At 65.8% G+C, this 50,191-nt stretch carries 46 protein-coding genes; 23 read left to right on the top strand and 23 right to left on the bottom strand.

The window, feature by feature from the left end; translation table 11 throughout:
• Positions 1-293: 293 nt before the first annotated feature.
• Complete coding sequence (locus tag ABZW74_RS12860) at positions 294-1,169, bottom strand: formate/nitrite transporter family protein (RefSeq protein WP_355276647.1); 876 nt, start codon at positions 1,167-1,169, stop codon at positions 294-296.
• Between the two features lie 31 nt (positions 1,170-1,200).
• Positions 1,201-2,091, bottom strand: a complete 891-nt coding sequence (locus tag ABZW74_RS12855; RefSeq protein ID WP_240861533.1) for a LysR substrate-binding domain-containing protein — start codon at positions 2,089-2,091, stop codon at positions 1,201-1,203.
• A 90-nt stretch (positions 2,092-2,181) separates the two neighbouring features.
• On the opposite strand from ABZW74_RS12855, the gene ABZW74_RS12850 reads away from it, so the two are divergent.
• The 5 genes from ABZW74_RS12850 (at position 2,182) to ABZW74_RS12830 (ending at position 6,084) form a co-directional block, all read left to right on the top strand.
• A complete protein-coding gene (locus ABZW74_RS12850; protein ID WP_355276645.1) occupies positions 2,182-3,405 on the top strand; it encodes an acetyl-CoA C-acetyltransferase in 1,224 nt (407 codons plus the stop codon).
• The gene (gene pcaD / locus ABZW74_RS12845; protein WP_355276643.1) at positions 3,402-4,202 is read left to right on the top strand and encodes a 3-oxoadipate enol-lactonase; all 801 of its coding nucleotides are present in this window, start codon (positions 3,402-3,404) and stop codon (positions 4,200-4,202) included. The genes ABZW74_RS12850 and pcaD overlap by 4 nt, the downstream gene beginning before the upstream one ends.
• Positions 4,199-4,963: a CoA transferase subunit A gene (locus ABZW74_RS12840; protein ID WP_240861529.1), complete on the top strand. Its 765-nt coding sequence runs from the start codon at positions 4,199-4,201 to the stop codon at positions 4,961-4,963. The genes pcaD and ABZW74_RS12840 overlap by 4 nt, the downstream gene beginning before the upstream one ends.
• Positions 4,964-4,973: 10 nt before the next feature.
• The gene (locus ABZW74_RS12835) at positions 4,974-5,618 is read left to right on the top strand and encodes a 3-oxoacid CoA-transferase subunit B (protein WP_355276641.1); all 645 of its coding nucleotides are present in this window, start codon (positions 4,974-4,976) and stop codon (positions 5,616-5,618) included.
• Positions 5,619-5,796: 178 nt separating this feature from the next.
• Complete coding sequence (locus ABZW74_RS12830) at positions 5,797-6,084, top strand: GIY-YIG nuclease family protein (protein ID WP_240861519.1); 288 nt, start codon at positions 5,797-5,799, stop codon at positions 6,082-6,084.
• A gap of 232 nt (positions 6,085-6,316) precedes the next feature.
• Here the strand turns inward: ABZW74_RS12830 and ABZW74_RS12825 are convergent, their stop codons facing one another.
• The 4 genes from ABZW74_RS12825 to benA all read right to left on the bottom strand — a co-directional run bounded on the left by ABZW74_RS12825 (position 6,317) and on the right by benA (position 13,892).
• A complete protein-coding gene (locus tag ABZW74_RS12825) occupies positions 6,317-8,980 on the bottom strand; it encodes a LuxR C-terminal-related transcriptional regulator (protein ID WP_355276639.1) in 2,664 nt (887 codons plus the stop codon).
• 182 nt (positions 8,981-9,162) lie between these two features.
• Positions 9,163-11,919, bottom strand: a complete 2,757-nt coding sequence (gene benC, locus ABZW74_RS12820; protein ID WP_355276637.1) for a benzoate 1,2-dioxygenase electron transfer component BenC — start codon at positions 11,917-11,919, stop codon at positions 9,163-9,165.
• An 8-nt stretch (positions 11,920-11,927) separates the two neighbouring features.
• Positions 11,928-12,461, bottom strand: a complete 534-nt coding sequence (benB, locus tag ABZW74_RS12815; protein WP_355276635.1) for a benzoate 1,2-dioxygenase small subunit — start codon at positions 12,459-12,461, stop codon at positions 11,928-11,930.
• 6 nt (positions 12,462-12,467) lie between these two features.
• Positions 12,468-13,892, bottom strand: coding sequence for a benzoate 1,2-dioxygenase large subunit (benA, locus tag ABZW74_RS12810; RefSeq protein ID WP_355276633.1), 1,425 nt, complete (start codon positions 13,890-13,892; stop codon positions 12,468-12,470).
• A gap of 231 nt (positions 13,893-14,123) precedes the next feature.
• On the opposite strand from benA, the gene ABZW74_RS12805 reads away from it, so the two are divergent.
• Genes ABZW74_RS12805 through catA form a run of 4 tightly spaced genes read left to right on the top strand, consistent with a single transcriptional unit; the run spans position 14,124 to position 17,351 of the window.
• Positions 14,124-15,023, top strand: a complete 900-nt coding sequence (locus ABZW74_RS12805; protein WP_240861506.1) for a LysR family transcriptional regulator — start codon at positions 14,124-14,126, stop codon at positions 15,021-15,023.
• Positions 15,020-16,132 carry an enolase C-terminal domain-like protein gene (locus ABZW74_RS12800; RefSeq protein ID WP_240861504.1) on the top strand — a complete coding sequence of 371 codons (1,113 nt, stop codon included), beginning with the start codon at positions 15,020-15,022 and terminating at the stop codon, positions 16,130-16,132. The genes ABZW74_RS12805 and ABZW74_RS12800 overlap by 4 nt, the downstream gene beginning before the upstream one ends.
• A gap of 4 nt (positions 16,133-16,136) precedes the next feature.
• Complete coding sequence (gene catC / locus ABZW74_RS12795; RefSeq protein WP_240861503.1) at positions 16,137-16,421, top strand: muconolactone Delta-isomerase; 285 nt, start codon at positions 16,137-16,139, stop codon at positions 16,419-16,421.
• Between the two features lie 57 nt (positions 16,422-16,478).
• Positions 16,479-17,351, top strand: coding sequence for a catechol 1,2-dioxygenase (gene catA, locus ABZW74_RS12790; protein ID WP_355276630.1), 873 nt, complete (start codon positions 16,479-16,481; stop codon positions 17,349-17,351).
• Between the two features lie 303 nt (positions 17,352-17,654).
• On the opposite strand, the gene ABZW74_RS12785 is transcribed toward catA, so the two are convergent.
• On the bottom strand, positions 17,655-19,241 hold the full coding sequence (locus ABZW74_RS12785) for an AAA family ATPase (RefSeq protein ID WP_240861500.1): 1,587 nt from the start codon (positions 19,239-19,241) through the stop codon (positions 17,655-17,657).
• Between the two features lie 50 nt (positions 19,242-19,291).
• Positions 19,292-20,437 carry a metallophosphoesterase gene (locus tag ABZW74_RS12780; protein ID WP_355276649.1) on the bottom strand — a complete coding sequence of 382 codons (1,146 nt, stop codon included), beginning with the start codon at positions 20,435-20,437 and terminating at the stop codon, positions 19,292-19,294.
• A gap of 34 nt (positions 20,438-20,471) precedes the next feature.
• Between ABZW74_RS12780 and ABZW74_RS12775 the strand changes: the two genes are divergently transcribed.
• Positions 20,472-21,305 carry a sulfurtransferase gene (locus tag ABZW74_RS12775; protein ID WP_355276628.1) on the top strand — a complete coding sequence of 278 codons (834 nt, stop codon included), beginning with the start codon at positions 20,472-20,474 and terminating at the stop codon, positions 21,303-21,305.
• 18 nt (positions 21,306-21,323) lie between these two features.
• Here the strand turns inward: ABZW74_RS12775 and ABZW74_RS12770 are convergent, their stop codons facing one another.
• Positions 21,324-22,037 carry a DsbA family oxidoreductase gene (locus tag ABZW74_RS12770; protein WP_240861497.1) on the bottom strand — a complete coding sequence of 238 codons (714 nt, stop codon included), beginning with the start codon at positions 22,035-22,037 and terminating at the stop codon, positions 21,324-21,326.
• Between the two features lie 107 nt (positions 22,038-22,144).
• On the opposite strand from ABZW74_RS12770, the gene ABZW74_RS12765 reads away from it, so the two are divergent.
• Positions 22,145-23,665 (top strand): long-chain fatty acid--CoA ligase, encoded by a 1,521-nt coding sequence (locus ABZW74_RS12765; protein ID WP_355276626.1) that lies wholly within the window; start codon positions 22,145-22,147, stop codon positions 23,663-23,665.
• On the opposite strand, the gene ABZW74_RS12760 is transcribed toward ABZW74_RS12765, so the two are convergent.
• Positions 23,662-24,111: a MarR family transcriptional regulator gene (locus ABZW74_RS12760; RefSeq protein ID WP_355276624.1), complete on the bottom strand. Its 450-nt coding sequence runs from the start codon at positions 24,109-24,111 to the stop codon at positions 23,662-23,664. The two genes, ABZW74_RS12765 and ABZW74_RS12760, sit on opposite strands and share 4 nt — an antisense overlap.
• A gap of 119 nt (positions 24,112-24,230) precedes the next feature.
• Here ABZW74_RS12760 and couN point away from each other — a divergent pair, with 119 nt between their 5' ends.
• The 4 genes from couN (at position 24,231) to ABZW74_RS12740 (ending at position 26,856) form a co-directional block, all read left to right on the top strand.
• Positions 24,231-25,145, top strand: a complete 915-nt coding sequence (couN, locus tag ABZW74_RS12755; RefSeq protein WP_355276622.1) for a 4-hydroxyphenyl-beta-hydroxyacyl-CoA dehydrogenase — start codon at positions 24,231-24,233, stop codon at positions 25,143-25,145.
• Positions 25,145-26,038, top strand: coding sequence for a 4-hydroxyphenyl-beta-ketoacyl-CoA hydrolase (gene couO / locus ABZW74_RS12750; RefSeq protein WP_240861487.1), 894 nt, complete (start codon positions 25,145-25,147; stop codon positions 26,036-26,038). The genes couN and couO overlap by 1 nt, the downstream gene beginning before the upstream one ends.
• Positions 26,039-26,049: 11 nt before the next feature.
• Positions 26,050-26,529, top strand: coding sequence for a MaoC family dehydratase (locus tag ABZW74_RS12745; RefSeq protein WP_240861484.1), 480 nt, complete (start codon positions 26,050-26,052; stop codon positions 26,527-26,529).
• A 75-nt stretch (positions 26,530-26,604) separates the two neighbouring features.
• On the top strand, positions 26,605-26,856 hold the full coding sequence (locus ABZW74_RS12740) for an FAD-binding protein (protein WP_355276620.1): 252 nt from the start codon (positions 26,605-26,607) through the stop codon (positions 26,854-26,856).
• 311 nt (positions 26,857-27,167) lie between these two features.
• Here ABZW74_RS12740 and ABZW74_RS12735 read toward each other — a convergent pair whose 3' ends face one another.
• From ABZW74_RS12735 to ABZW74_RS12720, 4 genes are all read right to left on the bottom strand, one after another.
• Positions 27,168-28,820: an ABC-F family ATP-binding cassette domain-containing protein gene (locus tag ABZW74_RS12735; protein WP_355276618.1), complete on the bottom strand. Its 1,653-nt coding sequence runs from the start codon at positions 28,818-28,820 to the stop codon at positions 27,168-27,170.
• A 64-nt stretch (positions 28,821-28,884) separates the two neighbouring features.
• A complete protein-coding gene (locus ABZW74_RS12730) occupies positions 28,885-30,243 on the bottom strand; it encodes an aromatic acid/H+ symport family MFS transporter (protein WP_355276616.1) in 1,359 nt (452 codons plus the stop codon).
• 137 nt (positions 30,244-30,380) lie between these two features.
• The gene (locus ABZW74_RS12725) at positions 30,381-31,004 is read right to left on the bottom strand and encodes a 3,4-dihydroxy-2-butanone-4-phosphate synthase (protein ID WP_240861473.1); all 624 of its coding nucleotides are present in this window, start codon (positions 31,002-31,004) and stop codon (positions 30,381-30,383) included.
• A gap of 9 nt (positions 31,005-31,013) precedes the next feature.
• Positions 31,014-31,409 (bottom strand): nuclear transport factor 2 family protein, encoded by a 396-nt coding sequence (locus tag ABZW74_RS12720; protein ID WP_240861471.1) that lies wholly within the window; start codon positions 31,407-31,409, stop codon positions 31,014-31,016.
• A 276-nt stretch (positions 31,410-31,685) separates the two neighbouring features.
• On the opposite strand from ABZW74_RS12720, the gene ABZW74_RS12715 reads away from it, so the two are divergent.
• Positions 31,686-34,298, top strand: coding sequence for a LuxR C-terminal-related transcriptional regulator (locus ABZW74_RS12715; RefSeq protein ID WP_355276614.1), 2,613 nt, complete (start codon positions 31,686-31,688; stop codon positions 34,296-34,298).
• A gap of 13 nt (positions 34,299-34,311) precedes the next feature.
• Here ABZW74_RS12715 and ABZW74_RS12710 read toward each other — a convergent pair whose 3' ends face one another.
• Positions 34,312-35,148 (bottom strand): mycofactocin-coupled SDR family oxidoreductase, encoded by an 837-nt coding sequence (locus ABZW74_RS12710; RefSeq protein ID WP_240861467.1) that lies wholly within the window; start codon positions 35,146-35,148, stop codon positions 34,312-34,314.
• Between the two features lie 22 nt (positions 35,149-35,170).
• A complete protein-coding gene (locus tag ABZW74_RS12705; protein ID WP_355276611.1) occupies positions 35,171-36,364 on the bottom strand; it encodes an acyl-CoA dehydrogenase family protein in 1,194 nt (397 codons plus the stop codon).
• 249 nt (positions 36,365-36,613) lie between these two features.
• On the opposite strand from ABZW74_RS12705, the gene ABZW74_RS12700 reads away from it, so the two are divergent.
• Positions 36,614-37,822, top strand: coding sequence for an LLM class flavin-dependent oxidoreductase (locus tag ABZW74_RS12700; RefSeq protein ID WP_355276609.1), 1,209 nt, complete (start codon positions 36,614-36,616; stop codon positions 37,820-37,822).
• Positions 37,819-38,325: a flavin reductase family protein gene (locus ABZW74_RS12695; RefSeq protein ID WP_355276607.1), complete on the top strand. Its 507-nt coding sequence runs from the start codon at positions 37,819-37,821 to the stop codon at positions 38,323-38,325. Before ABZW74_RS12700 ends, ABZW74_RS12695 begins: the two co-directional genes overlap by 4 nt.
• A gap of 17 nt (positions 38,326-38,342) precedes the next feature.
• Here the strand turns inward: ABZW74_RS12695 and ABZW74_RS12690 are convergent, their stop codons facing one another.
• Positions 38,343-39,122, bottom strand: coding sequence for a helix-turn-helix transcriptional regulator (locus ABZW74_RS12690; protein WP_355276605.1), 780 nt, complete (start codon positions 39,120-39,122; stop codon positions 38,343-38,345).
• A 34-nt stretch (positions 39,123-39,156) separates the two neighbouring features.
• On the opposite strand from ABZW74_RS12690, the gene ABZW74_RS12685 reads away from it, so the two are divergent.
• Positions 39,157-40,764: an AMP-binding protein gene (locus tag ABZW74_RS12685; RefSeq protein ID WP_355276603.1), complete on the top strand. Its 1,608-nt coding sequence runs from the start codon at positions 39,157-39,159 to the stop codon at positions 40,762-40,764.
• Positions 40,765-40,770: 6 nt separating this feature from the next.
• Here the strand turns inward: ABZW74_RS12685 and ABZW74_RS12680 are convergent, their stop codons facing one another.
• Both ABZW74_RS12680 and ABZW74_RS12675 read right to left on the bottom strand, forming a co-directional pair.
• Positions 40,771-41,469, bottom strand: coding sequence for a type II CAAX endopeptidase family protein (locus ABZW74_RS12680; protein WP_240861456.1), 699 nt, complete (start codon positions 41,467-41,469; stop codon positions 40,771-40,773).
• Complete coding sequence (locus tag ABZW74_RS12675; protein WP_355276601.1) at positions 41,466-42,542, bottom strand: NAD(P)H-binding protein; 1,077 nt, start codon at positions 42,540-42,542, stop codon at positions 41,466-41,468. Before ABZW74_RS12675 ends, ABZW74_RS12680 begins: the two co-directional genes overlap by 4 nt.
• Positions 42,543-42,708: 166 nt before the next feature.
• On the opposite strand from ABZW74_RS12675, the gene ABZW74_RS12670 reads away from it, so the two are divergent.
• Positions 42,709-43,821: a ferredoxin reductase gene (locus ABZW74_RS12670; RefSeq protein ID WP_240861452.1), complete on the top strand. Its 1,113-nt coding sequence runs from the start codon at positions 42,709-42,711 to the stop codon at positions 43,819-43,821.
• An 8-nt stretch (positions 43,822-43,829) separates the two neighbouring features.
• The gene (locus ABZW74_RS12665) at positions 43,830-45,071 is read left to right on the top strand and encodes a fatty acid desaturase (protein ID WP_240861450.1); all 1,242 of its coding nucleotides are present in this window, start codon (positions 43,830-43,832) and stop codon (positions 45,069-45,071) included.
• Positions 45,072-45,082: 11 nt separating this feature from the next.
• On the opposite strand, the gene ABZW74_RS12660 is transcribed toward ABZW74_RS12665, so the two are convergent.
• The 3 genes from ABZW74_RS12660 to ABZW74_RS12650 are packed head-to-tail and all read right to left on the bottom strand — an operon-like array spanning position 45,083 to position 47,944.
• Positions 45,083-45,928 (bottom strand): 3-hydroxybutyryl-CoA dehydrogenase, encoded by an 846-nt coding sequence (locus tag ABZW74_RS12660; protein ID WP_355276598.1) that lies wholly within the window; start codon positions 45,926-45,928, stop codon positions 45,083-45,085.
• A gap of 47 nt (positions 45,929-45,975) precedes the next feature.
• Positions 45,976-47,082 carry a saccharopine dehydrogenase NADP-binding domain-containing protein gene (locus ABZW74_RS12655; protein WP_355276596.1) on the bottom strand — a complete coding sequence of 369 codons (1,107 nt, stop codon included), beginning with the start codon at positions 47,080-47,082 and terminating at the stop codon, positions 45,976-45,978.
• A gap of 31 nt (positions 47,083-47,113) precedes the next feature.
• Complete coding sequence (locus ABZW74_RS12650) at positions 47,114-47,944, bottom strand: methyltransferase domain-containing protein (protein WP_355276594.1); 831 nt, start codon at positions 47,942-47,944, stop codon at positions 47,114-47,116.
• A 23-nt stretch (positions 47,945-47,967) separates the two neighbouring features.
• Here ABZW74_RS12650 and ABZW74_RS12645 point away from each other — a divergent pair, with 23 nt between their 5' ends.
• Positions 47,968-48,636 (top strand): YoaK family protein, encoded by a 669-nt coding sequence (locus ABZW74_RS12645; protein WP_240861434.1) that lies wholly within the window; start codon positions 47,968-47,970, stop codon positions 48,634-48,636.
• Positions 48,637-48,645: 9 nt separating this feature from the next.
• Here ABZW74_RS12645 and ABZW74_RS12640 read toward each other — a convergent pair whose 3' ends face one another.
• Positions 48,646-49,536: a helix-turn-helix transcriptional regulator gene (locus ABZW74_RS12640; protein ID WP_355276592.1), complete on the bottom strand. Its 891-nt coding sequence runs from the start codon at positions 49,534-49,536 to the stop codon at positions 48,646-48,648.
• Positions 49,537-49,637: 101 nt separating this feature from the next.
• On the opposite strand from ABZW74_RS12640, the gene ABZW74_RS12635 reads away from it, so the two are divergent.
• Positions 49,638-50,191: alcohol dehydrogenase catalytic domain-containing protein (locus tag ABZW74_RS12635; RefSeq protein WP_355276590.1), on the top strand; the 554-nt coding region annotated here is incomplete at its 3' end.

Below are 50,191 nucleotides of genomic sequence, written 5' to 3'. Positions count from 1 at the left end.
AATCCACCAACGTGGTTTCAGCCCTAGTCATAGTGGTCACCGGCGGGGCAGGCTCACAGTGGACCAGCATCCCATCGGGAACCGATCCACCCCCATTAGCCCTGGTGAGACAAAGTGATTGGGCGACCAGGTAGCAACTGTCACCAGGCCTTCGAGGCTCCTCGCTAGCGCTCGTCGCACCTCAGGCAGCGGGTGCGGGTGTCGCTCGTCGCACCTCAGCTCAGGCGGCGGGGGTGCCGCTCGTCGCACCTGGACAGCGAAAATCGGCTGGCGCGCGTCGTTCGTGTGATGTCTCAGTGGCGAGTATGCGAGCGTCGGAGATGTGGGAGATGCGTGTCGCGTTCGTCGTTGACCCATGCGTAGTAGAAGCCGATGAGTATCCCGCCACCTATCAGATTGCCGAGCAGCACTATGCCCAGGTTTCCGAAGGCTGCGCCGACCGGTATCCCGTCCTGGAGTCCGACGATCATGAACAGCACCGTGTTGGCCACCGAGTGCTCGAAGTCGAGGAAGGCGAACACGAACACCGCGACGATCATCGCCATGATCTTGGCCATGTCCTCGTGGAGGTAGCCGTTGTAGACGAGCAGCATCGCGAGATTGATCATGAAGTTGCACAAGACCGCGCGGATGAACAGGTCGAGCCACCCCGACCAGCCCTCGCCGAGGTAGCCCGTTTTCACGTCGACCGAGTGGTTCATCGCGTCGAGCACCGGACCCTCGATGAGGGTGGTGCCCTTGAGCATCACGGCGATCAGCAGCCCGCCGATGATGTTGCCGAGGTAGCACAGCAGAAGGATTCGCAGCACGAGGACCAGCGAGATGCGTCGGTAGTAGGTGCCGATCGCCACCATCATCATGTTCGACGTCAACAACTCTGACTTCGAGTAGTAGATGAACACCAGCGCCCAGCCGAAGGTGAGTGAGCCGAGGAGTTTCCCGACGACGTGGAGTTGTTCGTCGTCGCCGATGCTGTCGAAGGCACCGACCATCGTGTAGTCGATGACGTAGAAGATCGCGATGATGATGCCTGCCATCGCCGCTCGCTGGAGGTATCGGCGGCGCATGTGGCCCGTCATCTTCTTCTTGGACTCGAGGACGTCGAGGACCGTACTGATGAAGAACTTGCCGGGAAAGAGCTTGTTCGCGTCGAACTCTGGAGAGCTCATGGGTCAACGGTGACACACTTGCGCCGGACCTTCATGAGATCGTGCGCAGGACCTCGAGAACGCGGTCGATCAGCGGTGTTCGACGGGACTCCACGAGTGCCACCGCAAGCTCAACGGTGCCGGCCGGCTCGGCGAGCCGACGGTAGACGACATCGGCCACACCGAGGGCAGATGTCGGTTCCGGCACTATCGCGACGCCGAGCCCGGCGGCGACCAGCGTGATGAGTGTGGACGTCTCTTCCACCTCGTGCCGAATGTGCGGCACGAAACCGGCTCGGGCGCAGGTGGTTGCGAGGACCCCGCTCATCACCGATTTGCCGCCGCCGGCGTGTGCGATGAAGTCCTCGGCGGCCAACAGTGCCACATCGACTTCCGTGTCGAGGTCGTTCGTCGCGAGCGGGTGATTCTTCGGCAGGGCGACGATCAGTCTGTCGTCTCGGATGATCTCGACGTGGATGTCGTCGGTGTCAACGGGTGGGCGCAGCAGCGCGAGGTCGATGTCGTGGGAGCCGAGGGCCGCGATCTGATCGGGCGCCAGCATCTCGCCGCGCACGCTCACCTCCACATCGGGCAGTTCGTCGCCGAGCGCGCGAACCAGCTGCGGCAGCAGCGAGTAGGTGGCCGAGCCGACGCATCCGATGGACAGCTGGCCGAATCGTCCGTCGGCGATGCGCTGTGCCCGACGTCCGGCCGCGTCGACGGAATCCAGGATCGCGATCGTGCGACGCAGATAGTCCGCACCCGCCGGCGTGAGTTCGACGCGTCGGGTGGACCGGGTCAGCAATGCAACCCCCAACTCGTCCTCGAGTTGCTTGATCTGCTGAGACAACGGCGGCTGCGCGATGTGCAGACGTTGTGCAGCCCGGCCGAAGTGGAGTTCCTCGGCGACGGCACGAAAGTAGCGAAGATGTCGCAGCTCCATGTGTACACAATACCATTTGATATGTCGTGAGTATCAATGTTGAGAATATGAATACTTCCGCCTATCGTCGCAGGTCGATACGGTGAGAACATGGCTTCTTCGACCGACATCGTGATCTGCTCGCCCCTCCGCACACCGGTGGGCCGGATGGGTGGCGCGCTCGCACCGCTCACCGTCACGGACCTGGCGACCGGACTGCTGCGTGAGTTGTCGAGCCGCACCGGCCTCGGTGAGGGTGACGTCGACGACGTGATCCTGGGGCAGGGCTACTCGAACGGGGAGTCGCCCGCGATCGGACGCATCGCCGCGCTCGACGCCGGGCTGGGCATCGGCGTCCCCGGCATGCAGGTCGACCGCCGATGCGGATCGGGTCTGCAGGCGATCCTGAATGGCGCGTCCGCAGTTGCCACCGGGGGTGCGCGGCTGGTCGTGGCCGGCGGCGCCGAGTCGATGTCGAATGTCGAGCATTACGCACTCGGACTGCGGACCGGTGTTCGGCAGGGCGGTATCGACCTGATGGATCGCCTGGATCGTGGCCGTGCCACCGCCGGTGGAAACTCGCATCCCGTCGCCGGCGGCATGATCGAGACCGCCGAGAACGTTCGCGCCCGCTACCGAATCGGACGCGAGGAGCAGGACGAACTTGCGCTGCGCTCGCATCAGCGCGCGATCGCGGCCCACGAGGGCGGTCGGTTCGCCGACGAGCTGGTCTCGGTGACCGTGCCGGGCAAGCGCGGCAGGCCCGACGTCGTGGTCGACCGTGACGAACACCCGCGCGCCGACGTGAGCGCGGAGAGCCTGGCCAAGCTGCGCCCCGTGCGACTCAAGGTCGACCCCGATGCGACGGTGACCGCGGGCAACGCGTCTGGCCAGAACGACGGAGCCGCCATGTGCGTGGTGACCACGCGGGCCGAAGCAGATCGTCGTGGACTCGACCCGATGCTCGAGCTGCGTTCCTGGGCGGTGACGGGGTGCGAGCCGGAGACCATGGGCCTCGGTCCGGTGTCGGCGACCGCCGCGGCACTCGACCGTGCCGATCTGACCCTGGCCGATCTCGACCTCATCGAACTGAACGAGGCCTTCGCCGCGCAGGTCCTCGGCGTGCTCGCCGAGTGGAAGGTCGACGCCGACGACGAACGGCTCAATCCCAACGGGTCGGGAATCTCGTTGGGACATCCCATCGGCGCGACCGGCGGCCGCATCCTGGCAACCGCCGCCTATGAGGCCCGACGGCGCGACGCGCGCTACGTGCTGGAAACCATGTGCATCGGCGGCGGACAGGGCCTCGCCGCGATCTTCGAGGCGACCCGATGAGCGCCGCTGAGATGAATGCCGCTGAGAGGAATGTCGCTGAGGTTCACGCCGTCGTCACCGGCCGCGACGATGCGCCGGCCGTGGTGCTGTCCAACTCGCTCGGCTCGACGCATCGGATGTGGGATGCGCAGCTCCCTGCCCTCGAGGAGCGCTTCCGGGTGGTGCGTTACGACACCCGTGGCCACGGTGAATCACCGGTTCCGCAGGGGCCCTACACCATTGACGACCTCGCCGACGATGTGATCGCGCTGCTCGATCGGCTCGACATCGCCGCGGCGCATCTCGTCGGCCTGTCGTTGGGCGGTATGACGGCCATGCGCGTGGCCGCACGCAACCCCGACCGCGTCGCGCGGCTCGCGCTGTTGTGCACGGGCGCCCAGCTGACCCCGTCGTCGGCCTGGACCGACCGCGCTGCGACCGTGCGCGCCAACGGAAGCCAGGCCGTCGCCGAAGCCGTCGTCGCGCGGTGGTTCACCCGGGACTACCTTGCTGCCAACGAGGACTCACGCAAGTACTACGAGGCGATGGTTGCCGAGACGCCGGCCGAAGGTTACGCATCATGCTGTGAGGTGATCGCGGCCATGGATCAGCGAGCCGATCTGCCGACGATCGCCGCACCGACACTCGCGATTGCCGGTGCCGACGACCCGGCGACACCGCCGCCGAAACTAGCCGAGATCGCCGACAACGTGCAACACGGTCGGCTCCTCGTCGTCCCCGATTCGGCACATCTCGCCAATGCCCAACAGCCACAGATCATCACACCCGCCATCATCGAACATCTGGAGCAGTCATGACCCTCGACAAAGTCGTAGCCGGCCCGCAGGCAGCGGTCGCCGACATTCCCGACGGCGCCAGCATCGCTGTGGGTGGCTTCGGCCTGGCCGGTATCCCGTGGTTCCTCATCGAGGCGTTGCTCGACCAGGGCGCCGGGGATCTGACCATCGTCTCCAACAACTGCGGCGTGGACGGCGCAGGACTGGGACTCCTGTTGGAAGCCCGCAAGATTCGTAAGGTGATTGCTTCTTACATCGGTGAGAACAAAGAATTCGGCCGCCAGTTCCTGGCCGGTGAGGTGACCGTGGAGCTGACGCCGCAGGGCACTCTCGCCGAACGCATGCGGGCCGGCGGAAGCGGTGTGGGTGCGTTCTTCACGCCCACCGGAGTCGGCACCCTGGTTGCCGAGGGGGGCCTGCCGTGGCGCTACAACTCCGACGGTACTGTCGCGGAGTCCTCGCCGCCCAAGGAGGTTCGCGAGTTCGGTGGACAGCCGATGGTTCTCGAGGAGTCGATCGTCACCGATTTCGCGCTGATCCGCGCGGCCGTCGTCGACCGCGCGGGAAACTGCCGATTCCATGCTGCAGCGAGGAATTTCAATCCGCCGGCAGCGATGGCGGGCCGGTACACGATCGTCGAGGCCGAGAAGGTGGTCGAGGTGGGCGAGATCGCTCCCGACGATGTCCACCTGCCGGGCATCTTCGTCAAGAGCATCGTCGAGCTGACGCCGGAACAGGCCGCTCGCAAGGAAATCGAACAACGTACCGTGCGGACACGGTGAGGAGATCATCATGAGCTGGACACGCAACGAGATGGCCGCACGGGCGGCACGTGAACTCAACACCGGCGAGTACGTCAACCTCGGAATCGGGCTGCCCACACTGATTCCCGACTACCTGCCCGACGACTCGGGAATCACCCTGCACGCCGAGAACGGGATTCTGGGCGTCGGGCCGTACCCCTACGAGGAGCAGGTCGACCCCGACCTCATCAACGCCGGCAAGCAGACCGTGACGGTACTGCCGGGCGCGTCGTACTTCGACTCCGCCACCAGCTTCTCGATGATCCGCGGCGGACACGTCGACGTCGCGGTCCTCGGCGGCATGCAGGTCGCCGGCAACGGAGACCTCGCCAACTGGATGGTCCCCGGCGCCATGGTCAAGGGCATCGGTGGCGCCATGGACCTGGTGAATGGCGCAGGCAAGGTCATCGTTTTGATGGAACACGTCACCAAGAAGGGCGGAGCCAAGCTGGTGGCCCAGTGTTCACTGCCGCTCACCGGTCGGTCCGTGGTGTCGCGGGTGATCACCGATCTCGGTGTATTCGATGTCAACGGTGCGGGTTTCGACGTCGTCGAGCTGGCCCCCGGCGTCGAGTTGTCCGATGTCGAGGCCAAGACCGACGCGCCGATCTCGGCGCCTGCCACCGCTGGCTGACTGACAAACGAGCGAGCGCACCCCCCACCTGCTGACCCACTGCTGGTTGAGTAGCGACGTGCGAGCTTGCGAGCCCGACGCGTATCGAAACCCGGTGAGACACGGATGTCCGCAACCACTACCCGCACCCTGTGGATGAAATCGCCTGAGATGTACGCATGTGCGAGATAGTCGACGCATGGCAGCCTACCTGTACATCCTCGAATGCGGCGACGGTAGCTTCTATGTCGGAAGCACTCGCAATCTGGAACTGCGCGTCGCGCAACACTGCAGCGGCCATGGGGCCGCGTACACCAGGCGTCGACAGCCAGTTCGGCTCGTGTACTCCTGCGAGTTCGGATCGATCGACGAGGCCTACGCGATGGAGAAGCGAGTGCAGGGATGGTCGCGAGCCAAGCGTCAGGCGCTGATCGACGGTGATTTCGACTTGATTCGGCGTCTGGCGCGAAAACCGGGATTCGATTAGGCGCGTTCTGATTAGGTTGTTGCTGGGGACATTCTCGTCTCACCGGGTTTCGATACGCGGCGGGCTCGCAGGCTCGCTCGTCGCTACTCAACCAGCAGTGGGTGCTCGCGAGAGTCGCCGCTCGTTGTCCACAGGGTGCCGATATTGTCGTCTCGCCGGGTTTCGACGACGGCCCTCCGCTGGCGCTCCGGGTCTGCTCAACCAGCAGTGGGGGGCACGGGGTGGCGGTCAGTCAGTGATGACTCGCGACAAGCTCTGCGCGGGAACGCAATCCGAGTTTGGCGTAGATTCGGGTGAGGTGGTACTGGACGGTCTTGGTGGAGATGAATAACTCGGCAGCCACTTCCTTGTTGGAAAGGCCCTGCGCGACAAGGGCTGTGACAGACTCTTCCTGAGGTGTAAGGCTCACGTCGTGACGGGTCACGGGGGAGGTGTGCAGGCCACCGGCCTTCAGTTCGCGATCGCATCGGTCGACATAGGTCTGGGCGCCGAGTCCGAGATACGTCTCGCGCGCGATGGACATGACGCGGTCGGCATCTCGTCGTTTGCCTGCTCGGCGCAGCGTCTGGCCGTAAGCGAAGTTGACCCGGGCCAGATCGTAGCGGTTGGGTCCGGGCAGCAGTAGTTCGACGGCCCGCTCGAAGACGTGTCGCGCACCGTTGATGTCACCGCTCGCGCCGAGCAGCCGGCCACGCGCGTATCCGAGGCGCGCGGAGGCCGACGGGTGTTTGCGTTCGTCGGCGCGCTTCTCATGTGGAGTGAGCAGTGCGTCGGCGTCGTCGAGACGTCCCTCCAGGACAAGGGCATTCGCCAAGGTATCGACCCACGGCCAGAAGCCGGGCTCGACCAGCGCTGGGACGCTGCGGGCCAGACGAGGCAGTGGTCCCAACTCGTGGATCACGGTCGCATAGTCGGCAGCGGCCTCGGCCACCTGGGCGCGCGCGAGCCGCGCGGGGATCTCCATGCTGGGGTAGTCGGTGCCGACGGCTTCGGCGCGACGCACCGCCGCATGGGCGTCGTCCCAGCGGCCAAGCAGCGAATGAATCTGCGCGACAGTCCATTCGAGAAGTGGAGTGGCGATGGTGATGCCGCTCGTGGTGGCCAGATCGCGTCCCTGGGTTGCGGTGTGGAAGGCGGCGTCCCAGTCGCCGATGATGAATCGGACCCGCGCGAGCCAGGCAAGCGACCACAGCGTGATCCGGTCCGATCCACCGAGTCGGGCCATCGACACCGCGGTCTCCAGGCTGGCACGCGCGACGTCGAGATCGTCGATCCCGTACTCGAGCCAACCCCGCCCCATGACGGCCCTCTGTGCCTGGGCGCCATGCCGGATGACCTCGGACAGTTGCGCATACGTCGTCACACCTTCGGTGGGGCGTCCGGCCCAGGCTTCGCCGAGACCCCTGATGACGGTGGCTTCGACGCCCGCCGGCGAGTCCGGTCCGGTGAGGGCGACGGCCCGATCCACCCAGTCGATGAGTTCGGTACCCTGCCCGCGGATGAGGGCGTGCAGTACCCGGCGTCCTGCGATCAGTGCGGCGATGTCGGGCTCGCGTTCGGGATTGACGATGGCCCAGGCTCGGTCGAGACGCACCTCGGCTTCGGTGGCGCGCCCACGCAGAATGGCGAGGTAGGCGAGTGTGGCATTGCGGAGCGGCGTTTCGCGCAGCGACTCCACCGACGGGATGAGTGTGGCAGCAGCCGAACAATCGCCTGCCGAGAGCAGGGCATCGACGGAACGGGTGACGCGTTCGTCGCTCTTGAGTCCTTCCTGTGTGATGCGGCTTGACTGGCGGAGCAGGGTGGCGGCCTCGCGCCAGGCGCCCTCTGCGGCGCGTGCGCGGGCCAGTTCGTCGAGCTCGTCGGCCAGCGCCGGGTCTGCGTCCGGGGTTGCCGCGACCCGATGGTGCAGTCGAGCAACAGGATCCGGGACGGTCTCGGCTGCACGTCGATGTGCGTCGGCGGTCGCCTGCAAGCCCATCGCGTCGATGACCGCGGCCCGCACGAGCGGGCTGCGCAGCGCGAGTCCGACCTGGGCAGGGGCGAGATCGGCGGAGCGCGTGAGCAAACCGGTCGCCAGCGCATGATCGGCCGCGGCGAAGGTATCCTCAGCCTCCGCCAAGGCTGCTGCGACGGTGAGTGATTGACCGTCGTCGAGGACGGCGAAGGCCTCGATGAGACGTCGGCCGTCGTCAGGGCAGGCGTCGAGCCGCGCCCGGATGTCGGCTCGAACATGCTCGGGTGCAGGCAGATCCCCGCCGGGCTGCGACCACAGCGCGCGGGGCGACTCGTCGAGAAGTCCGATCAGATCGCGTGGATTGCCCATGGTGTGGCGCCACAGATCCTCACGCATGGACGGGTGCAGGATGATGCCGCGATCATGCACGATCTCGGACACGGCCTCGGCGTCGAGCCCGCCCAGACGTAGCTCGTTGTCGAAGAACCGATTCTGGAGAGTGTCGGATGCAAACCGGGCCGTCGCTCCGGCCACCACGAGGACCCGCAGATCGCGATGCCGGGCCAGGATGCCGGTGAGTGTCTCCCACGATTCGTCGTCGGCCAGATGCGCGTCGTCGATGACGACGAGCGACACCGCCTCGCTGGACACACGTGCGAGGAGTGCCTCGGCCATCGCCGGGACAGCAGTGGGTTCCTGCTGGAGTAACTGGGCGAGCGCGGCTCCGGCCATGCCCTGCTCGGCTTCCAGTGCGGTGGCGGCGAAGACGGTTGCGTCGGTGGCGTGGGCGACTTCCCGCAAGAGGGTGCTCGTCCCGATTCCCGGGTCACCGGTCACCGACACCCACCGGACACCGGATCGGGCGCGCACGAGTTCGTCGGCGATGGCGCCGAGTTCGGCGTCACGACCCACACACCGTGCCCTGCTCACCCGTCCCATGCTAGTGCCGTGAATCAGAAATTCGTTGCCGGTTCCGCCGCCCAGCTGGCGCCTCGCTTCGTTGGCGTCGTCGCAGGTACAACCAGTACCTGACTCCTCCGCCGCCTTGCGATGCATCCAACTGGTTCGCCGGACCCAGCAGCGAATTTCTGACACACGACACTATTGCGGCGGGTGTCGACTTATCCGAGATCGCCGCCCGCGACCGGCAGGACAGTCCCGGTGATGTAGGACGCCTCGTCGGAGGCCAGGAAGCAGATCGCGGCCGCCTGTTCGTCCAGTGTCCCGTACCGCTTGAGCAGTGACGAGTCGATGGTCTGGTCGATGTGGGCCTGGAACCACCGCGATTCGATCTCGTTGCGCGGTTCCGGAGTTCCCCGCGAGATCCGGCGTGGCGGCGCTTCGGTGCCGCCGGGCGCCGTCGCCGTCACCCGTATGCCGTGCTCGGCGTACTCGACGGCCAGCGACGCGGTGATCGCATTGATGCCGCCCTTCGCGGCCGAGTACGGAATGCGGTTGATGCCGCGGGTGGCGGCCGACGACACGTTGACGATGACGCCGTCGCTGCGTTCCACCATGCCCGGCAGGACCGCGCGGCACATGTACAAGGTCGTCATCAGCGAGCGATCGACCTCGGCGCGGATCTCGTCGTCGGTGAACTCGGTGAACGGTTTGAAATTGATTGCGCCGCCGACATTGTTGATGAGCACGTCGACGCGACCGTAGGCCGCCAATGCCTGCTCGACGATCGAGGTGGCACCGGAGTAGTGCTCGAGATCAGCATTGACCGCGAGAGTCCTGGTGTCGGAACGGAGTTCGTCGGCGAGCTCGGAGACCAGATCGGAGCGGTCGGCGAGGACCAGGGTTCCGCCCTCGGCGGCGATGCGACGCGCGGTCTGGGCGCCGATGCCCTGAGCGGCGCCGGTGACCACGACGACCTTCCCGGCGAATCGGCCGGGTGTCACGAATCGTGGTCGGCGTGAGGCGAGTTCGTCTGCCATTGCCCGGCGCATGGTCTGCTTGGAGCGGTCGGCGTGTGCGGTGATCAGTGCCCGCGCCTTGTCGCGGTCGCCGGATGCGAAGGCCTCGACGATGTCGACATGGTCCTGGGCGCAGAGTGGATGACACCAGGTGGCGTTGCGCAGCACCTCGCCCATCCGGCCTTTGACTCCGAGCGCCGAATACGCCTCGAGCAGATGACTGTTGCCGGTCAGCGTGAACAGGTAATCGTGGAAGTTGGCATTGGTCTCGGTGTATTCGGCCGCGTCGACAAACCGGTCGCCGGCGACGAACGGCATCGTCGCCTCGGCGAGGAGCCGGTATCCGGTGAGCTGTCCGGTGGTCAGGCGGCCGAAGGTGAGTTCGAGGGCGCCGAGTTCCAACGCTGCTCGTGCCTCGAACAGCGCGTCGGATTCGTGCACGCCGGGGTGCTCTTCACCGATCTGGTAGCCCTGCGAACCTACCGTCGTAGGGGCTGCTGCGGCAATCGGTTCGGTCACCGCAGGTGCGACGGGCGGTTCCGGCGCCGCGAGCGGTTCGGTGTCGGTCGGGGTGAACACTTCCTGCCCGGCGATTGCCCGGGCCGGATGCGGCAGCAGTGTTCCGTCGTCGGCGTCGAGAGTTCCCGCGGTCGCGTCGGCCGTCCAGACCTGCTGACCGGCTATGCGCAACAACGAATCCCCGTCTAGCGTGGTCGAGACCGATGCCGCCAGCGGGTCGATCTCGGCGCTCGGCAGGGTCATCTGGCCGGCGATCGCGCGAGCATCCGGTGAGGTGAGGAGTTCCTCGACAACAGTCTCGGTGGCGGTGGGTTCGGCCGTAACCGGTGCAGCATCGTCGACGGGCGCATCCTTAGGTGCACCGGCGAGGGCGAATTTCTCGTAGTAGAAACCGGTGGGCTCGATCCCGGCGTCGGCGATGTGCGTGCGCACCGACTCGACCATCGGCGGCGGCCCGCACAGATAGACGGCGACATCTCCGTCGTAGAGATGTTCGTCGCGGATCAAACTCATCACGTAACCCTGGTTGGGCGCCTTGGTGTTCGGGTCCGAGACGCAGTGGTCCCAGGTGAGTCCGGGCAGCTCGGAGGCGAAGTATTCGATCTCGTCGATGGCCACCAGGTCGGTGTCGGTGGAGACGCCGTAGATGAGATGCGCCTTGCGCGGACTGTTGTCGTCGTGCAGTTTGCGCAGCATCGACAGAATCGGGGCCAGACCGGTTCCACCGGCGAGAAGCAATACCGGACGTGAGGATTCGCGGAGGAAGAACGACCCGTGGGGTCCGGTGAAGCTGATCGCGTCACCGACCCGTGCCCGTTCGGTGAGATAGGTCGACATCACCCCGCCCGGGGTCAGCTTCACCAGGAACGTCAGCCGTTCCTCGTGTGGACCGTTGGCAAAGGAGTACGAGCGCGTCAGCGGATTGCCTTCGCCGTCATCGGTTCCCGGGACGGCGAAGTTGACGTACTGTCCGGGCAGGAACGCTAGGGCGCCGCGATTCTCGATGTCGACGCTGACACGCACCGTCGACTCCGACAGGCGTTCGAGGTCGACGAGTTTGCCGTCGAACGTGGCGGCCTGGGTCTTGGCGATGTCGGAGGTGGCGGCGATCTGCAGCACCAGATCGGATTTCGGCTTCATGCAGCAGGGCAGCGCGTAGCCGTCGGCCGACTCCGACTCGCTCAGCGCGTCCTCGATGTAGGTTCCGCCGTCGTACTCACCGGACTCGCAGAACGCCTTGCAGGTTCCGCACGCACCGTCGCGGCAGTCGAGCGGGATGTTGATCCGCTGCCGGTAGGACGCGTCGGCGACGGTCTGATCGTCGCGGCAGGTGATGAACCGGGTGACGCCGTCCTCGAAACTCAGCGCGACTTGGTGTGTCGTCGCGTCGACCGGCAACGGAGCTCCCGAACCGGCCGACCGATCGGTCGTGACTGTCATGACATACCTCAGAAGTGGTAGATGTCCACCACGTGGTGGATGTAGTCGTTCTTCAGGACCACGGTCTTGCGTCGGATCAGGGGCTGGTCGCTGGAGAAGTCGATCGTGTAGAACGACGTACCGTAATACGGATCCACCGTGTTGTACCGGAAATACATGGTGTGCCAGTTGAATCGGACGTCGACGAGGTCGCCGCGCCGCTCGATGACCTCAACGTTGCTGATGTTGTGGCTGGTCCGAGGCTCGGGAAGCGATGTGGCCGAAGAACGTTCGGTACGGATGCGGAAGACCCGGTCTTCCAGGCCACCCTTGTTGGGGTAGTAGATGAGCGAGATCTCGCGTTGCGGGTTCTCGACGAGCCGGTCGCGATCGTCCCACGACGGCATCCAGTAGACGACGTCGTCGGCGTAGCATTCCAGCCACTTCTCGAACTCGCGGTCGTCGAGGTAGCGGGCCTCGCGGTAGAGGAACTGCTCGATCGCGTTCTGCGTGATCAGCTTGTTCGATCCGGTGGCGGTGGGGGTGGGCTGGGTAGTAGTCATCGGAGGTCAGTTCCCTTCTGCGCCACACTGATCGGTTGCCGCTTCTTCGGCTTCCAGGGCGGCCTGCATGGTGGTGAGCCAGTAGCCGTGCTGGATCGGGTACAGGCCCTCGTCCTCGTTCTTGACGCCGGACGAGATGACACCGGACATGTCCAGGGATTCGGCGACCTTGTCGGGACCGGTCAGCCAGTGCTCGGCGCCGCGGCTCATGTCGTTCCAGGGTGCGGCCTGCGCACGGAAGGTCAGCTGGCAGGACCGGAACTCTTCGAGATCGTCGGGGGTGGCCATACCGGAGGCGTTGAAGAAGTCCTCGTACTGCCGGATGCGATGTGCACGAGCCGCATCGCTCTCACCCTTGGGTGCGATGCAGTAGATGGTGACCTCGGTCTTGTCCGGCGCGATCGGCCGGAAATGCCGGATCTGCGTGGAGAACTGGTCCATCAGATACACGTTGGGGTAGAGGCAGAGGTTGCGTGACCCCTTGACCATGAACTCGCCCTTGGCATCCCCGAACTTCTCCTTGAGAAGATCCATCTTGTCCCACAGCGGGCGGTCTTCGGGGTTGGCGGCCATCGTCCACAGGCACAGGTGGCCGTTGGGATAGGACCAGTAGCCACCACCGGACTTGCCCCAGCTGCCGGCGTCGAGCGCCTTGGTGTCGTTCTTGGATTCACCGGTGTTGCGCCGCGACGTGGTGGCGGCGTAGTTCCAGTGCGTCGCGGTGACGTGGTAGCCGTCGGCGCCGTTCTCCGCCTGCACCTTCCAGTTGCCGTCGTAGGTGTAGGTCGACGATCCGCGTAGCACCTCGAGCCCGTCGGGGGACTGGTCGACGAGCATGTCGATGATCTTGGTGGTGTCGCCCAGATGCTCACTGAGTTCTACGACGTCGGGGTTGATGCTGCCGAACAGGAAGCCCCGATAGCTGTCGAAGCGGGGCACCTTGGTCATGTTGTGTGACCCGTTGACGTTGAACGTCTCCGGGTATCCGGCGTCGTCGGGATCCTTGACCTTCAGCAGGGTGCCGTCGTTGCGGAACGTCCAACCATGGAACGGGCAGGTGAGCGTGGTGCGGTTGTCGGTCTTGCGACGGCAGATCATGGCGCCGCGGTGTGCACACGCGTTGATCAGGCAGTGCAGCTCGCCGTCCTTGCCGCGGGTGATCACCACGGGCTGACGGCCGATGTAGGTGGTGAAGTAGTCGCCGGGTTCGGCGACCTGGCTCTCATGCGCGAGGTAGAGCCAGTTGCCCTCGAAGATGTGCTTCATCTCCAGTTCGAAGATCTCGTCGTCGGTGAAGATCCGGCGGTTGGCGCGGTACACGCCGGCGTCGCGGTCGTCGATCACCGCATCCGACAGAACAGACGAGACGTGGCCGAGATGGGCCGGCAGGGGGGTGTGGGCCTGCGTCGGGCGGGGCAAGGAAGTGGTCATGTGCAGAGTCCTCCTATGGGCTGTCTCTTGCACACTGACACTTTGTGCTGCCGATCACACTAGGTAAATACCTAGTCCCGGACACGAGTCCTATTGATCGTCACAATCGATCAATAACGCGAAAACAAGTCCTTGTGCGTTATGTATCGCGGTCTTACCGTGAAAGCACGTGTCGCGCGTCACACTAGGTGGTGCGACGGCAGCCACAGCCCCCATCGGAAGCCGGATCACATGGAACTGCGTCATCTCCGCTACTTCGCAGCGGTGGCCGAGACCTGCCATTTCGGGCAGGCGGCTGCGCAACTCCACGTCGCGCAGCCGGCGTTGTCGTATGCGATTCGCCAGCTCGAGGCCGAACTGGATGTCGCGCTGTTCACCCGCACCACGCGTCGCGTGACCCCGACAGCCGCCGGCGAGTTCCTCTACGACGAGGTTCAGCGCATCCTCGCCGGTGTCGACGACGCGGTGCGCGGCGTCCGGCGAATCGCTGCGGGTCGCAGTGGTCTGGTCCGGCTCGGTCTGACCGGTACCGCAGCCTTCTCGCATCTGCCGCGCATCGTGCGCGCGGTGAACCGTGAACTTCCCGACGTGGGTGTCGCCATCCAGGCCGACATGCTGACCCCGGCACAGTGCGACGCGCTTCGCAGCGGTGCCATCAACCTGGGGCTGCTCCGGCCGCCGTCGGTGGGCGACGACATCGAGGTGCGCACCCTGGAGGCCGAACGTCTGGTCCTCGCGATCTCCGCCGACCACCGGCTCGCCGTCGAACCGGTTGTGTCGCTTTCGGATCTGCGCAACGAGTCGTTCGTCATGTACGGAAGTCGCGATTCCGCGGTCAACGAAGCGGTGCTGCGCAGTTGTCGCGCCGCCGATTTCGTGCCGCGCCGCGACCACGAGGCCCCGGGTACGGCGGTCCTGCTCGCGTTGGTCGCCGCCGGCCTGGGTGTCGCCGTGGTCCCGGCGTCGGTACGCGCGCTCCCCATCGACGGCATCGTCATCCGCGACCTCGCGGACGCCGGGACCATCGAGCTCGCCCTTGCCCGCCGCGCCTCCGAAGACAATCCCGTCGTTGACGCGGTCATCGAGATCATCGAGGCCGAATTCGTCTCAGTATCAGGAGATCTGCTGTGAAGATCACGAGAATCGAGGCGATACCGTTCGCCATCCCGTATCGCAAACCGTTGAAATTCGCCTCGGGCGAAGTACGCACGGCAAGTCACGTGCTGGTGCGTGTGCACACCGACGACGGCATCGTCGGAGTCGCCGAGGCACCGCCCCGCCCGTTCACCTACGGCGAGACGCAGCGGGGGATCATCGCGGTCATCGAGGACGTTTTCGCTCCGCAGCTGGTGGGTCTGACCCTCCTCGAGCGCGAGGAGGCACATGAACGGCTGGCGCGCACCATCGGCAATCCGACCGCCAAAGCGGCCATCGACATGGCGATGTGGGATGCGCTGGGGCACACCCTGAATCTGTCGGTGACCGACCTGCTGGGCGGGTTCACCGATCGGTTGAAGGTCAGCCACATGCTCGGCTTCGACGAGCCGTCGGTGATGGTGGCCGAGGCGCAACGTATGCGAGACACCTACGGCATCAGCACATTCAAGGTGAAGGTCGGCCGCAAGCCGGTGACGCTGGACACCGCGGTGGTGCGGGCGCTGCGCGCGCACTTCGGCAACACCGTCGAACTGTATGTCGACGGCAATCGCGGCTGGACCGCCGCCGAGTCGGCACGTGCGATGCGCGAGATGGCCGATCTCGACCTGCTGTTCGCTGAGGAACTCTGCCCGGCCGACGACGTGGTCGGCCGTCGCTGGCTGGTCGAGAAGACCGACGTCCCGTTCATCGCCGACGAGTCGGCTCCGACCCCCGCCGATGTCACGCGCGAGATCCTGGGTGGTTCGGCCACCGCGATCAACATCAAGACCGCTCGCACCGGGTTCACCACGTCGCGGCGCGTCCACCATCTCGCCGAGGGACTCGGGATCGAGGTGGTGATGGGCAATCAGATCGACGGTCAGATCGGCTCTGCCTGCACCCTGGCGTTCGGGTCCGCTTTCGCATCGACATCTCGTTACGCCGCAGAGCTTTCCAACTTCCTGGATATGAGCGACGATCTCCTGGCCGAGCCACTGCAGATACGCGACGGCCATCTGCACCGCCTGCCGGGCAACGGAATCGGTATCGCGATCGATCCGGACAAACTGGCCCACTACCGCATCGACGAAGGCAGGAGCTGAGGACATGCTGTTTCACGTACGGATGGACGTCAACATTCCTCACGACCTCGACGCCGAGGTCCGCGCGGACACCGTCGCACGGGAAAAGGCGTACTCGCAGGAACTCCAGCGGGCCGGCAAATGGCCGCACATCTGGCGGATCGTCGGCGAGTACTCGAACTTCTCCATCTTCGATGTGGAGGACAACAACGAATTGCACCAAATCCTCTCCGGATTACCACTTTTCGCCTACATGACAATCCGGGTGACCCCCCTGGCCACCCACCCATCGGATATCGCTGCGGGCTGAGCAGGCCCTCACCCGCAGTGTCAGCCCCCTGGCCTAGAAGATAAAGGAGTACCCATCATGAGCACCAGCTTCGATTCCGAGGTGACCGCCAAGGCCGCCGAGTCGGGAGCCAATGCATCGGCCCAGTTCGCCGAGCGCATGGCCGCGGCCGGCGCGCGCCCCGGTGTCGTCGACACCCAGCGCGTCAATTACCTTGCGTCCAAGGTGATCAAGGGCATCAACGACATCGTCCTCGAGGACAAGGTCAGCTACGAGGAGTACAACGCACTCAAGGCGTGGCTGATCAAGGTCGGCACCGACGGCGAGTGGCCGCTGTTCCTCGACGTGTGGATCGAGCACTCGGTCGAAGAAGTGGCCAACGAGCATCGCGAGGGCAGCAAGGGCACCATCGAGGGGCCGTACTACATCGGTGGCTCACCCGAATTGGACTGGAACGGCACCATTCCGATGCGCGACGACGAGCCCGGTGACCCGCTGGTGTTCTCCGGTCAGGTGCGTGCTGTCGACGGCACACCGCTCGCCGGCGCGAAGATCGAGCTGTGGCACGCCGACGACCTCGGCTTCTACTCGCAGTTCGCCCCGGGCCTGCCCGAGTGGAACCTGCGCGGAACCTGGATTGCCAACGAGGACGGCAACTTCGAGATCCACACCCTGCGTCCGGCGCCCTACATGATCCCCACCGACGGTGCCTGCGGCCAGCTCATCGAGGCCGCCGGCTGGCACCCCTGGCGTCCGGCCCACCTGCACTTCAAGGTGAGTGCGCCGGGCCACCAGCTGATCACCTCGCAGCTCTACTTCCCGGGCGATCCGCACAACGACGACGACATCGCGTCGGCCGTGAAGCCGGAACTCATGCTGGACGTGAGAGACAACCCGAACGGTGAAGGCTTTGTCACCGTCTACGATTTCGTCCTCGACCCCGAGGCCTGAGGATTCTGCTGGTCAAGTAGCCCTGAGCGCACGTTCTGCTGGTTGAGTAGCCCGGAGCGCACGTTCTGCTGGTTGAGTAGCCCGGAGCGCTAGCGTAGGGCGTATCGAAACCCGGTGAGATGACGATGTCCGTAACGACTTTGGTTGCTGACATCGTTGACTCGCCGGGTTTCGATACGCGTCGGGCGGTTCCTGAGTAGCGAGCTTGCGAGCGTATCGAAGGGCGCAAGCTCGCACGTCGCTACTCAACCAGCAGATGGCTGGGCGCAGGCTTGTTAGTCGCTACTTGGCCAGCAAGATCGTTCAGCGCTGCGACGGCGGAAGGTAGTGCAGCCCACGGAAGGCGGCACTGCTGGCGAACACCGACGCGTCGAGTTCGGTACCGCGGTGGCGCGCCATTCGGAGTGACAAGCGCAGTAGCATCTTGATGTCGCGCGGGGTGATGCCGGGGAAGCCGCCGACCAGGTCGTCGAGGAGGTCTTCGTCGAGGACCACGTCGTTGCCCGCGGCAAGGATCTGCCACACCTGTCGGGCGTCCTTGGGGCCGGGCGGCTGGTACTCGATGACCGCAGCGCACCGCGCGAGGATGGCCTCGTCCACTCCGTCGATGCGGTTGGTGGTGAGGAACAGCAGGCCGTCGAAATACTCGAGGGTGCGCAGGAATTCGGCGACGATGGCGTTCTGGCCGAGGTCGAGTCCGCGTTCCATCACGAACACGTCGGCCTCGTCGAGGAGCAGAACCGCATCCCAGCGCTTTGCGCGATCGAAGATGACTTCGAGGTTCTTGCGCACCAATTCGGCTGTGATTCCCAGTGATCCGGAGTGAATCGAGTACAGGGGGCGGCCGGTGACCTCCGCGTACACCTCGGCGGTGAGCGTCTTGCCCACGCCGGGGCGGCCTTTGGCGAGGATGACGTTGCCCGCGGACTTGCCGTCGATGATGTCGCCGGTGAACACCGAGATGTCGGTGGTGAGGATGTTGAGGAGTTCGCGCTGCTCGTCGGGCAGGACGAGTTTGTCCTGGAGGTGGGCATCGTAGTCGTACGGCGTGAGGTCGCCGGTGTTGACGTCCAGAAAGTCTTGTGCGCCAAGGTCGAACACTCGCACCGCGGTGATCACCGGTACGGGACCGTACTCGTTGCCGTCGGTGCCGTCGAACAGGGTCGAGGGAGCGACCATGCGTAGGGCCGCGATCTCCCCGGGCGCGACGTCGTGGACGACTTTTCGGTTGTCCCGCTTGTTCGGCGAGCGGTAGTCGTCGGCACGGATGATGCAGCCGGTGAATCGGTATTGCTGGCCGAAGCCGTCGTCGATGATCTTCTGATAGACGTCGCGGCGAGACTGATACTCGGCCTTGAGTTCTGGGGTCTCCTTGTAGGCGCCGGCGGCAAGCAGGATGTCTCCCGGCGTCTTGCCGACGATCTCGGTTTCCTCGAAGTACAGCACCCGTGGTTTGCGCGACGGGCGTTTCACGGTGGCGTTGTCGGCCTCCATGGTGAACTTGATCCGCGGGCCGTGTGTGCGGTCGCCGTGTTCGGCGGTGATGTCCATGATGAGGTACGGGTGCAGATAGCCGTCGGACTCGCGGACGTACAGCCATCCGTCGATCAGGTCGTGCAGCAGAAAGCTGCGGAAGATCTCGCCCGCGGCGTCGATGTGAGGCACCACCGGGAAGTGCCCGGCGCGTGCCGAGACGATCGCGGTCACGGCACGCGCGAACGAGTCGTCGTGTGGCTCGGACGTCGCGATCAGATCGGCGAGTGCCGCGTCGGTGAGATCGCTGTCCGCGATGCCGATTTCGGGTGAACGCCACGATTGCGCCTGCCGTCGGACCGCAGCGAGATCGTCCGACGAGGTGGCGGCGACCAGTGCGGTGGGAGCGACGAGCACTCTTCCAGGCTATCGACCTGTGTTTGCGGATACCAGGACTGAATTCGGTCTCACCCAGACATGGTCTTTATCAATGTGATCTCGGGCGGGGCCGCGACCCGAACCGGTGGTCCCCACGCCCCCGCGCCGCGCGTCGTGTACAGCACGGTGTTTCCGACTCGGTCGAGTCCCTGCAACGAAGGTTGTTGGAGGGTGACGAGATAGCGGATCGGCCACATCTGTCCGCCGTGGGTGTGACCCGAGATCTGGAGATCCACACCGAGATCCGATGCCTCGATGGCCTGGCGCGGTTGATGGGCGAGCAGCAGCACAAAGCGGTTCGGGTCTCGTCCGGCCAGTGCTGCGGGCAGGTCGGGTTCGTACGGATCGGGTGCCGTGTAGTCCTGGATTCCGGCGAGATCGATCGCGGCCCCGCCCCTTTCGATGGTCACCCGCTGATTTCGGAGCGTGTGGATGCCGAGGCGGTCCCACACGTCGAGCCACCGACCTCCGTCGTCGGCGTAGAACTCGTGGTTGCCGCTGATGCCGAAGACCCCGAGCGGCGCGGACAGGTCGGCGAGTGGCTTGAGATCGTCGGCAACGTAGTGGATGGTTCCGTCGAGCAGGTCCCCGGCGATCACGATGAGATCGGGGCGTTGGGCGTTGACCTGATCGACGACGCGTTGCGTGAACGCTGCACCCCGGGACGGGCCGACATGGAGATCGGAGATGACGGCGATGCGCATGCCGTCGAACTGTGATGGCAGCCGCGGCAGCGTGATGTCTACGTCGACCACGCGCGGGCGAGCCGCTTCGACAAGCCCGTACGCCACCGTGCCCAGAGACACGACGACCACAAGCGCGGTCGCGATGCGCATCGCCGTCAGTCGGCGCCGGTCGAAACTCTCGTTCGGTTCGGCTCTGCCCAACCGTCGGACAATACGCACCGCGAACGAGACGAGGCCGATGACCGACAACCCGAGGAAGAGGTAGAAGATCACCGCGAGCCACGTCATCCCCACGAATGCGGGGGCACGGACCCAGCGCGGATCGAGCAGTGACCCGGAGGCCGCCCCGACCACCGCGAGCACCCACAGCAGCAGGAGTGCGACGTCGGTGACCGACGACCACGGCGCGGGCATGCGCGTTGCGCGCACCAGGCGCCGGTGCAGCCAGAACGTGATCAGCGCGAGCACCACTGCCGAGAATGCCGCCATCACCCCGTCGACGATATATGTCTAGTCTTCACCCATGGCAGACCTGCTGGTGAACGCACCCGACCTGGCCGAGACGATGCTGTCGCCGACCCCACCGGTGGTGCTCGACGTGCGGTGGCAGCTCGGTGACAGCAATGGCCACGACCACTACCTCGACGGCCACATTCCCGGTGCGATCTATGTTGACCTCGACACCGAACTCGCTGCCCCGCCGAGCGGCCCGGTGGGGGGTCGGCACCCACTGCCGAATATCGATGACCTGCAAGCCGCGGCACGACGATGGGGAATCGACGACGGCGTTCCGGTGGTGGTCTACGACGACAACGGGAACCTTGCCGCCGCGCGCGCCTGGTGGCTGCTGCGTTGGGCGGGCATCGCCGACGTGCGCATGCTCGACGGTGGTCTGGGTGCGTGGCAAACGGCGGGGCTGCAGACGTCGCGTGGTGATGGCGGGACTCCGCGAGCCGGAAACGTGACCCTGCAGGCAGGTGCGCTGCCGACGGTCACCATCGATGAGGTGGCGAGCTCCGCAGGCATCCTGCTCGACGTCCGTGCCGGCGAACGTTACCGCGGTGAGGTCGAACCGGTCGATCCGCGCGCGGGCCACATTCCCGGTGCGCTCAACGCGCCGACCGTCGCCAACCTGGACTCCGACGGCCGATTCCGGGAGGCAGGTGATCTCCGAAAAATGTTCGCCGAGTTGGGGATCGACGCGGCCCCCGACGTCGTGGTGTATTGCGGCTCCGGCGTCAACGCCGCACACGCGATCGCGGCGTTGGAGATCGCCGGCTACCCGGCGCGACTCTTCCCGGGGTCGTTCTCGCAGTGGTCGTCGGACCCGGACCGGCCGGTCGAGACGGGTGCCTGACGCTGCCGACTCCGTGGGTCAGCTCTGCGGCACCGCGCATCCGTCGGGCCCGCATTCGGCGTCGGCCGACGCCCCGACGACGACGGGACGATCGGCGGCAGCCATGGTCAGCGCACGCTCGAAGACCTCGGTGGGCTGGGCACCCGAGACGGCGTATTTGCCGTCGATGACGAAGAACGGAACTCCGGTGACGCCCAGTGCCGCGGCCTCTTGTTCGTCCTGCCGGACGTCGTCGGCGTAGGCCTCGGGATCATTCAGGACCGCGCACACCTGCAGTTCGTCCAACCCGGCTCCGACGGCAACTGCGACGAGTCGCGCCCGATCACCGAACAGGGGTTCTGTCTCGCCGAAGTTGGCGGCGTACAGCGCGTCGAGCAGGTCTTCCTGCTTGCCGACGGCGAGTGCGTGATGCAGAAGCCGATGCATGTCGAAGCTGCTGCCGAAATCCCGACCGCTCGTCTGATAGGGCAGGCCGAGTTCGGCGGCCTGTGCACCGACGCGTGCCTCGTTGGCCCGCGCCTGGTCGAGGCTGATCCCGTACTTGGTCGCGAGGTGATCTTCGACGGAGCCGGAGGTTCCGGGATCCAGCGTCGGGTCGAGTTCGAAGGACCGATGCACCACAGCCACGTCGTCGCGCCCGGGGAACTCCGACAGGGCGTCGAGGAAACGCTTCTTACCGAGATAGCAGAAGGGGCAGTTGATGTCAGTCCAGATGTCGACGGTCACGCTCATGCGAGGTGCAACCGGGTGAAACCTCGAATTGTTCCGAGGGGTATTCGTTGACAATCTCAATGATTGCAAAGTACAGTGATTGCACCCACATCGGCGGAGGAGTCACCGTGAAGAATCAAGGCGTCGGAACCTGGCCCCATCGCGCGTCACGGCACGCTCCGGAGGCGACCGCGATCGTCTTTCGTGACGTCGAAACCAGCTACCGGGACCTCGACGATCGGGTGACGCGGTTGGCCCATGCGCTGGCCGGGATCGGCGTCGGCCGCGGTGATCGGGTGGCGCTGCTGAGTGCGAACCATCCGTCGTACCTGGAGGGTCTGTTCGCCGCCGGCCTGCTCGGCGCGATTCTGGTGCCGCTCAATGCGCGGCTCACGGGGGCGGAGGTGGCCTATGCGCTGAGTGACTCGGGTGCGCGCGTCCTCATCCATTCCGCCGGCCTGGCCGAGGTCGCCACGAGGGCCGCGAGCGAAGTGGGCACCGAGCATCGTGTGGTGGTGGACGGTCGGCCCGACGGAGATGCGCTTGCCTACGAGGACATCATCGCGGCGGCGAGCTCTGAACGCATCGACATCCCGGTCACGCACGACGATCCGTGCTTCATCATGTACACCTCCGGAACCACCGGAAGCCCCAAGGGCGTGGTCCTCACGCATGGTGGCGTGACCTTCGCGGTGATGAACCCGATCGTCGACCTCGACCTGTGCAGCGATGAGGTGTCGCTGGTGGCCGCGCCGCTATTCCACACCGCCGCACTCAATTACGTCTCGCTGCCCACGATCCTCAAGGGCGCAACGGTGATCATCGAAGAGGGTTTCGACGCCGCGCGAGTGCTGCGCGTGATCGAGGATCGTCGCGTGACCTATTCGTTCGGCGTGCCCACCATGCTCGACGCGATGAGTGCGCATCCGTCGTGGCAGCAGACCGATCTGATGTCGATCCGACGCTGGATCGTCGCCGCCGCACCGGTGCCGCCGCGCACCTTGCACACTTTCGCCGAGCGTGGGGTGGCGCTGTGCCAGGCCTACGGTCTCACCGAGACCGGTCCCGGCGCCCTGGTGCTCAAACCAGCGCACGTGGCGCAGAAACTCGGGACGGCCGGGATGCCGCACTTCTTCACCGATGTCCGGGTGGTGAACTCCTACGGTGAGGAGGCCAAGCCGGGCGAGCGCGGCGAGATCCTGATCCAGGGACCGAATGTGATGCGGGAGTACTGGAATCGACCCGACGCCACCGACGCGTCGTTCACCGAGGGTGATTGGTTCCGGTCCGGGGATGTCGGGGTGCGCGACGACGACGGCTACGTCGCGATCGTCGACCGGCTCAAGGACATGATCATCTCCGGCGGGGAGAACATCTATCCGGCGGAGATCGAGGCGGTGATCCTCTCGTGCCCCGGCGTCGAGGGCTGCGGCGTCTTCGGCATCCCCGACGACAAGTGGGGTGAGGTCGGCTGTGCTGCAGTCACTCTCGAGGAGGGGGCGGCACTCACCGTCGAGGAGTTGCAGACCTACCTCGCGGATCGGCTGGCGCGCTACAAGATCCCGAAGTCGCTCATCGTGGTAGACGAGATCCCCCGCAACGCAACGGGAAAGATCCGCAAGGACCGTCTGCGCGCCATGTACGCCTAGTCGTCGCGCGCTGCGCGTTCGGGGAAGCTGAACCGATACAGTGCCGCCCGCAACGCCTCGCGCACCTCGGGGTCGATGTGTGCGAGTTCGTCGGCGGCCACCTTGGCGCTGGACTTCCTTGCGCGAGTGCATAGCTCACGTCCCGCTGGAGTTGCGGTGATGAGTCTGTTGCGGCGGTCGTCGGGGTCGGCTTTGCGCACCACCAGTTCACGGTTCTCGAGTTCGTCCACGAGCGCGACGATCTGGCTGGGATCGAGACCGACGTCGGAGGCGAGGCGTCGCTGAGTGATGCCGTCCGGTTCGTCGCAGACCGCGGCGAGTGCGCTGTAGGCGCGAACCTTGAGTCCGAGGATGGCGAGTTCCCGGTTGGTTGCTTTGACCAGTTGGGCTCCCGCGCGCGAGATGAGGAACCCGATGTCCTCCTCGAGGATGCGTCGCTTGGCCATCGGCCCTCCTTCCGGGCGAAGAATAGCAGACCGTCAATCATTGACAATCACAACGATTGAAATGTACAACTAAACCCAGATTCGATCGCAGAGGATTCGATCACAGAGGAAGTGAAGCCATGGATCTCAACGACAAGGTCGCCATCGTCACCGGGAGCGGACAGGGTCTCGGCCTCGCGTACGCCACCGAGTTGGCCGCACGCGGGGCCGCGGTCGTCGTCAACGACGTCCACGACGAAACGGCCGCGAATGCGGTTGCCCAGATCGAGGCCGCGGGTGGCCGGGCGGTGGCCGTGGTTGCACCGGTCGGCAGCACCGAGACCGCTCAGGCCCTGGTGGCCAAGGCCGTTGATGCATTCGGGCGTCTCGACGTCATCGTCACCAACGCCGGCATCCTGCGCGACAAGGTGCTGTGGAAGATGGCCGACGACGACTTCGACGCGGTCCAGAACGTTCACGTCCGCGGCACCTTTACTTGTGTTCGCGAGGCCGTTCTTCAGTTCCGTGAGCAGGGCGAAGGCGGTCGGATCATCTGTATCGGGTCGCCTGCGGGTCAGCGTGGCAACTTCGGCCAGACCAACTACTCGGGCGCCAAGGCGGCGATCGTGGGCATGGTGCGGACCTGGGCGATGGAGTTGCGCAAGGCGGGCATCACCGCCAATGCGGTCTGCCCCGTCGCAGCGACCGCGATGACCGAGACCATCCCGTTTCTCGCGCCCTACATCGAGGGCATGCGCAACGGCGAGCCACTGCCCGAGATCATCCGCCGCGACGTCGGGATGGGTACGCCCGAGGATGTCGCCGGGGTCATCGCCTTCCTCGCCTCCGACGCGGCCGCCGACGTGACCGGGCAGGCCATCTCCGTCGGCGGTGACCGGCTCGCGCTGTGGTCACATCCGCAACTGACCGCCACGGCGTACCACGAAGGCGGGTTCGACGCCGACGCGGTGGCGGCCCAGTGGCCGCTGACCTTCGCCGGCGAGCTCGAATCCGTGGGCGAGGAATTCCCGGCCCAGCTGACGGGAGCCAAGTGATGAGTGCGCGATACGAATTCGGCATCGACTTCGACGCGATCGAGGCGATCGACTTCCACACTCACGTCGAGATCGACGGATGCGGGCACCGGTCGATGGACGACGAACTGATGGCCGCGTCGGAGAAGTACTTTCGCTCGGGCGAAGAGCGCACCCCGACAATCGAGTCCATCGCCGACCACTACCGCGAACGCAACATGGCCGCAGTCGTTTTCACCGTCGACGCCGCGTCGGCCTCGGGGCACACGCCCAACAACGTCGAGGAGATCGCCGAGCGCGCAGCCGAATTCAACGATGTGCTGATCCCGTTCGGGTCGGTGGACCCGTGGCAGGGCAAGGCGGCGGTCCGCCGAGTGCATCGCCTCGTCGAGGAGTTCGGGGTGAAGGGCTTCAAGTTCCATCCCAGCATGCAGGGCTTCGAGCCGAACGATCGTCGTTTCTATCCGATCTACGCGGCGATCGAAGAGGCCGGCGTGCCCGCGTTGTTCCACACCGGTCAGACCGGCATCGGCGCGGGGCTACCGGGCGGGCACGGCATCAAGCTGCGGTACTCCGATCCGATGCTGCTCGACGACGTCGCCGCGGACTTTCCGTTCCTGACGATCGTGATGGCGCATCCCGCGGTGCCGTGGGTGGACGCGCAGATCTCGATCGCGACCCACAAGGCCAACGCCTATCTCGATCTCTCCGGGTGGTCGCCCAAGTACTTCCCGCCCCAGCTGGTCAAGGCCGCCAACACGATGCTGCGTGAGAAAGTGCTGTTCGGCTCCGACTTCCCGGTCATCCAGGTCGACCGCTGGCGCAAGGACTTCGCCGCCCTCGACATCAAACCGGAAGTGGCGCCGCTGATCTTCCGCGAGAATGCGTTGCGAGTCCTGGGAATCACGAAATGACGGAGGTAAACATGACGAGCACCGAGGCGAGTTCGACTCAGGTGGCGGGCACGGCCGATCTGGAACCGCTGCTCGGAACCCAGCTCGGGATCAGCTCGTGGCTGACGGTGAGTCAGGAGCGGATCAACACCTTCGCCGACGCCACCGGTGACCACCAGTGGATTCACATCGATCCCGAGCGCGCCGCCAAGGAAAGCCCCTTCGGCGGTCCGATCGCGCACGGGTACCTGACGCTGTCGTTGATCGTGCCGATGTTCGGCGAGGTGCTCACCGTCGAGAACCTGAAGATGGGCGTCAACTACGGGCTCAACAAGGTGCGTTTCACCAACCCGGTGCCGGCCGGCGGCAAGATTCGGCTGGTGGCGACCCTGAAGTCGCTCGAGAAGCTACCCAAGGGTGGCGTCCAAGTGGTGGTCGATGGCGTGATCGAGTTGGAGGGGAACGAGCGTCCCGCGGCCGTCGTCGAAGCGGTGTATCGATACTTCGACTGACGCTTCTGCTGTGATGTCGACGATGATCGTCGGCGTCGACGAGCGGTAAACACGACGCTGGACCAGAATGGAACGGTGTTCCAGATCTACGGGCCGATTGCGTCCGCCGCTGACGTCGCAGGTCATGTCGCCGTCCGCGACGAGGCGGGCGCGGCGATTCCCGGTCTGTTCGCCGTCGGCGAGGTGATCGGCGCCGGCGCGACGTGCGGCAACAGTTTCTGCTCCGGCATGCTCGTCACTCCTGCACTGACCTTCGGCCAGTTGCTCGGGGAGCGTTTGGGGGTCGAGTCGGTACAGGAGGGCGGGCGCGCTGGTCCGAACGGGTGAAATCGCTGCCGACATCTGTCGAGCGCAGCCTCATTCGAAGAGTCCCATCCGCTGCCTGAGGTGCGACGAGCGCTAGCGAGGAGCCTCGAAGGCCTGGTGACCGTCGCTACTTGGTCGACGAATTGCTCTGTCTCACCAGCCCTTCGAGGCTCTCGGCTAGCGCCTCGAGCACCCTTCGAGACGCTCGCAAGCTCGCTCCTCAGGGCGACGCCTCAGGGAGCGGAGGTGAGGCGGTGTGCGTTGTTGGGCCCGCGCGGAGGCTCCGGGCCGCATCGGAGGTGAGGCGGTGCGAGTTGTTCGGCTCGAGCACCTCAACCCTCAGTTGACGACAACGCGAGGTGCGGCCACTCGGCGACGTCCCGGAGCAACTGGCGGTCGTGCGTCGACACGACGACGGCCGCGGGAGTCGCTTGCAACGCCTCGGTGAGTTCGTCGACGAGCGGGATCGACAGGTGGTTGGTGGGTTCGTCGAGCAGCAGGATGTTGGGGCGCGCGGCGAGTGTCATGGCGAGTTCGAGTCGACGCTGCTGCCCCATCGAGAGGTCTCCGACCAACTGTTCTTCCTCGTCGGTGCGCAGCAGTCCCAGTGAGGACAGGTCGATGGCGTCGTCGTTGCGGATCACTCCGTACAACCCCAACCGGTCGACGTGCTCGCGATAGGCGTCTGCTGCTCGAAGATGTTGCGGCAGTGTCGATTCTTGATGTAGATACCCGACGCGAGCCAGGTCGCTCACATCGAGAAGGCCGGTGCAGTTGGGTATTTCGCCGGCAAGTACGGAGAACAGTGTCGACTTGCCGACGCCATTAGGGCCGACGACCACCAGTCGTGTTCCGCCGGACAGTCGCACAGTGACGGGCGTGGTGAGTCGTTGGTACACGGTGATCTCGTCGGCGCTGAGCAGTAGTTCGTCCTCGGGTACTGCCAGTTCCGGAAAAGTCAGGGCCAGTGGTGGTTCCGGTGTCAGGACGGCGTGTTCGTCGAGAGCTTCCTGACGACGGTGGATGTTGCGCACCAACGCGGGTCCGCGGGTGGCCCGTTGGTGCTTGCCCGTGCCCTTGTCGGGACGCCACCCGGTTTCCAGCCGGTCCTGCGCTGCGGTGAGGTCGTCTTCGAGCCTTGCCCGCTCGGCCTCCTCGTGTGCGAATCGTTGTGTCCACCGGGCGCGTTCGGCATGGTGGCCGCCGACGAAGCCCGCATAGCCGCCGCCGTAGACGCGGGGCCGCCCGTCATAGGACGGATCGAGGTCGATGATCGTCTCCGCCACGTCGGACAGCAATGCGCGGTCGTGGCTGACGATCACGACACCGCCCGCCCAAGCGCCGATGCGTTCGGTGAGGAACTCGAGACCGCTGCGGTCGAGATGATTGGTCGGCTCGTCGAGCAGGAGGAAGTCGGCGTCACCGCCGAGCAGACATGCCAATCGGACGCGATAGCGTTGCCCGACCGACAGTCCGGCCAATGGAAGATCCCAGTCGTGTTCGGCGTCGAGGGCGGCCAGCGCGATCGAGACGCGCCGTTCCGCATCCCACGCGTCGAGAATCTCCGCGCGGTGCAAGGCATCCGCGTAGTCGTCCGCTGCACCGTCGAGGTCACCGGCGAGGGCGACAGACGCGTCGTCGAGGTCGTGCAGGGTTCTGAGCGAATCAGCGATGGCCTCGGCAACGGCGTCGCCGACGGTGCGGTTGTACTCGGTGGTCATCTCCTGTTCGGCCAGACCGATGGTGCCGATTCTGGTCACCGAACCCGAATTCGGCGTCAAGGTGCCCGCGAGCACATGCAGGAGCGTCGATTTGCCCCGTCCGTTCTCGCCGACGATCGCGACCCGAGAGCCAGGACTGACGGTCATGTCGACGCCGTGGAGGACCTCGGTCGCGCCGAAGATGACCGACACGTCCGACACCACGATGGACGCCCGTTTCCGTGCCGGGAACGACGGTGCGTCGGCCACGCTTTCGGACGTCATATCCCGACGATAGCGAAGTGCGCCACGCATTTTGCGTGACGCACTTGGCTGACTGTCAACGAGATCAGGCAGTTGCCGGCACTCCCATCATCGGGGCTCCAGCGGTGGCCGCACCTCGATCGCGGCTACGCGCTTGCGGCACAAACAGAGTGACTGCCGCCCCGAGGACGGCGACTCCCGCGAAGATGTAGAAGGTGATCGAATTGCTGAGTCCAGCCGATACGATCGCACCGCCGATGATCGGCCCGAAGATGCCGCCGAGCCGGCCGAATCCGGCACACCAGGCAACTCCGGCGGCCCGCGCGCTGGTCGCGTAGTAGTTCGAGACGAAACCGTAGATCAGCACCTGGGTTCCTATCGTGCCGGTTCCGGCAACCGCGACCAGCGCGAGCAGCACGGCGATGGGGAATCCCATGGTGAACAGGATCAACGCGATGGCTGCCAGGCCGAAGGTGGTGGCGACGACGCGCTGCGGTCCACGGCGATCGGCGAATCGGGAGGCGATGAGTGTGCCCAGCACCGCGCCACCGTTCAGGACGACGAGGAACAGCAGGGAACCCTTCGCGTTGTAGCCGGCGTCCTGCATGATCTTCGGCAGCCAGGTGGTGAGTCCGTAGGTGAGCATCAGCCCGACGAAGCTCATGATGCCGAGCAGGGCAGTGCCCGGTGCGTACCGACGGGTGGCCAGCGCCGCAAAGCCGACCTTCTCGATCTGGCGTTCGTGGGCCAGGTCGGCCTCGGTCGGCATGGGAATACCCGTTGTGGCGTGGACGCGTGCGGCGTCGTCGAGGCGTCCGCGCGACACCAGCCATCGTGGCGATTCCGGCAGTTTGACGAGCGCCAGCGGCAGGAGGATGACGACCGGCAGTGCGCCGATCCAGAACAGCCCACGCCAACCGATCGCGTCGCGGAACGCGATGGCGAGGACCGACGCCAGGATGCCGCCGGCCGGGACGCCGCTGTAGACGATGGCGTTGTACAGGTTCTTTTTCGCTGCCGGGACACACTCGGCGACGAGCGCCGCGGTGGTGGCGAGCAGGCCGCCGATGCCGATACCGGTGAAGAACCGCATCGCCGCGAACATCTCGACCGACGTCGACATGGCGGCGAGTCCCATCCCGGCGGAGAACCAGACGATGTTGACCAGCATCAGCCTGCGTCGGCCCAGGTAGTCGCCGACGGCGCCGTTGACGAGCGCGCCGACCATGACCCCGATCAACGCGTAGGAGCCGAGCATGCCCGCTTGACCGGCGGAGATGCTGCCGAGTTGAGACGAGTCGTCCATCAGGATCGGGAGGATGGTTCCGTAGACCACCAGGTCGTATCCGTCGAAGAGGATGGCCAGCGTCGCGATGGCGATCGTCCAGGTCACCGTCCTGGAGTATCTGGCGTCGGGCGGCGAGGTCACGGAAGTCGGGCTCATGGGGGTGCGCTCCTTGTTGACGGCTGTGGGGTGCCTATCAACAGTCCGCGAATGTGGGTGCGATCACACCGGGCAAACGCCCTAGTCCTGTCCCGGGCCACGATTGATCGTGATCATCGATGAATCGGACATTTACGTCACAGCGCGTGCGTGAGATCCGAGTAACCCAGCTCCGAATAGCGCAGCATCGGCAGTCCCCAGTCAGCGGCCTCGTCCGCGTCGGCGATCCGACGCGGGTCGCGTCGCGACACCAGTGACACGTAGGCCACCGGGGTGTCGTGTCCGGCGCGGTGTCCGGTGCGGGCGATGAGACCAGCGCGGTCGGTGGCGGCCACGTCGGCGAGGACGGGGATGACGTGTCCGGGGCGAGTGAATGCGTCGGGTCCGGAATCGGCGTCGGCCAGGGTCCGCAGTGTGGTGGTGCGGTCGCGGGCGGAGATGCCGGTGGTGGTGCCCGCAGCCGCGTCGATGGACACACACATGCGTCCGCCGTAGGTCGGCGTCGGGCTCTCCCACGTCATCGGTGGTAGTCCCAGGCGGACCGCTCGGACGTGATCGACTGTGACGCAAACGAATCCGGAACCCTCAGAGATCATGGCGGCCACCACTGCCACTCGGGCCGCGGATGCGAGAACGATCATCTCGCATCCGCCACCGCCGAGGTCGTCGACTGTGATCACGGGCTCGCCCCGGTCGAGTGCCTGCATCGCCAGGAGTGCGTTCTCGGTCGCGGATGGGGCTGGGGCGAAGGCGGTGCTCATCGGAGGGCCTCAGACCGTGATCGCGGTGTCGGACCAGAAGCGCTCGAAGGACGACGGCACGATGTCGGTTCCGCGGGTCACCTTGCCATCGACGAAGCGGTGGGTCATGACCATCGTGATGTCGAGTTCCTGGTCGCCGAGCCGGCGGTAGGCGCGCACGTTCGCGGTCACGAGTTCGTCGCCGATGACGTCGCAGCTGATCACCTCGTTGCGGGACTCGTCGAGTTTGGCGAGCACACCGAAGGCTTCGAGAAACTCGGCTTTGGTGTAGATCCGCTGGCTGCCGTCGAGGGTGAATCCGGCCCACGTCATGGCGTCGTCGTAGAGCTCGACGAGCGGCACCGGGTCACCCTGGTCGGCGGCGGCGAAGGCATTCTTGAGTGCGTCGGCGTTCTTCTGGGACATGAGCGGTCCTCTCGGTGGGGTGTCTTTCGATGTGGTCCACCTCACTTTGTCGTGCTCGGCGGCAGAGGATAACCGTCCGATTACGTGATCCCGTACGGACTCGCCGCTTGCCGTGCTGTGCTCCTATTTTCCCAGTTCAGAGTCGATCTTCGGTGCGAAGGGGCGGGCAGCTGGCGTGGGGTGACGGATCGGTGTGACACAAGTTGACCCCCCTGGTTGCGGTCCGGATCGCAACTAAGCAGAGTGATCTGCGTCTCATCGCGGAGCAGGAGGGTGATGAACGCCGACGAATGGGCCCAGATCCACCGCTGTCACGACGACGGGGAGTCGATCAAGGGCATTGCCGCGCGCCTGGGGATGTCGCGCAACACCGTCCGGAGGGCGTTGTCGCTGGCTGCTGCGCCCGACGATCACCGCCGCTGCAAGGGTTCGGTGTCCGACGACGCCGATCGTCGTATCCGCGAGATCCTGTTCGAGAACCCGGGCATCTCCATCGCCGAGATCTCCCGGGCGCTGCAGTGGGAACGGTCGCGCACGTTGCTGTCCCGCAAGGTGAACGCGGTCCGAGCAGAACTCCCGTCGCCCAGCGCGCGCAGCGACACGGTACCCACCGGCCTGCCCCAACCGACGACAAGCTTTGTCGGACGCCGTAACGAACTGCGGGAGCTCCGACGACTGTTCGGTGACCACCGGCTGGTCTCGGTGGTGGGGCCTGGCGGGATCGGCAAGACGCGGTTGTCGGTGCAGGCCGCCACGGAGTTTCGACGTGCATTTCCGGACGGTGTGCGGTTCGTCGAGTTTGCCGCGGTCCGCAATGAAGGGCTGCTCGCACAGGCACTGTGTGACTGTCTGGCACTCGAGAATCGAGACACGCACGACAGGTCCGCCGAAGATGCCGCCCTCGCGCATCTCCGGAACCGCCGCATGCTGCTGGTCTTCGACAATTGTGAACACGTCATCGACGGGGCGGCCGATCTCGTCTCCCGACTGATGGAGGAGGCCGCGGGTGTGCGGGTCCTGGTCACGTCGCGGGAGAATCTGGCGATACCTGGCGAGTATGTCTTTCATCTCGCGCCGCTGAAGACCGACGACGGCGTGGGATCGGATGCGATGGAACTGTTTTCGCGGCGAGCGGAGGCCGTCCTGTCGGGCTTTGTGCTCGATGACGGCAACGTCGACGCGGTACGCCGCATCTGCGAACGGCTCGACGGTCTGCCCCTTGCGATCGAACTGGCGTGCACACGACTGACGGTGCTGTCCGTCGACGATCTGGGTGATCTTCTCGACCGCCGGCTGTCGGTGCTGTCGGTGGGCTCTCGAGACCGCACGCCCCGGCATCGGAGCCTGCAGGCCACCATCGAGTGGAGCTACGAACTCTGTAGCAGCACAGAGAAACTGCTGTGGAACCGCGTGGCCTCTTTTGCCGACGGCTTCGACCTCGACATGGTGGTCGACGTCTGCTCGGACGACGCGCTGCCCGCGTCGGTCGTTCTCGATTCCCTTGCTGCCCTGGTGGCGAAGTCCGTCCTGCTGCGCGACGGCGACGGTCGGCACGTGCGCTTTCGCATGCTGGAGTCGATCCGCGAGTTCGGTTGGGGCAAACTCACTGCCGCCGAGCGCCTGGCGATGAGCACGCGTCTGCTGGACTGGTGTGCGCGACTCATCATCGACTGCGCCGAACACTGGTATGGGCCCGACCAGCTCGCCAAGGCCGCCCGGGTCCAGGAGAACCGCGGGAATATCAGGGCTGCACTGCATTCGGCGCTCGACGACCCCGACGACGGGCGGGGACGTGCAGCGGCGGAGGCGCTCGGCGCCGGGCGCTTCCTCTGGGCGTGCGGAATCTCGGTGCGCGAACACCGGTTGTGGCTCACTCAAGCACTCGAACTGCCCGACGTACCGTCGATCATCAAGGGACGCATCCTCGGTGTCCTCGGGTTGGTACAGACCCTCCAGGGCGACCGCGACGCCGCCGGATTCACCCTGCACCGGGCGGGCGTCATCGCCGAGCGTGAGCACGACGTGATGAATCGGGCCTTTGTCACCCACACCAGCGGACTGCGTGACTACTTCGCCGGCGACTTCGATTCCGCGAGAGTCAATCTGGACGCCGCCGCGCGGGGCTACACCGACAACTCTGGCCCGTCCGAGCTGCTCGCCACCCTCGCCATTCACCGCGGGATGCTGCTGTCGTCGCTGCCCGACACCGACGCTGCCGCCGAGGTATTCGGCGCGGTGTTCGCCCAGACCGAGACGGTCGACGAATGGTGGTTCCACTCCTATGCCACCTACGGGCTGGGTCTGGTCGCGTTGCTGACCGGCGACGTCGACAGGGCGGTGGATCTGGCCGACGACGCGCTGCGTGCGCACCGGGCCTTCGCCGATCCGGTCGGCACCACCCTCATGTGCGACCTGCTCGGCTGGGCGCTCGCCGAACAGCGCGGCGGTCTGCGCGCCGTGGTGGTGTTGGGTGCGGCGTCGTCGATGTGGGGGTCGTTCGGACAGCAACTGTACGGTTCGGAGCACTGGAACTCGTTGCGCAGTAAAGCAGTCGACACTCTGCACGCGCAGGTTCCCGACGCCGAGTTCGACAACGCCTGGGCGCGTGGCGCAGCGATGTCGACCGCAGAACTCTACGACTACGTGTTCGGCACCCCCGCCGCCCACGACGCGCACGAGGCCGCCGACGACCCGAGCGCGTCGTTGTCACCACGCGAGCGTGAGGTCGCCGATCTCGTCGCGTCCGGGCTGAGCAATCGGGAGATCGCGGAGAAACTGGTGCTGTCCACCCGGACCGTGGAAGGGCATGTCGAGCACGTCCTACACAAGCTGTGCCTGCGTCGTCGTGCCGAGGTTGCCGAAGCCCTGGTCGACCACGCGGCCGGGTGAACAGCACGCCCGCTCACACCTTGGACAGGGCTCCGGCGTCGATCGGCAGCGCGATCCCGGTCACGTATCGGGCCGCGTCGGAGGCCAGCCACACGACCGCGTTGGAGATGTCCACCGGCTCCAGCCACGGGGTGGGCAGCACGTTCATGCCGCTCTGGCACGCCTCCCGGAAGTCCTCGTGCGTGGGATGTTCGAGGTCGGGCCGGAACAGTTTGTACATGGCCTCGTGGTCGATCATGTCGGTGAGAACCGATGTCGGGTGGATCGAGTTGCAGCGAATATTGTGTGCGCCCAACTCATTCGACGCGGTCCGCGCCAGTCCGGTGACACCGTGCTTCGCGGCGACGTAGTGCGCGAAGTTCGGGAACCCTTGCAGGCCGCCCGTCGAGGAGATGAGGATGATCGAACCGCCGTCACCCTGGTCGATCAGGTAGGGCACGGTGGCACGCAACGTCTTCCACACACCGCTGAGGTTGACGCCGATCATCTCGTCCCACTGCTGCTCGGTGAGTTCGTGCAGCGGCGCCGACGAGAAGATGCCCGCATTGGCGACGACGGTGTCGAGGCGGCCCAGCGTGGCGATTCCCTCGGATACCGCTGCATGCAGCGCCGGCAGGTCGCGTACGTCGGCGATTGCGGTGAACACGCGCCGGTCGAACTTCTCGACGTGGCGCGCTGTCTCGTCGAGGTCCTGTGGTGTGGCACCGCGGTAGTCGGTGGTGTCGAGCGTGTCGCAGATGTCGATGGCGATGATGTCGGCGCCCTCCTCGGCGAGCCGGATCGCGTGCGACCGGCCCTGTCCGCGGGCTGCGCCGGTGACCAGTGCCACCTTGCCGTCGAGTTGTCCCATGGTGATGTTCCCTTCTGTCGGTTCAGGATTGCTGGTAGGCGGGCAGGATGGCGGCGGCGGCCTCGACGAGCGTCATCCGGTCGACGAGTGCGTGCTGGGTGGCGACGGCGGCGTCGCGGACGCAGCGGCCGAGTGCGCTGGGGTTGCGAACGGTGGCGCTGCCGGCCCAGCGGTGCGCGAACATCACCACGTCGCCGGCCACCTCCTGTGCCCAGGTGGCCGCTTGGCGCATGCGGGCGCGCTGCTCGTCGCTGATGGTCAATCCGGCGGCCGCGGTGGCCTCCGCGTCGCCGTACACCTCGTAGACGTAGGCCTGCGCGGCGCGGAAGAGGGCGTCGTGGCGGGCGAAGTCGTGTCGGAACAGATCCGAATCGCCAACGGCACCGTCATAACCCGGCCGCATCTTGGTGGCTACGATCCCGGCGATCTCCTCGAGGGCTCGTTGCGCGAGACCCAATGCGACCGGAGCATGTCCGCCGACCCCGATGCCGAGCAGGCCCAGCTCGTACACCGGCTCATCGCGGACCGGTGTTGTCGAGAACGTCTCGAAGGTGACGTCGTCGGGCACAAAGCGATCGTCGACCCGGTAGTCGTAGGAGCCGGTGCCGACCATGCCCATCACGTCCCAGTTGCCGAGGAACTCGACCTCGTCACGAGGCAGCCAGGTGATCCGGCAGTCGGGTTGTCCGTCGGCTCCGATGATCGGGTTGCCCGCGTCGTCGTGGACGACGAAACCCGCACCCACCCACGATGCGTGGGCGGACCCGCTGGCGAACTGGAATCGGCCGCTCACCCGGAACCCGCCGTCGACCCGCACACCGGTAGCCGCCGGCACGATCATCCCGGCGGTGATGCCCTTGTCGGGTCCGCCGAAGATTCGCTGTGCACCAACGGGATTCATGAATCCGACGGCCACCCCGGTGCTGCACGAGTTGGCCATGAACGCCCATCCGGTGGAACCGTCTGCGCGGGAGATCTCCTGAATCACCTTGAAAGCACTGACGATGTCGAGTCCCGCACCGCCGTACTCCTGCGGTACCAGAATCCAGAACAGGCCGGCGTCGGCGAGCGCATCCACCACCGGTCGGGTGATGGTGGTGGTGCGCTCGATCTCGTCGGCCTGCTCCTCGATGAGCGCGGCGACGGTCCGTGCCCGTTCGAGGTAGTCGACACCGCGGAGGGTGTCGACGGGGTTGTCGGCGGTCGTGATGGTCATGCCTGCTCGTCTCTTCTCGGCCGCCCGTCCACGGGGTCGGCATCCGATATGACGTGAGTCACACTGCGCCGTTGTCGCAGCGCACACAGCGGGAGGGCTACGTGGTCCACTACGTGATCCGCGAGAACGGGTGCCGTTGGCCGGCGACAAACTGACCACTTTCGAGGACTATTGCCGATGTGACCTGCGCCATAGCGTGGGGCTCGACAGGCGCGGAGACCACTCGCGCCACTCGAGAAGGAGAACGACATGGTGGCATCGACAACAAGGGCATCGGGGACCGGCAGGCTGAAGTTCGGTACGTTCCTGGCGCCGATCCACAAGCCCGGACAGAATCCGACCCTGCTTCTGCAGCGTGACCTCGAGATGGTGACCCGCCTCGAGGAACTCGGGTACGACGAGGCGTGGTTCGGTGAGCACCATTCGGCGGGCTCGGAGATCTATGCCTCGCCGGAGATCATGATCGCTGCGGCCGGCGAGCGGACCTCACGCATCAAGTTGGGGACGGGCGTGACCTCGGTGTCGTACCACAACCCGCTGTGGGCGGCGGAGCGGATGGTGATGCTGGATCACCTGACTCGCGGCCGAGTCATGTTCGGGCTCGGCCCGGGATCGTTGCCGACCGACGCAGCGATGTTGGGGCTCTCGCAGATCGACACGCGTGAACTGCTGGCGGAGAACACCGACATCATCATGAGATTGCTGCGTGGTGAGACCGTCAGCGCCAAGACGCGCACGCACGAGCTCTACGACGCACGCATCCAGATGGCGCCGTACTCGGACCCGTTGTTCGACGTTGCCGTCGCGGCGATCGCGTCGCCGACCGGTGCCCGGCTCGCCGGCCGCAACGGCGTCGGTCTACTGTCGATCGCGGCGACCTTGACGGCCGACGGATTCAGTGCACTGCAACATCATTGGGGCATGCTCGAGGAGTTCGCCGCGCAGGCCGGCCGCAGCGACGAGGTCGACCGTTCGCAGTGGCGTCTCGTGGGGCCGTTCCACATCGCCGAGACGGTGGAGCAGGCCTATCGCGACGTGGAGCACGGTATCGAGCACTGGTTCAACTACTTGCAGCACGTCGCAGCCTTCCCGCAGATGGATGTGCGCGGCACCGACAAGACCGAGATGATCGACTTCATCAACACGTCCGGGATCGGTGTCATCGGCACGGCCGAGCAAGCGCGTGAGCAGGTGCAGCGACTCGTCGATCAGTCCGGCGGCTTCGGCACGTTGCTGATCCAGGGACACGACTGGGCGAATCCCGCTGCGACACTGCGGTCCTACGAGCTGTTCGCCCTCGACGTGATGCCGTTCTTCCAGGGCCAGGCGCAGCCGATGATCGACGCAGCCGAGCGGGCCGAAGCGGTGCGGGAAGGGCAGGCCGCCGAGCATCGCAAAGCCGTCGAGCACATGACCAACAAGTACCAGGCGGAACTCGCCGGAAAGGGTGCCTCATGATTACAACCACACCGGAGGACACCGCGATGATCGACGGCCGTCAGTACCGAGAGGTGTTGAGCCGCTTCTGCACCGGCGTCGCAGTTCTCACCTCGATGTCCGACGACGACGCACCGCTCGGACTCGCCGTCGGATCCTTCACCTCGGTGTCGCTCAACCCGCCGCTGGTGGCGGCATTCGTGGCGCACACCTCGTCGACCTTCCCGCAGATCGCCGCCACCGGCAGGTTCTGCGCGAACGTCCTCGGCCATCACCAGGTCGACGCCTGCCGCGCCTTCGCGCGGTCGGGTGGCGACAAGTTCGGCGACATCGACTGGACGGTCAGCGAATTCGGGACGCCCTGGGTCAAAGACGCTGCGGCCCTCATCGACTGCGAGATCCATTCGGTGCAGCGTCTCGGCGACCACGACCTGGTGGTGGGCCAGGTGGTGGGGCTGTCGGTGGGTGACGAGCGATCACCACTGGTGTTCTACCGCTCCGGGTTTCACTCGCTGCAGTCGTGATCGGGGCGATAGCGGCGTCAGGCGCGCATCTCGCGCAGGAGCCGTGCGGTGAGGCCGGCGCGATTGGTGCAGCCGGTCGCGGCGAATATCCGGCTGGTGTACTTCTTGACGGACTGTTCGGTCACCGACATGACCTGTGCGATCTCGGCGTTGCTCAGGCCCTCGGCGATGAGCAGAGCGGCTTCGAACTGGCGCGGCGAGAGCAGATCTGCGACGGTGCCGCCGGTCGCAGTGAAATCGATACCGGAGGCGTGCGCCTGCAATTGCCGGCCGAGGAATCGGACGGCAACCACGTCGTCGGCGTCGAGGATGCGTTCGGAGTCGAACATCCCGACCAGCGCGTCGCCGCTGCGCGTCTTGAGGTGCATCGCCGACGCGACCGTCATCCCGTGGGGCAGAAGGTAGTCGACGACGTAGGAGTGTTGTGGCGCAGGCAGTGTCGCGAAGTCGTCGAGTTGGACGAAGCCGTCGCGGGTCAGCGCGCGTCGCGCGTCGGCCGTGGCGAAGATGTCCTTGTCGTGCCACCGCGCCTGGTACTCGTCCAGCAGGCCTGCGGTGGCGCCGGTGAGCAGTGGATCGGGGTCGGCGAACGCCGCGTCGAACGAGGTCCCGGCGAAGAAGGTCACGTCGCGGATCCCGAACGAGGACATGATCGACTCGACCACCGCCGTCCGGAAGGCCGCGGATTCGGTGATGCCCGCACAGCGTTCAAGAACGTGCAGGATGGCGCGGACGTGACGTTCGGGCAGCCCGTCGAGCACGCTGATGCCGTTGTCGTCGGTCCGGGTGGGTAACACCCGATGAAGTCTAGTCTCGCGGAGGTAACTGATAGTGACAGTTGAGAATGTGAAGGCAATACCGGGTCGCCGGATCGAATTCGACAGTGCCCTTGACATGTTCGAGGCCACCGTCGCGAGGAGTCCGGAGGACGACCTCATTCGGTACTTCGATGCCTCGTTGAGCGTCCGGGAGGTCGACGAACTCAGCGACGCGTTCGCGGTGGGTCTGCTCGACGCCGGTTTCGAGCACGGGGATCGGGCCGTCGTGTACATGCAGAACGTTCCGCAGTTCGTCATCGCTCAACTCGGCATCTGGAAGGCCGGCGGCATAGCGGTCTCGGCCAATCCCATGTACAAGGCGCGCGAACTCGAGGAGATCCTGCTCGATTCCGGTGCGCGCGTATTGATCGCGCTCGACTCGCTCTATGACGACGTTGCTGCGCGGGTACTCGAGAACGTGCCGGTGATGCTGGTGATCACGACTTCGGACATCGAGTTCCGGACATCGGAAACAACAGCGGTGTGCGCCGAATCGCCGACGAAGAGTATGGCCGCCCTGTTGCGAGACAACGGAGGTCGACGCCCTCCGGCCCATCGTCCGCGCCCCGGGGACGCCGCGTTGCTCACCTATACCTCGGGTACCACCGGTCCGCCGAAGGGTGCGATGACCACGCACCGGAACCTGGTGTTCAACGCCCAGACCTACCGGGACTGGGTCGGACTCGACAGCGCCGACGTCATCCTGGGTGTCGCACCCCTGTTCCACATCACCGGCATCGTCGGGCACGTGGGTGTCGCGTTGCTGACCGGTGCCCCGTTGGTGCTGATGTGTCGGTTCGATCCCGAGGGTGCGGTGGCGGCCATCGAGCGTCACCGGGCGACGTTCACGGTCGGGTCGATCACGGTGTTCATCGCGATCATGAACGCACCCAACGCATCCAGGGACGCTCTCGGTTCGCTGACCAAGATCTACTCCGGTGGGGCGCCGATCCCGCCGAGTATCGTCGAGGAGTTCTTGGACAGGTTCGGCTCGGTCATCCACAACATCTACGGCCTGACCGAGACCACCTCACCTGCACTTGCGGTGCCGTTCGGCGCGAGCGCCCCCGTGGATCACGAGTCCGGGGCGCTGTCGGTGGGTGTTCCGGTGTACGACACGGTTGTTCGGGTATGTAGCGAGGCCGGTTCCGAGGTGCCGACCGGTGAGGTCGGCGAGCTGGTGATCGAAGGACCACAGGTGGTTTCCGGCTATTGGCGCAAGCCGGAGGCCACCGCGTCGGCCCTCCCGAATGGCGCGCTGCACACCGGCGACGTCGGGTACCGGGATGGCGACGGCTGGTTCTACATCGTCGACCGAAAGAAGGACCAGATCAACGCGAGTGGCTTCAAGGTGTGGCCGCGCGAGGTAGAAGATGTGCTCTACGAACATCCTTCGGTTCGTGAGGCGGCCGTCATCGGAGTGCCCGACGCCTATCGGGGCGAGACGGTGAAGGCGTTCGTGTCGTTGCGGCCGGGTTCGTCGGCCACCGGACCGGAACTGATCGAGTTCGCGCGCGAGCGGCTGGCGGCGTACAAGGCGCCACGCGAGGTGGTGGTGCTTGCGGAGATCCCGAAGACGGCAACCGGCAAGATGCTTCGGCGGGAACTGCGCGGTTCGTGAGCGCTTTCAGAACAGGGGAGGGAGACCGAACAGCACGATCGCACCCCACACCACGTGGCAGCAGATCGGCGCCAGGACACCGTCGGTGCACCTGCGCAGGACCGCGCACACGGCGCCGAGGATGATGGCGGCGAAGCCGAGCATCGGATTTCCGCTGGCAAGGGTGGCGATGACGTAGAGGACCGTCGACACGACCACCGGATGATGCTGCTCTGCAGCCGAATACACGGCGCCACGGAAGAAGATCTCCTCGGCCAGTCCGTTGCCAAGTGTGATGACGGTGATGACGATGATGCTGCCCTCGTCGCGCAACGCGAGGACCTGTGACACCAGATCGGCCAGCGCGGGGATCTCGCGGGTGATGAGGGCACCCACCAGAAACGCCGAACCCACCAGCAACCCGGCGGCTGTGCCCAGGACGGCGGCAGCGCCGACGGATCGCGGGTCACTGAAAGCGAAGCGCCCCAGACGAATCGGGCCAGACGAGAATCCGCCGACAATCCAGGTGGCGGCGAGCACGGCGGTCAGCGGGTAGAAAGAGGCATCCCCCGGCTCGGACGTCAGCGAGAAGCCCAAGACAATGGCGCCGACGACCAGGAACACCGCGACCACGAGTCGTCGACGCCGCAGAGCGTCCGGGCCGTCGACGACCGTGCCCGGTGCGGGGGAGCCGAGCCGGTTGAGCAGTGTGCGCGAAGAAGTCATCCTGTCAGCAGGGATACCACGTTTCGGACTCGGTGTGTCGCCGAGTCGACGATCGAGCCCACGCGGCGTCGTGCTCGCATCAGATCTCCGCCGGCCCAGTCGGGGTCGGAGTCGGCCAGGTGGTGCGGATCGGTGAGATCGCAGATGGGCCGCGGATAGGGCGTGTGCACCGACGCGGCCACCGCGTCCTGCATGGAGGTCAGGCCGTTTGGTGGATCGGGCACCAGATCCCGGATGTGCCGTTCACCGGCGGCCATGGGTTGGCTCAGGGAGGTGACCAGGTCGGCGGTCAGGCCGGTCGGAACGGGCACGATCCGCCCGGTGACCATGCCGGCGAGTCGAGTATTGATGTGTGGCAGGCGAACTCGCAGGCGTGGCTGCTTGATCTCGGCGAGGTAGGCGCTGAGGACCGAACGATAACTCAACCCGACGTCGGGGCCGCTGATGTCGTAGATGCCGGGTGGCACGTCGGGTGCGAGCGATGCCACGAGATAGTGCAGCACGTCGCGCACCGAGATCGGGTCCATGGCGTTGTTGACCCATTCCGGCTCCGGGATCACCGCGAGTCGGTCGGCGACATACCGGATGATCTCGAACGATGTCGAACCGGCGCCGAGGATCACCGCCGCGCGCAGCCACACGAGCTCCGGTCCACCCGGAACACCAAGAGTTTCACCGACTTCGGCTCGGCTGCGCAGGTGCGACGACAGGGCGCCCCGTTCGCCCGGCGGTACGAAACCGCCGAGATACACGATGCGCGGCACCCCACGATCACGTGCGGCGTCGGCGACATGACCGGCGGACCGTACGTCGACGTCGTCGAAACCCTGTCCGCCGATACCGTGGACGAGGTAGTAGACGGCGTCGACCGATCCGGCGTCGGTGAAGGCATCGCGTACCGACTCGGCATCGGTGGCGTCCATCTCCACGCCAGTGACGTCGTCGGCCCAGCAGAAGCGACGCAGGGATCGTCGGCTGCGGCTGACCGCGACGACCTCGTGACCCGCGTCGATGAGTTCGCAGACCAGGCGTGAGCCCACATATCCGGTGGCACCGGTGACCATTACTCGCATGCTTTGACGCTAAGAGCGGGGCCGGGCACGGCGGCAGTCTGCGAATCCGGTTGAAACGGGATCGCGACCGATGGTCACGGGGGTATAACACAGGCAGATCGACTCGATGTGACGGCGCCCACATACTGTGTGTACAGTTGTTCACTGAAGGGCGGGAGGAGACCTGATGGATCTACTCAGATGGAGTAAGCGCCCGGCAGCCGATGTCGAGGCCAAGTCCCCCGAAGTGAATATTGTGCGGGGGTTGATCGCGCGGGCGACGACACCGCTGTTGCCCGACGACTACCTGCACCTGATCAACCCACTGTGGTCGGCGCGAGAGCTGCGCGGACGGGTCGTCGAGGTGGTGCGGGAGACCGAGGACACGGCGACGGTGAGTATTCGCACCGGCTGGGGATTCCCGGATTCGTATAAGCCGGGGCAGTACGTCGGCATCGGCCTGCAGGTAGAGGGTCGGTGGCATTGGCGGTCGTACTCGCTGACGTCGATCGGCAGCGACGTCGACAAGATGATCACCATCACGGTGAAGGCCAACCCGGACGGTTTCCTGTCGAGCCACCTCGTCGAGGGTGTCTCGCCGGGCACGATCATCCGGCTGGCCGCGCCGAAGGGTGACTTCCACCTGCCGGAGCCGCTGCCCGACTCGATTCTGTTCCTCACCGCGGGCAGTGGTATCACGCCGGTGATGGCCATGCTTCGATCGATCCGTACGCACGGCCAACGCGCCGACATCGTGCACATCCACTCCGCACCGACCCGCGACGACGTCATCTTTCGCGACGAACTCGAGAAGCTGCACGACGAGATGCCGACGTACAGTGTGCAGTTCCGGTTGACCCGCGAAGAAGGGAAGTTCGACGTCGCCGCACTCGACGCGGAAGTCCCGGACTGGCGCGAGCGGGCCTGCTGGGCGTGCGGTCCGGTTGCCATGCTCGACGCGATCGAGGACCATTTCGAGAAGGCCGACCGCCGAGAGGCACTCCACATCGAACGGTTCGCCATCGCCCGCACCGATCACGGTGGCGAGGGCGGGACGGTGACGTTCGCCAAGACTGGTAAGAGCGCCGAGATCGATGGCGCCACAACGCTCCTTGAAGCAGGCGAGGAGCTCGGCATCACCATGCCCTTCGGATGCCGGATGGGGATATGCCAGACCTGCGTGGTGCCGCTCGCCACCGGTTATGTGCGCGACCTGCGCAACGGTAACGAGCACCGCGAGGGTGACCGAATCCAGACATGCATCAGCGCCGTGTCCGGAGAATGCACGATCGATCTGTAGGGGGTTCGATGGCCATCACCGACATCGACCAGTACGCCCATCTGACCGACGCCGACGTCGAGGCGCTGGGCGCCGAACTCGATGCGATTCGACGCGACATCGAGGAATCCAGAGGCGAGGCCGACGCGCGTTACATCCGGCGCGCCATTTCGATACAGCGCGGCCTCGCGGCCGGCGGACGGGTGGCGTTGCTGTTCAGCAACCGAAAACCCGCATGGCTCTTGGGAACCGCGATGCTCTCGCTCGCGAAGATCATCGAGAACATGGAACTTGGCCACAATGTGATGCATGGCCAGTGGGACTGGATGAACGATCCCGAGATCCACTCGTCGTCCTGGGAGTGGGACACCACGTGCCCGAGCGTGCAGTGGAAGCACTCCCACAATTTCGTGCACCACAAATACACCAATGTCGTGGGGATGGACGACGACGTGGGCTACGGCATCCTGCGCGTGACCCGCGATCAGCCGTGGGAGTGGTGGAACATCGGGAATCCGATCTACAACCTGACCCTGGGTACGTTCTTCGAATACGGTGTGGCACTGCACCATCTGGAGACGGAGAAGCTGCGCAACAAGGAGAAGACCTACCGGCAGGCCGCCAAGGATCTGCGGATCATCGGGCAGAAGGTCGGCAAGCAGGCGGCCAAGGACTACCTCATCTTCCCGGCGCTGTCGGGGCCCAACTGGAAGAGCACGATCGCGGCGAACTTCACCGCGAACATCGTGCGCAACTACTGGGCGTACATGGTCATCTTCTGCGGGCATTTCCCCGACGGCGCGGAGAAGTTCACCGTCGAGGAGTACGACCACGAGGATCAGGCGCGCTGGTACCTACGACAGATGTTGGGATCGGCCAACTTTCGGGCCGGCCTGCTCATGCGATTCATGAGCGGCAACCTCAGTCACCAGATCGAACACCACCTGTTCCCGGACCTGCCGAGCAACCGGTACGAGGAGATCGGCGTGCGTGTGCGCGAGTTGTGCGACAAGTACGATCTCCCCTACACCACGGGTTCGATTGTGCACCAGTACTTCCAGTCGTTCCGGACGATCCTGAAGCTGGCTCTGCCCAACGCATTGCTGAAGGCCAGTTCCGACGACGCCCCCGAGACCGCGTCCGAGTTGCGGTTCGCGGTGCGCGAGGGTGTGCAGACCCACTTCGGCGTCGACCCGGCGACCGGCAAGCGGCGCGGGCTCCGAACCGCGTTGCGTGAGTTGAAGAACGCGCCGGTGCGCGCCGCCCAGTAGGTGGCCAGGTCTCAGTAGCTGTAGAAACCCCGCCCGCTCTTGCGGCCGAGTTGTCCGGCGTCGACCATGCGGCGCAAGAGGGCGGGCGGGGCGAGGTGCGGTTCGGCGAACTCTGCGTACAGGGATTCGGCGGCGGCGAGGGTGATATCGAGGCCGATCGTGTCGATCAGGGTGAGCGGGCCCATCGGGTAGCCGCAGCCGCCCTTCATCGCGGCGTCGATGTCCTCGGCCGACGCGTAGCCGGAATCGAGCATGCGGATGGCCTGACACAGGTAGGGGATGAGCAGGGCGTTGACGATGAAGCCGGACCGGTCGCCCGCCCGCACCGCGGTCTTGCCGAGCGTGTCCTTCACATAGGAGGTGACGGCGTCGGCGGTCTCGTCGGTGGTGACCAGGGTGGAGATGATCTCGACCAGCGGCATCACCGGGACCGGATTGAAGAAGTGGACGCCGACCACGCGCTCGGGCCGCTTGGTCGCGGTGGCGACCTTGATGACCGGGATCGACGACGTGTTGGTGGCCAGGATGGTGTCGTCGCCGACGACGGCGTCGAGCTGGGTGAAGATCTCCTGCTTGAGCGACTCGATCTCCGGCGCCGCCTCGATGACCAGTTCGCGGTCGCCGAGGTCGGCGTAGTCGGTGGTCACCCGCAGTCGGCCGAGCGTGGCGTCGGCGTCGTCCTGGCTGAGCTTGTTCTTGGCGACCGCCTTGGCCAGGGACTTCTCCACCCGCTGGCGCGCTGCGTCGGCGTACTCCTGCTTGACCTCGAGGATCACGACATCGCTGCCGGCCTTGGCGCACACCTCCGCGATACCCGCCCCCATCGTGCCTCCGCCGATGACGCCGATCTTCTGCACAGTGAAACCTCCCAGTCGAGTGATACCCACACACGGTAGTACGTGGGTCAGGCCTGCTTGAGACCCGCCTCGGCCGCACCGGCGGTGAGTTCCGGCAGACCGAACGCTTCAACTGGTCCCAGCGCACCCGTGGTTCTCAGGCCGCCCGCCAGTGTGGTGTCGGCTCCCCAGGCGAGCATTGCGGCGGTGAAGTCGTAGGGGTCGACGCCGGAGAGTGTGCTGGTGGCGACCACATTCCCGCCGGCGTCGACGGCCTCGGCGACCACCCAGCTCGATGCCCGGGCTCGTTGTTCGGGGCTGGGTCCGCCGGTCGATCCGCGGACCGCCCGCGACACCACTGCGTTGCCGGCCTTCTTCAGCACGCCGACCTTCCCGGCGAGCCCCGTGAGTCGTGCGCCGAACTGGAGTCCTCGGGCGGCGTTGGGTGCGGCGCTCATGTAGACGTCGACGTCACGGAGCTGCGGGTACGACCGCACCAGCGTCAGATGCTCCGACCCCGGCAGCGATGCCGCGGTGCGCGACTTGCCGTCGATCTCGAAGTTGCGGACACGAGCCCCGAGGTTGGCCGGGCGCAGGTGCCCGTCGCGCAGGGCGAAGCCTTCTTCGAACAGCATGCCCGCAATCGACGCCTGGGTTCCGCCGCTGGTCCCGGGGTTGACGACGCCGTAGCAGACTTCCGCGCGGACCGCGTCGGGTGCGTTGTCGAGCGCGAGGCCCGCCGCCAGGTTGCCGGGCACGAAGTCGAAGCCGAAGGCGCTGAGCAGCCCGACGCCGGCGTCACGGGCCTGCTCGTCACGATCGAAGACCCCGCGGATGAACGGCCCCTCACCGGTCGAGTCGAGGTAGTGCGCGCCCGCGTCGAGTGCTGCGTCGAGCGCCGGTTGTCCGTACCGCAGGAACGGTCCGACGGTGCTGATGAGGACATCGCCGCGACTCAGCAGTGCACGCACCGATGCCGGGTCGGAGACATCTGCGACGGCGGTCTCGGCGCCCCCGAGTTCATCGGCCAGCGCAGCGAGCGTGGCCTTGTTGCGCGCCGCGAGCACGGTTTGCGCACCGCGTGCCTTCAATGCGGCGGCGGTGAGCCGCCCGGTGTATCCGGTCGCCCCGAACAACACGATCTTCGCCATTCTCGCCCCCACTTCACCCGACATGATTCGACGCTCGCGACGCTACACGGGTGATTCACGCGTGCGCGACGATCTCGCCGTGCGGGATGACGATCCAGCCGTCGGGGTGGGCGGCCCAATCCAGCCAACCCTGGGCGATGGCGGCCAGGTCGGATTGATCTGCCAGGCCCCGCTCCATCGCCATTCGTCCGATCGCGGAGTGAATTCGCTTGGCCCACATGCCACCCCACGACGCGCGGTCGTCGGGGGTCGCATAGCACCACACCGAGGCCGACGGTGTGACCTCGGTGAAGCCGGCCTCATGCGCCCAACCGAGCAGGCGTCGCCCTGCATCCGGTTCGGCGTCGTTGCCCTTGGCCACCGCGCGGTAGATCTCGAGCCAACGATCGAGCCGCTCATCGCCGGGCCACCACGTGAACGCGTCGTAGTCGGCGTCGCGGACGGCGACCACGCCGCCCGGCCGGGTCACGCGCCGCATCTCCCGTAGTGCGCCAACCGGATCGGACAAGTGTTGCAGCACCTGATGTGCATGCGTGACGTCGTAGCTGTCGTCGGCGTCGGACAGCGCGTAGGCGTCGTCGACCCCGAAGTCGATGTCCAGTCCGCGGTCGGCGGCAGCCGCACGGGCCTGTGGCAGCGGGTCGTCGGTGACGTCGACACCACGTACCCGGCCGGGCGCGACGAGGGCAGCCAGGTCGATCGTGATACTGCCGGGCCCGCAGCCGACGTCGAGCAGGTCGAGTCCTGGGCGCAGGAACGGCAAGAGGTATGCGGCGGAGTTGGCCGCGGTGCGGGCCGCGTGGCTGCTCACGACGACGGCGCTGTGCCCATGGGTGTAGATGTCCTCTGGAGGTGCCACGTTCCTCACTCTCGCACAGTGGCGCATGCGAGCAGTGTCGATGCTGCAGTATGTGCAACATGACGACCTCCACGTCGCTGCGTTTCGCGCTGCTACTCACGTGCGCCAGTGGATTCTTGGACAGCTATACGTTTCTTGCGCGCGGTGGTGTGTTCGCCAACGCGCAGACCGGCAACGTGATCTTTCTCGGTCTGAATCTCGCGCAGCAACATTGGCATCAGGCGCTCGGGCACCTGTGGCCGATCCTCGCGTTCGTGGTCGGTGTCGCGTTCGCGGTGCATGTGAAGCAGGGCCGGCTCGACGGTGTGCTGGCCTATCCGATCCGCATGACGATCGGTTTGCTGGCGATTATCTTGCTCGTCGTCGGCTTCATCCCGACCTCTGCTCCGCACTGGATCGCGACCATTCCGATCAGTTTCCTGGCGGCGATGCAGATCGAATTGTTCCGCAGCATAGGTGATCTGAACTATGTGTCGGTGGCGACGACGGGCAACCTGATGCGTCTGGTGGAGGCGGGTTACGGCACGCTGGTCGAACGAAAATCGGAGTCGCGTCACGCATTTCAGGTCTACCTGGGCGTGGTGGGCATCTTCGCCGGCGGTGCGGTCATCGGCGCGTTCGCCACGGAGGCGTGGGGCGGTCACGCCGCCTGGGTGCCCGCGGCATTCCTGGCCGTCACGCTCGTGCTGTTCGTCGTGGATGAGCGGCGGGACGAGTGACGCGACCGGTCACCGCACGCGCAGTTCGGTTGCGAGGTCTTCTTGACTTGCCGCCCAGGATGCGAGCAGTTTGAGCCCGTCTGCGGCGGGGGTACCGGGTTGGGCGGTGTAGATGTTGAGCCGAAGTCCGGGCTCCGAGGGCAGCTCGAGGCTCTCGTAGTCCAGGTCGAGCTGGCCGACGGCCGGGTGCCGCAGCCGCTTTCGGCCGCTGCGATGGAATCGGACATCTTGTGATGCCCACCGCTGCCGGAACAATTCGCTCTGGGTGCACAGTTCGCCGACGAGTTCGATGAGCGCCTTGTCGTGCGGATTCTGTCCGGCTTCCAACCGGAGCATCGCCGCCGCGTCGCGAGCGATCTGGTCGTAGTCGACGAAGAGCTCTTGGGCGGCAACGGGATTGAGATACACGAAGCGGGTGGTATTGGCGGGGCGTCGGGCATCGGCGAGGACGGGTGAATACAGTGCTCGGGCAAGCTGATTCATTGCCAGGACGTCGTGGCGGCCGTTGCGAATCCAGGCAGGGGCGTCGGTGATCGCGTCGAGTATCTGCTGGAGTACCGGCCGCACGGTGGCCGGTTCGCTGCGCCGGCGTCGCGTCGCGCTCGACGCCTGTGATTGGCGCGCCAGCGCAAAGAGGTGGTCCTGTTCGGCCTCGTCGAGGTGTAGTGCGCCGGCGAGCGCATTCAACACGCTGTCGGAGGCGCCGCCAAGGTTCCCGCGTTCCATCCGGACGTAGTAGTCGACGGACACCCCGGCGAGCATCGCGACCTCCTCGCGTCGCAGACCCTGCACCCGACGGTTGCCGCCGTACGCGGGAAGGCCCGCCTGATCTGGGGTGATGCGCGCACGCCGCGAGCTGAGGAACTCGCGGATCTGGGTGCGGAGGTCGGTGGTGCCCATGACCTCAGGGTAGGCACCGCGCTGCCGTCCAGGGAGGTACTGGCGGTACCCGGAACATCCGGCACTCCCGCACGTGACCTGCGAGCGGTGGACTGAACATCATGAAGGCAACCCTGATGTACGGCGCGGGCGACGTCCGCGTCATCGATGTCCCCGACCCGAAGCTCGAACTCCCCGGCGATGCGCTGGTGCGCGTCGTCCGCTCGTGCGTGTGCGGCAGCGATCTGCATCCCTACCATTCGATGGCGTCAGATCCCGCGGGCTCCACGATGGGGCACGAGTTCATCGGTGTGGTCGAGGAGGTCGGCGCCGACGTGACGACGGTGTCCGCGGGCGACTTCGTCATCGCTCCGTTCGCCATCTCCTGCGGCGAATGTGTTTTCTGCCGCGCCGGCCTGCAGACGTCCTGCCTGCGGGGCGGATTCTGGAACGACGCTGAACTCGGTGCGGCCGGCGGTCAAGCGCAAGCAGTGCGGGTGCCGCTCGCCGACGGGACTCTCGTGAAGGTTCCCGTGGACGAGAATGCGCCCGACGACCTGCTCGCGTCGCTGCTCACGCTGTCCGACGTGTACGGCACCGGCTGGCATGCAGCCGTGCGCGGCGGCGTCACCCGGGGCAGCTCGGTGACCGTGATCGGCGACGGCGCGGTCGGGCT

It is taken from the genome of Gordonia sp. NPDC003585 (assembly GCF_040610755.1).
Classification (GTDB): domain Bacteria; phylum Actinomycetota; class Actinomycetes; order Mycobacteriales; family Mycobacteriaceae; genus Gordonia.
The sequence above is the reverse complement of the archived record's forward strand: the minus strand, read 5'-3'. Positions and strand labels throughout refer to the sequence as shown.

Excerpts from the sequence above, each read along its gene's own strand:
- ABZW74_RS12860 (WP_355276647.1), bottom strand. The coding sequence starts at position 1,169 with ATGAGCTCTCCAGAGTTCGACGCGAACAAGCTCTTTCCCGGCAAGTTC.
- ABZW74_RS12855 (WP_240861533.1), bottom strand. The coding sequence starts at position 2,091 with ATGGAGCTGCGACATCTTCGCTACTTTCGTGCCGTCGCCGAGGAACTC.
- ABZW74_RS12850 (WP_355276645.1), top strand. The coding sequence starts at position 2,182 with ATGGCTTCTTCGACCGACATCGTGATCTGCTCGCCCCTCCGCACACCG.
- pcaD (WP_355276643.1), top strand. The coding sequence starts at position 3,402 with ATGAGCGCCGCTGAGATGAATGCCGCTGAGAGGAATGTCGCTGAGGTT.
- ABZW74_RS12840 (WP_240861529.1), top strand. The coding sequence starts at position 4,199 with ATGACCCTCGACAAAGTCGTAGCCGGCCCGCAGGCAGCGGTCGCCGAC.
- ABZW74_RS12835 (WP_355276641.1), top strand. The coding sequence starts at position 4,974 with ATGAGCTGGACACGCAACGAGATGGCCGCACGGGCGGCACGTGAACTC.
- ABZW74_RS12830 (WP_240861519.1), top strand. The coding sequence starts at position 5,797 with ATGGCAGCCTACCTGTACATCCTCGAATGCGGCGACGGTAGCTTCTAT.
- ABZW74_RS12825 (WP_355276639.1), bottom strand. The coding sequence starts at position 8,980 with ATGGGACGGGTGAGCAGGGCACGGTGTGTGGGTCGTGACGCCGAACTC.
- benC (WP_355276637.1), bottom strand. The coding sequence starts at position 11,919 with ATGACAGTCACGACCGATCGGTCGGCCGGTTCGGGAGCTCCGTTGCCG.
- benB (WP_355276635.1), bottom strand. The coding sequence starts at position 12,461 with ATGACTACTACCCAGCCCACCCCCACCGCCACCGGATCGAACAAGCTG.
- benA (WP_355276633.1), bottom strand. The coding sequence starts at position 13,892 with ATGACCACTTCCTTGCCCCGCCCGACGCAGGCCCACACCCCCCTGCCG.
- ABZW74_RS12805 (WP_240861506.1), top strand. The coding sequence starts at position 14,124 with ATGGAACTGCGTCATCTCCGCTACTTCGCAGCGGTGGCCGAGACCTGC.
- catC (WP_240861503.1), top strand. The coding sequence starts at position 16,137 with ATGCTGTTTCACGTACGGATGGACGTCAACATTCCTCACGACCTCGAC.
- catA (WP_355276630.1), top strand. The coding sequence starts at position 16,479 with ATGAGCACCAGCTTCGATTCCGAGGTGACCGCCAAGGCCGCCGAGTCG.
- ABZW74_RS12780 (WP_355276649.1), bottom strand. The coding sequence starts at position 20,437 with ATGGCGGCATTCTCGGCAGTGGTGCTCGCGCTGATCACGTTCTGGCTG.
- ABZW74_RS12775 (WP_355276628.1), top strand. The coding sequence starts at position 20,472 with ATGGCAGACCTGCTGGTGAACGCACCCGACCTGGCCGAGACGATGCTG.
- ABZW74_RS12770 (WP_240861497.1), bottom strand. The coding sequence starts at position 22,037 with ATGAGCGTGACCGTCGACATCTGGACTGACATCAACTGCCCCTTCTGC.
- ABZW74_RS12760 (WP_355276624.1), bottom strand. The coding sequence starts at position 24,111 with ATGGCCAAGCGACGCATCCTCGAGGAGGACATCGGGTTCCTCATCTCG.
- couN (WP_355276622.1), top strand. The coding sequence starts at position 24,231 with ATGGATCTCAACGACAAGGTCGCCATCGTCACCGGGAGCGGACAGGGT.
- couO (WP_240861487.1), top strand. The coding sequence starts at position 25,145 with ATGAGTGCGCGATACGAATTCGGCATCGACTTCGACGCGATCGAGGCG.
- ABZW74_RS12745 (WP_240861484.1), top strand. The coding sequence starts at position 26,050 with ATGACGAGCACCGAGGCGAGTTCGACTCAGGTGGCGGGCACGGCCGAT.
- ABZW74_RS12735 (WP_355276618.1), bottom strand. The coding sequence starts at position 28,820 with ATGACGTCCGAAAGCGTGGCCGACGCACCGTCGTTCCCGGCACGGAAA.
- ABZW74_RS12730 (WP_355276616.1), bottom strand. The coding sequence starts at position 30,243 with ATGAGCCCGACTTCCGTGACCTCGCCGCCCGACGCCAGATACTCCAGG.
- ABZW74_RS12725 (WP_240861473.1), bottom strand. The coding sequence starts at position 31,004 with ATGAGCACCGCCTTCGCCCCAGCCCCATCCGCGACCGAGAACGCACTC.
- ABZW74_RS12720 (WP_240861471.1), bottom strand. The coding sequence starts at position 31,409 with ATGTCCCAGAAGAACGCCGACGCACTCAAGAATGCCTTCGCCGCCGCC.
- ABZW74_RS12715 (WP_355276614.1), top strand. The coding sequence starts at position 31,686 with ATGAACGCCGACGAATGGGCCCAGATCCACCGCTGTCACGACGACGGG.
- ABZW74_RS12710 (WP_240861467.1), bottom strand. The coding sequence starts at position 35,148 with ATGGGACAACTCGACGGCAAGGTGGCACTGGTCACCGGCGCAGCCCGC.
- ABZW74_RS12705 (WP_355276611.1), bottom strand. The coding sequence starts at position 36,364 with ATGACCATCACGACCGCCGACAACCCCGTCGACACCCTCCGCGGTGTC.
- ABZW74_RS12700 (WP_355276609.1), top strand. The coding sequence starts at position 36,614 with ATGGTGGCATCGACAACAAGGGCATCGGGGACCGGCAGGCTGAAGTTC.
- ABZW74_RS12695 (WP_355276607.1), top strand. The coding sequence starts at position 37,819 with ATGATTACAACCACACCGGAGGACACCGCGATGATCGACGGCCGTCAG.
- ABZW74_RS12680 (WP_240861456.1), bottom strand. The coding sequence starts at position 41,469 with ATGACTTCTTCGCGCACACTGCTCAACCGGCTCGGCTCCCCCGCACCG.
- ABZW74_RS12675 (WP_355276601.1), bottom strand. The coding sequence starts at position 42,542 with ATGCGAGTAATGGTCACCGGTGCCACCGGATATGTGGGCTCACGCCTG.
- ABZW74_RS12670 (WP_240861452.1), top strand. The coding sequence starts at position 42,709 with ATGGATCTACTCAGATGGAGTAAGCGCCCGGCAGCCGATGTCGAGGCC.
- ABZW74_RS12665 (WP_240861450.1), top strand. The coding sequence starts at position 43,830 with ATGGCCATCACCGACATCGACCAGTACGCCCATCTGACCGACGCCGAC.
- ABZW74_RS12655 (WP_355276596.1), bottom strand. The coding sequence starts at position 47,082 with ATGTCGGGTGAAGTGGGGGCGAGAATGGCGAAGATCGTGTTGTTCGGG.
- ABZW74_RS12650 (WP_355276594.1), bottom strand. The coding sequence starts at position 47,944 with ATGCGCCACTGTGCGAGAGTGAGGAACGTGGCACCTCCAGAGGACATC.
- ABZW74_RS12645 (WP_240861434.1), top strand. The coding sequence starts at position 47,968 with ATGTGCAACATGACGACCTCCACGTCGCTGCGTTTCGCGCTGCTACTC.
- ABZW74_RS12640 (WP_355276592.1), bottom strand. The coding sequence starts at position 49,536 with ATGGGCACCACCGACCTCCGCACCCAGATCCGCGAGTTCCTCAGCTCG.